This window comes from Bacillus cereus group sp. MYBK139-1, from assembly GCF_051916915.1.
In the GTDB taxonomy this organism is placed as follows: Bacteria; Bacillota; Bacilli; order Bacillales; family Bacillaceae_G; genus Bacillus_A; species Bacillus_A pacificus.
Map to the genome: position 1 here is coordinate 1 of NZ_JBQAHO010000007.1, position 57,671 is coordinate 57,671.

Consider the following 57,671-nt stretch of genomic DNA (forward strand, 5'->3'; position numbering starts at 1 on the left):
AGCTTAACAAAGGGCGCTGTGGAATTAACGAAAGTCGACGATATCGACGGGGCTACTCTTGAAGGCGCAGTATTTAAAATCGTTGATATGAACGGCAATGATGTTCGTTCTGATTTAACTACTAATAAAGATGGAAAAATTTCTGTTTCTGATTTACGTCCGGGTGACTATCAGTTTATTGAAACGAAAGCTCCTACTGGATACGATTTAAACGCTAAGCCAATTCCTTTCACTATTACGAAAGGACAATCTCAAGTTACTTCTGTGACTGCTTTAAATAGTTTAACAACAGGTTCAATAGAATTAACTAAAGTTGATATGGATCACAATGGAACACTTGAGGGTGCCATTTTCAATATTTTAGATCAAGATGGAAAAGTAGTTCGAGAAGGCTTAAAAACAGATGGGCATGGTAAATTAATCGTAAATGATTTGAAACCTGGTAATTATCAATTGGTGGAAACAAAGGCTCCTACAGGCTATCAATTAGATGCATCACCAATAAGCTTTACAATTGAAAAAGCTCAAGCTACACCACTACAAATTACAGTTTCAAATAAAAAAATCGATTCTTCATCAGGTGGAGAGGATAAACCAGTTGCTCCTCCTAATAAAGAAGAGGAAACAGGAAAAGAAACTTCTGAAGAACTAGAAAAAGGAAATCCTGAAACACACGGTAAAGGTACTTCCGAAGAACTAGAAAAAGGAAATCCTGAAACACATGGTAAAGGTACTTCCGAGGAACTAGAAAAAGGAAATCCTGAAACACATAAAAACAAACAGCAAGATGACCGAAATACAGGTAAAGAACTTCCAAATACAGGTCACAAAAAAGATTCTACTCAAACAGTAGGTATCCTACTTCTACTAGCTGGTTTGTTAAGTATTTTAGCTACAAAACGCAAAAAATATTATTAATAGTTTTTCACACCCAATCAAGTGAACATTTGATTGGGTGTTTTTTTATACAAAAAAGGACGATACATAGAGTATCGTCCTTTTAACGGGGTGAGGCTGTCCAAAAGTACGGAAAACCTTTGAACAGCCTCGTATTTTCATATGGATGCCTTACATATATCACTGATGATAATTATGAAATGCGGAAACATATTTATCATCACATGATTCAAACACGAGAAAAGAAACCCTACAGTGGATTCTTTTCTCTACATAATCTAAAGTTTGGGTACACTAGATTCATGCAATGTAGGAGCTTTCCAAGCAGAAAGCAAACCTTCATTTAAAATGATAGCATACATATCTCCGTCAAAAATATGCAAATATGCATATAGTATTTTTTTATTTCTCAATGTCAGAATATTGAAAAACCATAAAGGTAAAGGTAAAATGAAGTCGTTATCCGTCTTCTTTTGTCAGTCAGAGAGAATAGAAGAATAGGAGAGGAAGAAATGAAAAAATCTTTGAAACAAAAAATAGTAAGCTCTTTGCTTGCTGTATCACTCGCTGTTAGCTTAGCCCCGATTGGACAAGCCAAAGCTGATTCCACGCCAGAAATCACACAGACTTCATCTATCACAAAACAAGTTGATGCAAGCCGTGCTATCGAACACATCCGTTTCTTATCCGAAACAATTGGTCCTCGCCCCGGTGGAACAAAATCAGAGGAATGGGCCTCCCGCTACGTTGGTATGAAGCTTAAATCAATGGGCTATGAAGTAGAATATCAACCATTCCAAGTGCCGGATCAATACGTTGGATTTATTGAATCACCATTATCCACAAAGCGTAATTGGCAAGCTGGTGCCGCCCCTAACGCACTAATTTCTACAGAGGCTGTTACAGCCCCTCTTATCTTTGTTCAAGGTGGGACAAAATTAGAGGATATCCCAAATGAAGTAAACGGAAAAATCGTTCTATTCGAAAGAGGAACAACAGTTGCAGACTATAATAAACAAGTTGAAAATGCTGTTAGCAAAGGAGCAAAAGGTGTTCTTTTATACAGCTTAATTGGTGGACGTGGAAACTACGGACAAACTTTCAATCCCCGCCTAACGAAAAAACAGTCTATCCCTGTCTTTGGTCTTGCTTATGCACAAGGAAATGCATTTAAAGAAGAAATCGCTAAAAAAGGGACAACAATCCTTTCCCTAAAAGCAAGACATGAATCTAATTTAACATCATTAAACGTCATTGCTAAAAAGAAACCAAAAAATAGTACAGGTAATGAAAAAGCTGTCGTTGTAAGTTCACACTATGATAGTGTCGTTGGAGCACCTGGAGCAAATGACAATGCTTCTGGTACAGGGTTAGTATTAGAGTTAGCACGCGCTTTTCAAAATGTAGAAACTGATAAAGAAATTCGTTTTATTGCTTTCGGTTCTGAAGAGACTGGCTTACTTGGCTCTGATCATTACGTTAATAGTCTATCCCAAAAAGAACGTGACCGGATTTTAGGTGTCTTTAACGCAGACATGGTTGCAACAAATTACGATAAGGCGAAGAATTTATATGCTATGACGCCCAACGGTTCTCCAAACCTTGTAACAGACGCAGCCTTACAAGCAGGTAAACAATTAAATAATGAACTCGTTCTTCAAGGGAAATTTGGCTCTAGTGATCACGTACCATTTGCTGAAGTTGGTATTCCGGCCGCCCTATTCATCTGGATGGGTGTCGATAGTTGGAATCCATTAATCTATCATATTGAGAAGGTATACCATACACCTCAAGATAACGTATTGGAGAATATTTCACCTGAACGTATGAAAATGGCATTAGAAGTTATCGGAACTGGTGTTTATAACACTCTTCAAAAACCTGTTACTCAAACCGAACAGAAAGCTGCTTAATCATTTAAAAGACCACTGATTTTTATCAGTGGTCTTTATTGAGAAAAAATACATATGCATAAAAGCATATTTTTTCCTACCCATTATCGTATACAATATTAACTGTAACAAAAATGATTACAACTAATAAGGAGGTTTTTCTACTATGAAAAAAATGATTTTAGCCGGTGCGTTAACTTTAGCAGGAATTACTGGTGCTACCGCTTTTATTGCTGAAACGAAGGTTGCTGCCGCGACTCAAGAACAGAGCTTTACGAAATTTTATTCTTTGCAAACTGGAGGTAGTTCTGAGCAAGAACCTATTTTCCTTCAAAAGGGACAAGAGCTAACAATTCAACCTAACAGCAAAACTCCTAGTTACAGTGTTTATGACTCAAATCATAATCTTATTGGACGTTATTCTGATGGATACGGACGAATTTTCACTGCAAAAACAGATGGAAATATGTATGTTCAATTTCATGCACCTTACGTTTACTATAGTCCTGTTAGCTTTTCGGTTACCTATACAATCCGATAAAATAAAGGGCCTTTCTCATGGTCCTTTATTTTGTTTCCCAATTCACTTTTACAAAACCATCTTTTACTTTTAATCCACTTATGTTCAATACATACTTTTCATTTGCTTTCAACGTCAATTTAAAAGTACCTTTTTTCGATTCACAGATCTCTTTTAACTCTCTTATACCTTCTCCTTGCCTTTCATACAAGCTAAAGCACAAATTCCCACGTTTTGCATCCGTCTCATAAAAAAATGTTACTTCTGTATCTTTCGCATACTCAAGTTCAATATCTTTCCCAGCAATATCCCATGATGAAAATTTTGCCTCGTAACTTGTCTCTCCTTGCTTCTCATTTTCTAAATATATATCTCCTGCTCTCCACGCATCATCTAACGTCTGTGCAAAAGTAAAGCCACTAAGTAATACAAACATTGTACTTCCCAATATCGCAACTAATGTTACCTTCTGCTTTTTAACAAAATTCATCCTATATTCTCCTTCAACTTTCTTTTTACTTCTTCTCACCATATATAATAAAAATCCAATAAAGAATGGTAATATAACTGCTAAAACACTCCACCCTTTACTCATTTGATGTGCTTTAGCATCTGTATATACCCATGATGCAACACATATTAAAAGTGCTATAAAAGCTAAAAGCATTATCACTCCAGCTACTTCAAATATTACAAACGGATTATCGAACTCTATCATGTAATTTATACTCCTTCTTTAAAAATGACTGTATGACAACATATATCGGAATGTATACGTGCATCATAATCACAATTGCTATCAACATAGGAATTTTATGATCCAAATGAGTGACAAATTGTTCTATAACAACTGTTAATAAAACAATCCAAATGGCATGAATACCAATCATCCACCTCTTCTCTAATTTTCGAGCATTTCGCACGCTCTGTTTCGTATGATTTATCAGCTCTTCGCTAGGAATCATCTCTCTCGCTAAACTACTTTTTATCTTTTGATTAAACTTATCTTCCTTCATAAACGAACCCCTCCAAATGTTCTCGCATTTGCTTTTTCGCATAATTAAGGCGGTATTTCACTGTACCAATCGGTATATTTAATATTTCACTCATTTCCTTATAAGAATATTGTTCATAATAGTAGAGTACGAGCACAGTTTTATACTTTTCATTCAATAACTGTATAACTTCCCGTATCATTTCCGCTTCCACTTTTTGAATAAATTCTTCTGATATATTCACTTCATCCGAGAAGTCTATTTCTCCACCATCTTCTTTATGAAACAAATCCAATATTCGATCTTTCCACCTTTTTTTCTTACGATAAAAATCATAAAACGTACGAACACAAATTGTAGTAATCCACTTTTTATAATTCTCCACGTAAGAAAGTTGGTGCCGCGATGAAAAAACCTTTATCCACGTCTCTTGAAAAATATCCTCCGCGTCTTCTTTTGTCTTCGCTAACTTATAGCATAAGGAATATATTTGCCGCTTATATATATCAATCAATTCTTCTACCTTTTCTTCCATCATAAACCTGCTACTAAAAATATAGACAAATGTATATTCTTAGAGTATTCCTGCTTCTACGTGTCCTGTCTCGCCAATTACTCGCTACTACAGTTTGCTGTAACACTCCACAGGCATAAATTCCGATGTAGCCCACCGTACATATATACAATCACGTTAGTATTGTATATTTTTTTGCTTGTAAAAGATTGATTGATGCGTTCAAATCTCTATCTATTACATTTCCACAGTCACATTCATATACTCGATCAGATAGTTTTAAATCTACTTTCTTTTGACCACAACATGAGCACAATTTTGACGATGGATAAAACCGGTCTACTTGACGTAATTCAATTCCATATTCCTCACATTTCGTCAAAAGCCACTTTTTAAAAGCATAAAAAGACTGCTTGGCAATTGTTTTAGATAGATGTTTATTCTTCAGCATACCTTTCACATTCAAATCTTCCACTGTAATAAACGTTGGCTTGGTTTTCACCACATTCGTTACAATAGACTTTACATACTCTAGTCGAATATTCGCTAATTGAGCGTGCAGCTTTTGCACTCTAAGCACATTTTTGTCTATATTCGCTCTTTTATTTGTAACAGATTTTCCACCTCTCTTTTTTATATTTTCAAATTTACGCACTAAAGAGCGTTGTTCACGTTTTAACCGTTTTTCTATATTTTTTACTTTTACTGTTTTGTTGATATTTTCGTGAACGATACCATCGCTACGTGTAGCGAAATCCTTCACTCCTAAATCAATCCCTAAACCTGTTGAATTAAGTGTTGGCTTCGTTGCCGTTTCTTCCAATTCGCAAAGTACAGATATAAAATATCTTTCTGCTCTTTGATATACTGTGCCACTTTTTACAGTTACATTTTTAGGGATATACCCATATTCTTTTAACCTTACCCAACCAATTGTAGGGATTTTTATTCTATGCCTTTCTATTGTCCAATCTGTTTTGTTGTTTTTTGGAAAATAGCACTTCACATCTTGCCTCTTCTTTTTTTATATCGTGGAAATTTGGATAACCCCTTAAAAAATCGCTTAAAAGCTTTATCCCCGTTCATAATCGCTTGTTTTACAGCCTTACTGGATACTTCTTTTATCCACTGATCACATTCTTTTGTATAGACATTGTTCAACCATTTAGAAAAGTCATACCCACCTAGAAACTTTCCTTCGGCTTCATACAACTCTTTGTTTTTAGAGATATACAGATTGTAAACATACCTACATACACCAATCGTCTGGTTTATTTGGGTTATTTGTTCTTTTGTCGGATGGATTTCTATTAGATATGCTCTTTTCATAAATCTTTATCCTCCGGTATTTTCTTCTGGAATTTCCATATAGCCTTTATAATGTTTATCTGTATAATACCTTCCTCCTTTAGGGTTTCGATAAGCAGACCACATACCCTCGTTATCCTATCTCTGCAAAGTTCTTACAAGTATAGTACTTATTTCAGCAAATTCTTTTGGCTTATATTGTTTTATAGGTGGATTGTAACAAGTTTGGCTATATTTATCCCCCTATCACTTATATACGACGATGCAAACTCCTCTTTTGTTTGATAAAATTTTATTTTTTTATTATCTCCATACAAAAAGGCAATCACAACATCTTGTGATTGCCTTTTACTGAAAGCGAAAAATTGGCTCCGCTTTTCTCTATTGTCCAGCTTCAGCGGCTAGAATACTCGGTGGCTTCGCGCCTTCCTCCGAGGCAAAGTACGCCTCTCTGTCAGGAGCTCCATCCCCCTCCTATTCTGAACGAGCCGCTTCCGCTTTTCTTCATTACATTTTTTCTGGTGCAGATACTCCTACGATTGCTAATGCGTTTTGAAGTGTAGTGCGTACTGCTTTCATTAACTCGTAGCGAGCTTTACTTAATTCTAAGTTATCTTGGTTTAATACTTTTTCTGCATTGTAGAAGCTGTGTAATGCTGCTGCTAATTCAAATGCATAGTTTGTAATACGGTGTGGTAGACGTTTTTGTGCTGCATCCGCAACTACTGCTGGGAATTCACCAAGTTTTTTCAGTAACTCCACTTCTTTCTCAGAAGTAACAAGTTTGTAGTTCACGTCTCCGCCTGTAGCTAATCCTAATTCTTCACCTTGACGAAGGATACTGCATACGCGAGCATGAGCATATTGTGCGTAGTATACTGGGTTTTCATTAGATTTTGATACAGCTAAGTCCATATCGAAGTCTAAATGAGAATCACCGCTACGCATTGCGAAGAAGTAACGCATTGCGTCCACGCCTACTTCTTCCATAAGCTCACGAAGTGTAACTGCTTTACCTGTACGTTTACTCATTTTCATTTTTTCACCGTTTTGGTATAGTTGTACCATTTGGATGATTTCTACTTCAAGTGTTTCTTTATCGTAACCTAGCGCTTGAATAGCAGCTTTCATACGTGGAATGTAACCGTGGTGGTCAGCACCCCAAATGTTGATTAACTTATCGAAACCACGCTCTAATTTATCACGGTGATACGCGATATCTGGCGTTAAGTACGTGTAAGAACCGTCATTTTTAATTAATACACGGTTTTTATCATCACCGTAAGTCATTGAGCGGAACCAAGTTGCACCATCTTCTTCAAAAATCTCATCGCGCTCTTTTAATACAGCAAGAGCTTGATCGATTTTTCCATTTTTATATAATGATGTTTCTGAGAACCATACATCAAATTTAACACGGAAACTTTCTAAGTCTTTTTGAAGTTTTGCTAACTCATATTTTAAACCGTATTCACGGTAGAATTCATAACTTTCTTTTTCATCAGCTTTCGCATAACGATCGCCAAACTCTTCAGCTAAACGTTTACCGATTGCAATGATGTCCGCACCATGGTATCCGTCTTCTGGCATTTCTTTCTCTAAGCCTAAAGCTTGCATGTAACGAGCTTCAACAGAAAGAGCTAAATTATGGATTTGGTTACCAGCATCATTAATGTAGTACTCACGAGATACATCGTATCCTGCTTTTGCTAATAAGTTACATAACGTGTCACCTACTGCTGCACCACGTGCATGCCCTAAGTGAAGGTCACCTGTTGGATTCGCAGATACGAACTCAACTTGCACTTTTTCACCTTTACCAGTATTCGTTTCACCGTAAGCTTCACCAGCATTAACGATAGTTGGGATTAAGTCTGTTAAGTAGCTATTATCCATGTAGAAGTTAATGAAACCAGGACCTGCGATTTCAATCTTTTCAATAGAAGCTTTTGCTTTATCGAAGTTTGCAACTAATTCTTCTGCGATCATACGAGGTGCTTTCTTTGCAACGCGTGCAAGTTGCATTGCCATATTTGTAGAGAAGTCACCATTTGTCTTATCTTTTGGAGATTCTAATACAACGTTTGGAATCTGTTCTTCTGTCGCTAATTCTGCCTTCAATACAGCAGCTTGAATTTCTTCTTTAATTAATCCTTTTACTTGTTCTAAAGAATTCATTATTTTGCCTCCTTCAAATTAATCGTAATTGTATATCTGCCAGCTTCTTGTTCACTTAGAAGCAATGCGTACGTTAAGAAGAGTTGTCCTTTTTTCTTTTCATCCGACCATTTAAAAAGAACGTTATCAGTCTTTGTTTGCAATGCAAACGTACCAAGTTCACTCGTGTACGTACCAGTTGTCCATTCACCTTTCACATGCGTTTGACGCATTGAAACAGCACCTGAACGCATAATGAGAACTTGTTCATCTTGAATTTTAATAATTGTTTTCACTTCGCCTTGTTCGTTCGGCTCTTGGAATGTTACGTATGTACCTTGACCTTTTACATAGTATTGACCATTTGCTTCAAAAGCAACGGTTTCCTTCCTCGCCCCTTCACGGATTTCTGTTACGAAATGAACGTGTACCGGCAAGCCTGCAAGTTGTTTCTCCACGTCTTGCACACCTTTCAAATGTTATAGATATTAAATACTACTTATAATAAATCACTTTTCCTATCATATCAAAAAAAACCTCTGTCTGTCTGCTGAAAAATCAGGAAAACTCCATTTCAAAAAATAATTCACTTTCACTTTATTTCATATGATAAAATATTTTTTAAATCTAAATATTCTTTCATTTAAAGAGGTGAATGAAGTGCTCCCCACAAAATTAAAAAAAGGTGATGAAATTAGAGTGATTTCACCATCTTGTAGTTTAAGTATTGTCTCAACTGAAAACAGGAAGCTTGCTATAAAAAAATTTAACAATATGGGCTTTCAAGTTACGTTCTCAAAACACGCTGAAGAGCTAGATCGCTTTGCTTCTTCTTCTATTTCTTCACGCGTTCAAGACCTTCACGAAGCATTTAGAGACCCGAATGTAAAAGCCATTTTGACGACACTTGGCGGATACAACTCTAACGGTTTATTGAAACACCTCGATTATAATTTAATTCGAGAAAATCCGAAATTTTTCTGTGGCTATTCAGATATTACTGCTTTAAATAATGCAATTTACACTAAAACAGGACTCGTTACATATTCAGGACCCCATTTCTCTTCATTTGGAATGGAGAAAGGTCTCGAGTATACGAACGATTACTTTTTACAATGCTTAACTTCTACTGAACCTATTGAAGTCCTACCATCTGAAACATGGAGTGATGATTCTTGGTACATTGATCAGGAAAATCGAGAATTTATTAAGAATGAAGGATATGTTTCGATTCACGAGGGCGAAGCAACTGGAGAGATTATTGGTGGTAATATGAGCACCTTAAACTTGCTACAAGGTACACCATATATGCCAAACTTAAAGGATAAAATTTTATTTCTTGAAGAGGATAGTTTAACTGGGAGAGCTACTCTTAAAACTTTTGATCGATATTTACATTCTCTTATGCAGCAGCAAGATTTTGAACATGTAAAAGGCATCGTTATAGGAAAGATGCAAAAAGGTGCAGAATGTACGATAGACGACATGCAAGAAATGATTGCTTCAAAGCCTGAGCTTGCACATATCCCTATCATTGCAAACGCAAGTTTCGGTCATACAACCCCGATTTTCACTTTTCCAATTGGCGGACGTGTAAAAATCATTTCTAACAAAGAAAAAACATCTATTACTATTTTAACGCACTAAAAAAGGAGCGAATGAGTCGCTCCTTTTATCGTTTTTCTATTTTTTCCAACGCTTTTTGCGGAATTGATTCTTTCGGGATTTCAGCCCATCCTTTTCCTTGCATACCTTTTGCATAAATTTTTATAAAAGCACCCGTATGTAATTCACGGTTCATCATTCTTTTAATAACCTGTAACTTTCCGTCTTCTGTATACCCTTTAAAAGTATACAAGTATTCTCCGTCTTTTTTCTCACCTTTATCTACTACCGCATAATAATCTTGTATTTCTTTATTTGAAAAGAAGTTGTCTACAAAAGCATGTACACCTTCTGTTTTTGTGTTCAAATAATACGCTGTTCCACCTAGAATAATGGCGAATACAGCTAAAACTTTAATTACCAATTTCATACATGAACCTCCTGTTTGCACTTCTTTTTCCCTAGTCATATATCTATACTTGTATTATACGAAAAATGGCATACTATACTCTATCTAAAAGTCTTACACTTTCCTTACATTATTGTAAGGGATTTTTTCTTACAGCAAGTTCCCAAGAAAAAATTTTTCCGTTTCATACACTTTTATATTATTATTGAATGATACGAATTTTTATTACAAAAATCAAAGGAGACAGTTTTCAAATGGCTATCTTGCAAGGTTTAGCACTATTACTTGTTGTACTTTGTCTATTTACACTTTTCAGTTACCGTGCTCCTTACGGCATGAAAGCAATGGGTGCTTTAGCTAATGCAGCAATCGCAAGTTTTCTTATTGAAGCATTTCATCGTTATATAGGTGGAGAAATGTTTCATAATGACTTTTTACAATCAGTAGGAGAAGCTTCCGGTAGTATGAGCGGTGTCGCAGCAGCGATTTTAGTCGCATTAGCAATCGGTGTTTCCCCCGTATATGCTGTTTTAATCGGTATCGCTACTAGTGGATTCGGTATTTTACCAGGATTTTTCGCTGGATACGTTTGTGCTTTTGTCGTGAAATTTCTCGAAAAGAAATTACCGGCTGGTGTAGAGTTTTTAGCAATTTTATTTATCGCTGCACCAATCTCACGCGGAATGGCAATGCTTATGGATCCGCTCGTTAACGCAACACTTGGTAAAATCGGTTCTATGATTTCAGTTGCAACTACAGAAAGCCCTATTATCATGGGTATTATGCTTGGTGGATTAATAACAGTTATTTCTACCTCTCCACTGAGTTCTATGGCACTCACTGCAATGCTTGGATTAACAGGTTTACCAATGGCAATTGGTAGTCTTGCCGTAGCAGCCTCAGCCCCAATGAACTTTATTTTCTTTAAACGACTAAAGATTTGTTCAAAGAAAGACACAATTGCTGTAGCAATCGAGCCTTTAACACAAGCCGATGTTGTTTCAGCAAATCCGATTCCAATTTATGCGACAAACTTCGTTGGCGGTGCACTTGCTGGTATTATTACATCTCTGTTCCAGCTCGTTAATAATGCACCAGGAACAGCATCACCAATACCAGGACTTCTTGTTTTATTCGGATTTAATGACGTTGTAAAAGTAACAATTGCTGCTATATTATGTGGAATCGTTACCACGATTGTTGGATACATCGGATCAATAGTGTTCCGTAAATATCCAATTCGCTCTGCTGATGACATTCGCGGCATTACTTCAGAAGAGAAGGTTGCATAAGAAAAAGAGCTATTCCCGTTGTTTGGGAATAGCTCTTTTTAATGTTACGTAATGGTAAATGAAATTATATAGACGATTTTTCAAATATATCGATCATAACTCAAAATATATCAACGATTTTTTCATTATATCGACGATTCGACAAGACATATCGACTTACCGACACATAACGACAAAATAAGAGCCCCTAATCATATAGAGGGCTCTTATTTTATCCAGCTACAGCGGATTCCGCTTTTATTTCACCCAACCGAGCAGCATTTCCCGCACGAATTTGCTTGCTGCGACTGGTGTTTGATCACTATGGTCGTAGACAGGAGCTACTTCTACTAAGTCCGCTCCAACTACATTTATATTTGAATTTGCAATTGCTACGATGGAATCTAATAATTCTTTAGATGTGATACCACCAGCTTCTAACGTTCCTGTTCCTGGAGCGTGAGCTGGGTCTAATACATCAATGTCGATTGTGACATAGACTGGGCGTCCTGCAAGTTTCGGTAATACTTCTTTTAACGGTTCTAATACGTCAAATTTATATAAGTTCATACCTACTTCTTTCGCCCATTCAAATTCTTCCTTCATTCCAGAACGAATTCCGAAAGAATATACGTTTTCCGGACCAATTAAATCACACACTTTACGAATTGGTGTAGAGTGGGATAAAGGCTCCCCTTCATACGATTCACGTAAATCAGTATGAGCATCCATATGGATGATTGCTAAATCCGGATATTTTTTTGCCATTGCCTTAAAAATTGGCCAAGACACTAAGTGCTCACCGCCGAGACCTAGTGGAAACTTATCGGCATCTAAAAGTTTTGATACATATTCTTCAATCATGTCTAAGCTGCGTTGTGCGTTTCCGAATGGTAATGGGATATCACCCGCATCAAAATATTTTACCTCTTCTAGTTCACGATCTAAATACGGACTATATTCTTCAAGACCGATTGATACTTCACGAATACGTGCAGGGCCAAAACGAGATCCTGGACGGTAACTTACTGTCCAATCCATAGGCATCCCATAAATAACTACTTTTGACTCTTCAAAACTTGGATGACTTTTAATAAATACTTTACCTGAATAAGCTTCATCAAAACGCATATTCTTTTCCTCCTTATGTGGAACTTAAGGTATCCCAACCTTTCATTATTTCTCAAATTTGGAGCGAGTTGCTCCTCTTTCTCGATTTACCGGGTCTTCTGTTTCATAAAAAGAAGACAATTTTCTTTACAGAAGTGTAAATAGCTAGCATGTTCAAGTCTTCTGGACAAACACCTTAAATGAGCTACTTACACTTTATTTGTTCCGTACGATTCTCTTACTTAATTAAATCGCCAACAAATTTCGGTAATGCGAATGCTGCATTGTGTAATTCTTTTGTGTAGTACTTCGTTTCGATTTCGTGGAAACGCTCTTCACTTACTTCTAATGGATCATGTTTTTTAGATCCGATTGTGAACGTCCAAAGACCACTTGGGTAAGTTGGAATGTTCGCTGTGTATAAACGAGTAATTGGGAAAATCTCTTTTACGTCTTTAAACACAGTTGTAATTAGTTCTGGTGTGAACCAAGGGTTGTCCGTTTGTGCAACGAAAATACCATCTTCTTTTAACGCTTTTGAAATTCCAGCGTAGAAACCTTTTGTAAATAAGTTTACTGCTGGTCCTACTGGCTCAGTAGAATCTACCATAATTACGTCATATTCATTTTCGCTTTCTGCGATATGTAGGAAACCGTCTCCTACTTTTACTTCTACACGCTCATTATCTAACGCGCCTGCAATTGATGGTAAGTACTGTTTAGAGTACTCAATTACTTTTCCATCGATTTCAACAAGAGTTGCTTTCTTTACGCTTGGGTGTTTTAACACTTCACGAATAACACCGCCATCGCCGCCACCTACAACTAATACGTTTTCAGGGTTTGGATGTGTAAATAAAGGTACGTGCGCTACCATTTCATGATAAACGAACTCATCTTTTTCTGTTGTCATAACCATGCCATCTAAAATAAGCATGTTTCCGAACTCTTCCGTTTCAACCATATCAAGTTTTTGGAATTCTGTTTGCTCCGTATGTAATGTGCGGTTAATACGCGCCGTAATCCCAAAATGTTTTGTTTGTTTTTCAGTGAACCATAGTTCCATCGTACAATCACGCCTTTCAATGCAAATTTATAATAGGGACATCATTAATGTCCCCTAACAAAAATAAAACAAAACATCCAAAAAGTATAGTTAAAAGTACAAAAATACCGAAAATATATTTTAGTCAGAGGGTTCTAACATATGCATATAAAGAAAACCCTTTCTTAAGAAAGGGCTTTTGTCTCTACTTCTACCGGTTTTCGAATCGGAATTAGAATCATTACACAACCAACTAATACAACAATCCCACCTACTAAAAATGGACTTTGCGGTGAAACAGTGTGGCCGATGATTCCTGATAAGATTGGAGCAATTGCGCCACCTAACCAACGAACGAAGTTATAAACACCAGATGTAACAGATCTTTCATAAGGTGAAATATCCATTACATAACTTGTAAATAATGCATTATTTAATCCTGATGCTAATCCTGATAGAACAATTAATACAATTTGTAACCACATAATTTTCACGAAGAATAGTGCAATTAAGAACAGCGCAAATACGAGTAAACTGCCTTTTAACAATGTTTTCGGCTCATATTTCCCTTCTAACTTATGTGCTAAAATTGCAGAACCGTAAGCTAACGCGAGTCCCCACCCACAAAATACAAATCCTAATTGAATAGCAGATAAATGCATAATAAGTGGTGAATATGCTAATACAACGAAAAATCCGTAGTAGTATAACATTCCTGAAATGGCGCCTTGCATAAACGGTTTATACTTCACCAGGTTAAGTAATTCTCCCACGCCTGCCGCTTTACGCTTCACTTTTCGCTCTGGTTCTTTCACAAAAAAGAAAACTAAAATAAATGCTAAGAAAATTAAAATACTCGTCGCAAAAAATGGGTAACGCCAAGAATGTCCACCTAATATCCCGCCTAATAATGGTCCACCTGCCATTCCTAAACCGATAGCTGCTTCATATAACCCTACTGCTTCATGAACTTCTTTGCTTAATGCAATCAATAAAGTCATCGCCGTTGCGAAGAACATCGCATTCCCTAATCCCCATCCAGCGCGGAAAAGAGATAACTGAGCAATCGTTTGCGATATACCGCATATAAACGCAAATACAGTCACGATTGCAAGACCGATTGTCATCATCCGTTTATCACCAAATCTCGATGCAAATATTCCAGCTGGTAACATCATAATTGCCATCGTCAAAATATACGCTGTAAATAACATCTCTACTTGCCAATGCGATGCACCAATCTTTTCAGCAATAATCGGCAAAATTGGGTCGACTACCCCTATACCTGAAAAGGCAAGGAAAGTAGCCAACACTGTAATCAATCTCCCTAGTTTTTGTTTGCTCTCCATTTTGATTACTCTCCTTTTGTATTCTCTAAAAATGTCACTGCACGATGTAAGCTGTCTTCAAGTTCTCCCTTTACACGCTGCATTTGCTCCATTTTCTCGTCTAGCGTTTGCACTTGTTTTTCAAGCATCTCTTTAATTTCTTGAATCACTTCACGATCACGGGGATTCTCACTATTTCTTCTTTGCTCCATTCTTTCTTTTAACGATAAAAAATGTTGCATTTCTTGAAGCGTAATCCCTAACACTTCTTTCGCTTCCACAATTCTTTTAATTCTAGCGATATCTTCGTCTGTATACAGGCGAATGTTCCCCTCACTACGTTCTGGGGGATGAATTAAACCAATTTCCTCATAATAACGAAGTGTACGTTTTGTTAAACCAACTTGCTTTGTGACTTCATCAATCTTATACATGTTTATTCCTCCCTTCACTCGATTATTACATTTTACGTTAACGTTAACTTTTGTGCAACTGTTAGACTTTTGTAAATGTTTGTCATATTAAATTGTATTTTTTCAAAAGCAGTTTCATAATGAAAGAAAAGAAACGATAAGGAGAATTTCACATGAGTAAACCACTTATTTTCGCTCATCGCGGCGTAAAAGGAACACATCCAGAAAATACGATGATTGCCTTCCAAGAAGCTGAACGCATTGGCGCCCACGGAATTGAACTTGATGTCCACCTATCAAAAGATGGTGAACTTGTCGTGATTCACGATGAAACAGTCGATCGTACAACAAATGGCATGGGTCTTGTTTCTGAAAAAACGGTAGAAGAGTTACAAGCTTTAGATGCCGGCAGCCATAAAGATCCTTCTTTCCATGAAGCAAAAATCCCAACGTTACGAGAAGTATTTATTTGGTTATCTACAACAAGCTTACAACTCAATATTGAATTAAAAACAGACGTGATTCACTATCCAAACATTGAAGAAAAAGTTGTTGCTCTCGTTCGAGAATATCATCTTTCTAATCAAATTGTATTCTCTTCATTTAATCACGACTCTGTTTCATTATTAGCAGAAATAGCTCCTGAAATCCCAAGAGCAATTTTATATGACACACCACTTGCTGATCCTATCGCTGAAGCACAAACTAGAGAAGCAACTGGTTTACATCCAAACTTTGAGCTACTAACAAAGGAATTTGTTCAACTCACGCAAAAACAAGGGTATGTTTTCCGTCCTTATACAATTAACGAATACAAAGATTTACAAACTATGATTGATTATGGCGTAGATGTCATTATTACCGATTGGCCAGCACGTGCATTTGAGCTCCTTTCTTAATTGAAGGAGCTCTTTATTTTCGAAATTTCATTGTTTAAAATAATCGAAAACCCTCAATACTAATACAATAATGTTTGTATGAATGAGGGGCTGAAAAAGATGGATCAAACTATGAATCCGAAACTTAAAAAATATAAACGTCTTTTCTTCACCGTAATGTTTTCTTCTGTTCTTTTTTTCGTTTTTTCCTTTTTTGTTATTATTATAGTTGCAAAAATTATGGGACCTCCTCCTGTCGCTGTCCCGCAAACAAGTGTCTTTTATGCTAATGATGACACTGTTATAGGACAAAGTAATGAGATGCAAAAACGATACAATGTATCTCTCAATGAAATTTCTCCTTATGTAAAAGAGGCAACACTTTCTATCGAAGATCAAAGATTCTACAAACATCATGGCTTTGATATGAAGCGTATCGCTGGTGCCATTGTTGCTGATTTAAAAGCGATGGCAAAAGTCCAAGGCGCTAGTACGATTACACAACAGTATGCCCGTAACCTATACTTAGATCATGATAAAACGTGGAAACGTAAACTATTAGAAGCAATGTACACAATCCGTCTTGAAGTGAATTATAATAAAAATCATATTTTAGAAGGATATTTAAATACAATTTATTACGGGCATGGTGCTTATGGAATCGAAGCTGCGTCCCGTCTATATTTTGATAAAACAGCAAAAGAATTAACATTAGCGGAAGCTAGTATGCTTGCAGGTATACCAAAAGGACCTAGTGTCTACTCTCCCTTTTTAAAAGAAGATCGTGCGAAAGAACGACAATCTCTTATATTAGATGAAATGGTAGAACAAGGTTATATTACGAAGAAACAAGCAGCTTCAGCAAAGAAAGAATCACTAACTTTCGCTTCATTAGATACGAAAAAAGTCGCAGAGGTCGCGCCTTATTTCCAAGATGCTGTACAAGCTTCTCTTCTTCGTGATATCGGATTAGATGAGCAAGCCTTACAAAAAGGCGGCTTGCGTATTTATACAACGCTAGACCCGAAATTACAATCGGTTGCAGAGCAAGCTGTAAAAAACCACATACCTGACACGACAAACATACAAACTGCGCTCGTCTCTATGAATCCAAAAACAGGGGAAGTAGCTGCCCTTGTTGGTGGAACTGATTATAATACAAGTCAATTTAACAGGGCTACACAGGCCGCTCGCCAGCCCGGATCTACATTTAAGCCATTTCTATATTATGCGGCATTAGAACGAGGATTCACCCCTGCTACGCGCTTAAAAAGTGAATACACTGTGTTCACTTTAGGTGACGGTGTTTCAAAGTATAAACCGAAAAACTATAAAGACTATTATGCAGACGATTTTGTAACAATGGCGCAAGCTCTTGCGGTCTCTGATAACGTCTATGCCGTGAAAACCAATTTATTTTTAGGCGAAGACATTCTTACAAAAACGGCGAAGCAATTCGGCATTAAGAGTGCATTAAAAGACGTCCCTTCCCTCGCGCTCGGTACATCTCCTGTAAAACCAATTGAAATGGTTAACGCTTATAGCATGTTCGCAAACGGGGGAAAAGAAGTAAAACCTATTTTCATTCGCCGCATTATGGATCATGAAGGAAATATTTTATACGATGCTCATTTGGAGAGTAAACAAGTTCTTGATAAGAGCAAAGCATTTGTGATGGAAGAAATGATGACAGGCATGTTTAATAAAAAACTAAGCAGTTACGCTGCTGTAACTGGTCAATCAATGTTATCTAAACTATCAAGAACATATGCTGGAAAATCTGGCTCTACTGAAACAGATAGTTGGATGATTGGGTTTACCCCGCAACTCGTAACTGGCGTATGGGTTGGATATGATCAACCTAAATCAATTTCAAACGTAGCAGAACAAGGCTATGCAAAAAGAATATGGACCGATACGATGGAGAAAGGCTTAGATGGACAACCTAAAAAAGAGTTTAAACAACCAAGTGACGTCGTTGCAGTCGATATTAACCCTGAAAACGGGAAAATTGCTACAAAAAATTGCCCAATTTCAGTGAAGATGTATTTTGCAAAAGGTACAGAACCAACTGAATATTGTATGGATCACGTTGATGATAAAGAGGAATTTGAAAAGACAACTGAAGAAAAGAAAAAAACAAGTTGGTGGAAAAAATACCTTCCTTGGTAGAATATCCGGCTATTTCACTGAACGTGGAATAGCCTCCTTGTCGAATCGTTGATATATTTTCATACAACAAGCCAAAATAAAAAGGATGTCTCACTAGTCAACAATCGACTAGTGAGACATCCTTTTCTTTTATTCACTTAATAATGCACGGCGCAATTCTTCGCTAGATTCGTTCCAAATCGCTTCATTATGTTCTTTCAAGAATGTACCAAGTACTTTTTTAGATGATTCGTCCATATGGTCAACCATAATGTGACGCTTCAATGATTTATCCATTTTGTTTACGTGCTCTGGAAGTGACTTATATCCGCGGCGAATTTCACGGTCAACTGTCATTTCACAAGCTGTTACACCTGCATAATACGCACCTGTTGCTGTTCTTTCAATCGTTACCCACACAAGCCAGTATGGTTTTCCGTTTGGAACTTCATCTTTATTTGTTAAAAACTTAATACCTTTTTCTACTGTACTACGTGCATGCATCGCACCAATATCAACAAATGCTGTTTTCTCTAGTACATCGACAAATACGGGTGAAATGTTTTCTAGGCTTAATGCCCCAACGCCAAAACCACCATGTCCATCCGTTGAATCATTTTTCACGATATTAAAACCGATTTTTTTCTTTTTCTCTGTCATATGTAAAGTCCTCCTCACTTAATGATTATAAAAGGCCAAAGATAGGCGCAATAATACTGTTTAAAAATGCAAATACATATGGAATAACAACACTAAAAATAGGTTGGATTGTGTAATTGCTAAGCGGTGTAATAACTAGAATTAATAAAGCAATTGCCCCGTATTTTTCATACTGTGTCATTTTCGCACGAATATTTGTTGGTGCTAAATCCTCCACTACGCGATATCCATCAAGTGGCGGGATTGGTAATAAGTTAAAGACAAGTAAAACAATATTCAACATAATAAAAATCTGGAAAAATTGAGCTAGCGTATCTGCTACTGCAAATGGAATTGAGTCTAATACACCAAATGTTAATAAGCTATACCAAATAATTAAACCGATTGCGCTTAAAATTAAGTTACTAATCGGTCCTGCAATTGAAACTAATATCCCTGCAAGACGAGGTCTTTTAAAGTTATATGGGTTAACAGGAACTGGTCTCGCCCAACCGAAACCAAGAATTAATACAGCAATCATCCCGATAGGATCTAAATGTGCCATCGGTGATAAAGTTAAGCGCCCTTGTCTCTTTGCTGTATCGTCTCCAAATTTATATGCTACATATGCATGCGCAAATTCATGCACTGATAACGCAATAATAATGGCCATTGCTACCAAAGGAATTTGGTGCAACGGGTATCTAAATAACTGATCCATGTTTCATCTCCTCTTCCATATGTCAAAAAAAGAAATTATTTGTTTTTTCGATTGTTCTTCCACATAATCCGCTATAATAAGAGTGTAACTTACATAAAAGGAGCGATTATATATGCCATACGTAACAGTGAAAATGTTAGAAGGACGCACAGAGGAACAAAAGAAAGCTCTTGCTGAGAAAGTAACAGCAGCAGTAAGCGAAACAACTGGTGCTCCTGAAGAAAACATCGTTGTTTTCATCGAAGAAATGTCTAAAAACCATTATGCAGTTGGCGGAAAACGCTTAAGCGACAAATAATTTCAAGTTTTTTCATAAGAAGCAGCGCTTAGCTGCTTCTTATTTCTTTCCTTCTAACAACTCAATAATTCTCTCTTTATATTTTCCTTTTCTTCCATCTTCATAGATTAAATCATGCGGGTAGAATAGCTTTTGATCCCTTCTCTTCTTACCAGTAATCGCCTCAACAATATCCGATTCACGTGAGAGCTCTCTAAGCTCTCCATTTGGCATAAGAAGTAAGATTGGCAGACGTTCTTCTTCTTCACCAGCACGATAAAAGTCATACGGTAAGTCTGATGTTGAATCAACTACTAAATAATATTCTGGATCAAGTCCAATCTTTTTGAATAAACTACTTAATTCCATCCAATTATCTAAACCGTGCTTATCTGTAAACTCTACATATTTAAATAGGTTTCGATTCATAAAACGACGGCATAGATCGCTTAAAATTGGATCTTCTTCGTCCTGCCATACTTGGAAGTAATAATACATAACGTTCTCATCTAACTTTAAATAATCCTCTACTGTCACTTCTTCTTCAAATAAAGAATAGAAATGAACAGGGTGATTTTTAAATGTATAATACTTCTCATGCAATGATTTTGCACGGTGTAAAATCTTCGTTAAAATAACTTCAGCACTGCGCGTTACCGGATGGAAATATACTTGCCAATACATTTGATAACGACTCATAATATAATGCTCAACAGCATGCATACCACTATTCTTAATGACTACTTGATTCCCGTACGGACGCATAACACGCAGTATACGTTCCATATCAAAGTTCCCATATTTTACGCCAGTAAAGTACGCATCCCTTAATAAATAGTCCATGCGATCTGCATCAATTTGACTAGAAATCATGCTAATCGCTAATTTATTAGTAGATGTTTTCGCAATTACATCGGCTACCTTTTGTGGGAAATCTTTATCCACACGACTTAATACGCGATTAATTTCCGTATCTCCAACGATAATCTTTTGCGTAAATTTCTCATGGTCTAATGAAAATACTTTTTCAAACGAATGAGAAAATGGACCGTGACCGACATCATGAAGTAATGCCGCACATAAACATAACAATCTATCTTCAGCATTCCAATTCGGTCTGCCATCAAACACATCATCAATCATACGACGAATAATTTCATATACACCTAACGAATGAGTAAAGCGACTATGCTCTGCACCGTGAAATGTAAAAAATGTCGTTCCAAGCTGCTTAATACGGCGTAAGCGTTGAAATTCTTTCGTTCCGATTAAATCCCAAATAACACGATCGCGCACGTGCACATATTTATGTACCGGGTCTTTAAACACTTTTGTTTCGCTGAGTTTGTCGTTTAAATATACCACCTTCCGACATCCCCCTTTCTTTACTGCATTCTTACTATATATTATAAACGAAATAGGAAACAGAAAGAAATGAAAGACTATATTAATTGCCCTTATATAAAGAAAAAACCACTTTTACCGGAGTAAAAGTGATTTTTTTACACATTATTTCCCTAAAACGAACTCAGCAACTTCATCTAAGATCATTTCTTTACCTAGCGGGAAGTAACCTTTGTTTAAGTCTTCGTTTTTAATCGTAAATACGTGGTTATTTTTAACAGCGTTCATATTTTTCCAAATTGATTCTTCTTGGAATTCTTTTAGACGCTGAGAACCGTCACCAGTCGTAAATACGAATAAGTAATCTGGGTTGTAATCAATTAAAGCTTCTTTTTGTACTTGTACTAACGCTTTATCAGTTGGTGTACCTTTAACCGCTGGTAATTTTAAATCTTTAAAGATTACACTACCGTAACCGTAATCACCGTATACACGGAAAGCATTTGGATATGCAGCCATTTTCATGAATTTAGCATCGCCAGTTTTCGCAACGATTTTATCATGTAATTTGCTTGCTTTTTCATCATACTGTTTGAACCATTCTTTTGTTTCTTTTTCTTTACCGAAGATTTGGCCTACTTCTTCGAATTTTGGACGCCATTGGTCTAATGGAGTTTTTAACATAACTGTTGGTGCAATTTTAGATAATTGATCATAAATCTTTTCTTGACGATCGTTTACAAGAATTAAGTCTGGTTTTGCAGCAGCTACTGCTTCGATATTAATTTTATCGCCCCAAGCAGAGCCAACTGGTTTAACGTCTTTTAATTTATTTGCAATATGTGCATCAATTTTTTCTTGAGATGTATTAGCAGTAATAATTGGTTTCATACCAAAAATTAATAATTCTTCTGTTGAACCACTAAGGTCAGCAATTTTCTTTGGATTTGCAGGGATTTTAATTTCCCCTTTTGCATGTTGTACAGTGCGCTCTTCAGTCTTCGCATCTTTCGCATCTGCTTTTTTCTCTTCTTTGTTAGAACAAGCTGCAAATAGTACAGAAGTAACGACTAGTACCATTGCTAATAACGCCATTTTAAAATTCTTCATGTTTCCACTCCTTCTAGCTGTATTTCTCTTATAAGTTACAGTGAACTATAAGAAACAAGGTTAACAATTAATCAATATATATTTATTAATTGTTGTTTATGCCCCGTTCTAACGGGTGTTCAACTTCCTATTTACTAATAAGAAGCTCAACGTCCATTAGAAGCCCCCCTCTTTACGAGGGGGATTCTACTTATGCCTTTTTACGCAATTGATTACTAATCATCGCTAAATCATATGTTAAACAAATTGGTTTACAGTTTACTGGACATGGAACGATTTGAGCTTCAATCTCAAATACACTGCGAAGTGTTTCACTCGTCATTACTTCGTCTGGCGTTCCTTGTTTCATTAACTTACCAGCTTTTAATGCAATCATATGATCTGAGAAACGAGAAGCATGGTTTAAGTCATGGATAACCATAACAATCGTTCTACCTTCTTCTTCGTTTAACTTTTTCAATAAGTTTAATACTTCTAATTGATGAGCCATATCTAAGTACGTTGTCGGTTCATCTAATACAAGTAATTCCGTCCCTTGTGCAAGAGCCATCGCAATCCATACGCGTTGGCGTTGCCCACCTGATAACGCCTCTGCTGGACGATTTGCGAATTCTGTCATTCCCGTCACTTCAAGTGCCCAATGAATGTAGCGATAATCCTCTTCTTTCAACGTTCCAAATCCTTTTTGATGAGGAAAGCGCCCATATGAAACGAGTTCAAATACAGTAAGGCCCGTTGGCACTTCTGCAGTCTGTGGTAAAATTGCCATTTTCTTTGCGATTTCTTTCGTTGGTTGTTTCTCGATTGCTTTTCCGTCAAGATAAACAGTACCTTTTTTCGCCTTCAAAATACGAGAAGCCGTTTTTAATAATGTGGACTTCCCACAACCATTTGGTCCAATAATTGTTGTAATTTTCCCTTCCGGAATTTCAACTGTTAATCCATCAATAATTAACCCTTCATTATAGCCAACAGATACCGCATCAACTGCTAAAGTTGCCATACAAAAAGCCTCCCTTTATTTTGTCCTCATAAGTAGGTATATGAAATACGGTGCACCAATTACAGAAATAACAAGACCGACCGGTATTTCTGAAGTTGTTAACACACTTCTTGAAATTACGTCTGCGAATAAAAGTAAAAACGTCCCTATTAGTGCAGCGGTAGGCAGCATAATTTGATGTTTACCACCAACAAGGCGCCTCGCTAAATGCGGAGCCATTAAACCGATAAAACCAATTCCTCCGGCAACAGCAACAGATGCACCAGCTAAACAAACTGCAATAAATAATAATTTACGTCTTTCTTTTTCTACATTTACACCAAGGCCAACTGCTGTGGAGTCGCCTAGGTTCATTACGTTTAATATGTGAGCCTTACTAATAGCAAGTGGCAAGAAAATAACCATCCATGGAAGTACACTTAGTACAAACTTCCAATCTGTGCCCCATAGACTTCCTGCTAACCAAATCGTAGCAAAACGGAAATCGTTAGATGTCATCTTCATAGAAAAAATTAAACTAGCAGCACCAAACCCAGCTGCAACAGCGATACCGACAAGTATTAATCTCGTTGATGAAACGCCGTCTTTCCATGCTAATAAATAAATAATAACAGCTGCTAATATCGCTCCAACTAGTGCGAAGAACGGAAGAATGAATACAGATAAAAATGTACCAGTTCCTACCTTCCCGAAGAAAAAGTAGACAAAGATAACAACTGTTAATCCCGCTCCAGCGTTAATACCGATAATACCTGGATCAGCAAGTGGATTTCGTGATAACCCTTGCAAAATTGCACCTGACATAGCTAAAGCAGATCCAACTAGTATAGCAATGACCATACGTGGCATACGGAATTCAAATAAAATAACAGACTGATCTTCAGCCCCGAGTCCAACCAATGACTTTAATACGTCCATTGGGGGTATTTTAAATGTCCCTGTATTTAAACTCACTAAAAATACAGTAACGATTAATCCTACTAAAATTGTTAAAACAGAAACGTTCTTTTTTGTTAAGACACTTGTCCTCACATTTTTCCTCTCCCTTCGTTACGTGCTAAGTAGAGGAAGAATGGAACCCCAATTAGCGCTGTAATTGCTCCAATTGGCGTTTCAAACGGCGGATTAATAACGCGAGATAACATATCTGCACATTCAATTAACAGCCCGCCTAAGACCGCAGAACATGGAATAACCCATCTATAGTCTGAGCCTACAAGGAAACGAGTCATATGTGGGATGACAAGACCAACAAATCCAACCGATCCTGCCATAGAAACTGCCGAACCTGTTAACACAAGAACAAGTACTGTCCCGATAAATTTAATTAATGTCGTATTTTGACCAAGTCCAATCGCAATTTCTTCACCGAAGCTTAAAATTGTAATATACCTCGACATCATAATTGCAATGAAGAGACAAACTAGACCAATCGGTACTAACATATTAATACTTTCCCATTTCACGCCAGCAACTCCGCCTGCATTCCACATACTCACCTCTTGGGCAAGATTGAAATATAGCGCAATTCCAGATGAAATGGCCCCTAATAAAGCACTAATTGCTGCACCTGCTAAAGCTAATTTCACAGGTGTTAATCCACCTGGTGAAGAAGATCCAATTCCATATACAATGCTCGCTCCAAACGCAGCACCAATAAAAGATGCGATAACGAACATTAAATAAGGTGAATTAGGGAAGAATGCATACATAATTGCAATTCCAAATACAGCCCCATCTGTAATCCCCATTAACGACGGTGATGCAAGTGGATTTCGCGTCATACCTTGCATAATTGCTCCTGATACCGCTAAAAAGGCACCTGCAACTACGCCCCCTATTGCTCTAGGCATGCGAAGTTCTTGAATTACATTATGATGCGTAATAGAACCGTCAAACTGAAATACAGCTTGCCATACAGTCTTTAAACTAATATCTGCAGCACCAAACGAAATAGACAATGCCATGCTTAAAGCTAACAAAATTGTACCTGCTACTAAAATAATAGAAGCAATGAGCGGCCTGCTCTTAATCTCTTTAACATTCACATCTTGCTGTTCTATACTCCTTGCGCTCGCTTCCATCCCTCAACCATCCTAACCAACAACATATGTTTAATTTAATGAAATGAAATTTATTCTCAAATAGCAATAAAAAAAATTAAATGAATCGGCCTTTTTCTGATAATGATTCTCAGAATCAGACACCTTCTATTCTACCTATCGCTTCAAAAGACTGTCAACCATTATTTTGAAATACAATTTCATATAGGTCGAGACCTTAATAAATAGATAATGCCTATCTGTCATTAATCACCAGTTAAGCTTTCTCAGAATAGATTCTTCCTCTTATGGGCATAAAAAAAGAAGAGTAATCTGTTCACTCTTCTTTTCCTTACTTATTTAACTTTGCCTCAATTTTTACAATTAATTCGTCTTCTGTTGGCGCTGCAACTGGACGATTATTTACAAATGCGAATGATTTTTTACGGCCAGGGCCACAGTAAGACTGACATCCAACTTCAATCGTTGCACATGAATCTACTTTTTTTAGCTTTGGAATCAACGTTTTAACGTTCGTTGCCTGACAATCATCACACACACGAAATTCGTTTCCCATTATATAACACTTCCTCTATTTTAAACTTTTCTCAAGTACATTTAAAAATAAACACTAAATGGTATTTTACCGTTCTTTGAAGCTCGTTGCAAGTTTCCTTTCGACGCTCTTTCCTCATATAATGCTACATACTTATATGTTCTCCTACAGCACCTTCCGTCATTCTTGGCAAAATTTATCCCGCTTTAATGGGCAGTAAGATCCCCACCTCAAAATTCAGCGAAAGCAAAGAAGTTAGGCGGGGGATGAAGAACCTCCCCACTGATTAAAGTTTCACTTTATACCTTTCATCGAAATCTACCATATTTTTAAAAGCTTTGTATAAAAGCTCACTTTTTTGCCCATTATAAAAATAGGAAGTTCATAAAAAGAAAGGGAGTTGAATCTATGAAAGTAAGACAAGATGCTTGGACAGATGAGGATGATTTATTACTTGCTGAAACTGTACTTCGTCACGTTCGAGAAGGAAGTACCCAATTAAATGCATTTGAAGAAGTAGGAGACAGATTAAATCGTACATCGGCTGCCTGTGGTTTCCGTTGGAATGCTGTTGTTCGCTATAGCTATGAACAAGCTCTTCAACTAGCAAAAAAACATCGTAAAGATAAAATGCGTGCTGCAAGTGGTGAACAAGCGAAAAAACGTTTACTTTATACACCACCAGCTTCAGATTCGATAACTAATTATGAAGAGTTCGTACAAGAGGAATCAATTGTACAATATAAAGAAGCTACTCCATATCAAGAAACTACCGTTCCTGCTGCAAAGGGCTCTATGACAATGCAAGATGTTATTTATTTTTTACAAACAGTCGGATCTTCAAATATAAAAGTGACAGCTCTTGAAAACGAGAATACGAGATTGAAACAAGAAATTAAATCACAAATCCTTCGAAATGAAGAACTAGAAAAGAAACTGGAAAAATTAGAAAAACAATCTCATACTGTACAAGAAGATTACGAAACACTTATGAACATTATGAACCGCGCTCGTAAGTTAGCAGTCATGGACGACGAAGAACGTTCTCAAACATCTTTCCGAATGGATCGAAACGGTAATTTAGAAAAAATTGCAGAGTAAAAAGGATGCATGTAATGCATCCTTTTTATTATTTCACCTTTAAACTTTCCCTTTATATGTGAGGAAACTCCATTCTTCATTTTTTGCTATAATAGAGATTGTCATTTTAAAGATAAGGGGTTAGTTATATGAGCAATTCCCGTTCCATTTTATCTCAGCCAGAGTGGCGTATTGTAGATCAGTCTAGTTTGGGACCAACATTCCATGCATTGCAGTCATTCGCAATGGACGACACATTATGCACAAGTATAGGAAATAGCCAATCAGCTGCAACAATGCGCTCTTGGGTTCATCACAATACAATTGTTCTTGGCATTCAAGATTCACGCCTACCACACTTGGAACAAGGTATTACCTTTTTAAAAGAAAACAACTTCAATGTTATCGTTCGTAATTCTGGCGGACTGGCAGTCGTACTTGATGAAGGTGTGTTAAACGTATCACTTTTATTCCAAGAGACCGAAAAAGGTATCGATATTGATCTTGGATACGATACAATGTGGCATTTAATTCAGGAAATGTTAAAAGATTACGATGTTACAATTGAGGCAAAAGAAATCGTTGGTTCTTACTGCCCTGGTAGCTACGATTTAAGTATTCGCGATCAAAAATTTGCTGGTATTTCACAGCGCCGTATTCGCGGTGGTGTCGCTGTCCAAATTTATCTCTGTGCTACAGGAAGTGGCTCTGAACGTGCCGCACTCGTTCGTGATTTCTACAACCTAGCCATTCAAGGAGAAGAAACACGCTTTACGTACCCTGAAATTGTACCGAACACGATGGCTTCACTTTCAGAATTACTTGGCGAAACCATTACAGTGCAAGATTTAATGATGCGCCTTTTAAAAACACTGCAACAATTCGCTCCAAAGTTAACACCATCTCAATTAACAATAGATGAAATACCTTTATATGAGACGAATTTACAACGTATTATTGATCGTAACAATAAAGCACTTGGCTTAGAAAAATAAAGACCGTCGCTATTTTAGCGACGGTCTTTATTTCAATTCGTTATAGAATTAAAGTGCTTGAGCTGCTGTAATTAAAGCTAACTTGTACACTTCTTCTTCGTTACATCCACGAGATAGGTCGTTTACAGGCATGTTTAAACCTTGTAAGATTGGTCCTACTGCTTCGAAGTTACCTAAACGTTGAGCGATTTTGTAGCCAATATTACCAGCTTCTAAGCTTGGGAATACGAATACGTTAGCATCACCTTTAATTGTAGAACCTGGAGCTTTTTTCTCAGCTACAGATGGTACGAATGCAGCATCGAATTGGAATTCTCCATCTAAAGTTAATTCTGGAGCCATTTCTTTTGCAATGCGAGTTGCTTCTACAACTTTTTCTGTTTCTGGAGATTTCGCAGAACCTTTTGTAGAGAAGCTTAACATAGCAACGCGTGGATCAATGCCGAATAGTTCAGCAGTTTTCGCACTTTCGATACCAATTTCAGCTAAATCTTGGCTATTTGGTGCAATGTTAATTGCGCAATCAGCGAATACATATTTCTCTTCTTCACGTACCATGATGAATACGCCAGAAGTTTTTGTAACGCCTGGTTTTGTTTTAATGATTTGAAGTGCTGGACGAACTGTATCAGCTGTAGAATGAGCCGCACCACTTACTAAACCGTGTGCTTTGCCCATGTATACAAGCATTGTACCGAAGTAGTTTTCGTCTTTAAGGATTTTGCGAGCGTCTTCTTCAGTTGCTTTACCTTTACGGCGTTCAACGAAAGATGCTACCATTGCATCCATTTCTTCGTATGTAGCTGGGTCGTAAATATCAACGCCTGCTAATGTTAAATTCATGCTAGCAGCTTTTGCGCTAATTTCTTCTTTATTACCAACTAAGATTGGTTTTACTAACTCTTCTTTTGCTAAACGCTCTGCAGCGCCTAAAATTCTTTCATCAGTTCCTTCAGGAAGTACGATAGAAATGCCTTTTCCTTGAACTTTTTCTTTTACTGTTGTAAATAAGTTGCTCACGAATAAACCCTCCTACATATGTTAAAAAACTCTATCTTTAAGAATACTTCTTTTCCTCTATATTTTAAACTTATAGCTCCCAAAAAATAGATAAAATAAAAATGATTATATTTTCATAAAATTCAGCCGTTAGATTTACCTCGCTTAAACACTTAAATGTGACAATTTTATGCGCCAAGGTTTTATATAGATGATTTTAAAACTATATATGCTATAGTTAACGTGTAAAACTATCATTAACTGAGGTGAATAGAATGAGTGAAGCAACAACAACGTTAGATGGCTGGTATTGTTTACATGATTTACGTTCTATTGATTGGGCTGCATGGAAAACATTATCTAGCGACGAACGCGGACAAGCTGTGTCTGAATTTTTAAATGTCGTTGAAAAATGGAACGACGTAGCTACTGCAAAAAAGGGCAGTCACGCAATGTATACAGTTGTTGGCCAAAAAGCTGATATTATGCTTATGATTTTACGTCCAACAATGGAAGAGTTAAATGAAATTGAGACAGAATTGAATAAAACAACTTTAGCTGAATATATGGTTCCTGCATACTCTTACGTATCTGTTGTTGAACTAAGCAACTACCTTCCAGCTGATGAAGATCCATACCAAAATCCACAAATCTTAGCTCGCTTATATCCTGAGTTACCGAAAGCAAATCACATTTGCTTCTATCCAATGGACAAGCGTCGCCAAGGTGATGACAACTGGTACATGCTTCCGATGGAGGAACGTAAGAAAATGATGTACAGTCATAGTAAAATTGGTCGCCAGTACGCAGGTAAAGTACGCCAAGTTATTTCAGGATCTGTTGGATTCGACGATTTTGAGTGGGGCGTAACATTATTCGCTGACGATGTTCTTCAATTTAAAAAGCTTATATATGAAATGCGCTTCGATGAAGTAAGTGCTCGTTATGGTGAATTCGGAACATTTTTCGTCGGAAACATTTTACCAGACGAAAAGGTAGAGAAATTTTTACACATATAAATCGTGAAAAAGGAACGAAATTCGTTCCTTTTTTTATTCCCCTCTATATTTCTCCTCAAAAAAGTTCTTTTTTCCGTAAATTTGAACAAAAATCGACAAATTCCTTTTAAATACCTTACAAAATTGTAACCTTTCTATATCCAAATTTATGCTAAAATGGTACGAGCTATATGCTAATAACGATGCGAAGGTGATAATGTATATGAAGAAAATCTTGTCTATTTTACTAGTGTTTCTATTGTCAATTTCTTCCTTAGGAGTAACAACATCCCATGCGGAAGAAAAAATACACATTGAGGCAGCTGCTGCACTTCTATTTGATGCAGATACAGGAAAAATACTGCATGAACAAAATCCAGATGAATTACTAGCTATCGCTAGTATGTCAAAATTAATTGTTGTTTATGCCGTGTTAGAAGCAATTAAAGAAGGAAAAATCACTTGGGATACAAAGGTAAACATTTCCGATTACGCTTATGAAGTTTCACGTAATAATGAATTCTCTAACGTGCCGTTTGAAAAAGGACGTCAATATACTGTAAGAGAACTATATCATTCTATCGTTATCTTCTCTGCAAACGGATCTAGTATTGCCTTAGCAGAACTTCTTGCAGGAAGTGAGAAAAACTTCTTAAATCTTGCAAATGAACATGCAAAAAAACTAGGGTTAAAGAAATATAAATTTGTAAACGCTACTGGTTTAAATAACGCTGACTTAAAAGGAAAACATCCTGAGGGTACTGATCCAAATGCAGAAAACTCTATGTCAGCTCGCGATATGGGTATACTTTCAAAAGCAATGATTACAAAGTATCCAGAAATGCTAGAGGATACAAAACAAAGATTTAGAAACTTCCCAGATAATCATCCGAAACCAATTCGTATGGAAAACTGGAACTGGATGTTACCAGGAGCTGCTTTCGCTTATGAAGGTACTGATGGTTTAAAAACCGGAAGTTCTGATACGGCTGGATACGGATTTACTATTACTGCTAAACGTGGTGATGTACGTCTTATTTCGGTTATTATTAAAACAAAATCAATGGACGAGCGCTTCACAGAATCTCGTGAGTTAATCGAATACGGGTTTAATAACTTCGAAAAACAAAAACTAAAGATCGATAAAAACAATACACTCTCTGTAGTACAAGGGAAAGAAAATCAAGTAACTGTTGCACCGGAAAAAGAAATAACCGTAATTGCAAAAAAAGGTAGCAAAGACCCTTATAAAGTTGGAACTGAAGCAGATAAATCACTTGCTGAAGATGGTCATTTAGTTGCTCCTATTAAGAAAGGGGCCAAAGTAGGTTCGATTACTTTAGAATCAACTGATAAATATGGTTTCTTAGACGGTAGTAAAAGTATGAAAGTTACTGCAAAAACGACAGAAGAAGTTGAAAAAGCAAATTGGTTTGTGTTAACAATGCGCTCTATCGGTGATTTCTTCTCAAACTTATGGTCTAAAGTTTTTTAATAAAAAAGCTGGCTCACGCTAGCTTTTTTTTATTTTCCACTCCCAATGTAAAACTTCGTTTGGTTGTCATATCTGACCCTTTTTCCTCATACGTATGAACTAGTAATTGTTACACACTTCATCTAGAGATAAACCTCTTTCAAAAAGGTATTCCAAAAAGAGAGGTGACACATAATGGGCGTTATCGCGCATAACGAAGAAGATGTTAAGTTATTAGCTAGATTGATGCGTGCTGAAGCTGAAGGAGAAGGACAACAGGGGATGTTAATGGTAGGAAACGTTGGAGTAAATCGTGTCCGCGGGAATTGTTTAGACTTTAAAAATATTCGTAATTTACGTCAAATGGTGTATCAAAATCCTGGTGGTTTTGAGGCAACCCAAAAAGGTTATTTTTATCAACGTGCAAGGGAACAAGATATCGCATTAGCAAGGCGAACGATTCAAGGACAACGTTTTTGGCCTGCAAATTTTGCCTTATGGTTTTTTAGGCCTGAAGGTGCATGTCCACCAACTTGGTATAACCAGCAAAACTCTGGTCGCTTCAAAAAGCACTGCTTCTTCCAGCCAAATGCTGGGGATTGCCCTAGCATATATTAAGGAATGAAAACAAGGAGGGATTTTTGAATGGCACAGCAACAAAATCCGTATTACGGAACAGGTTTCTATCAACCATCTGGAACTTACGTACAACCGCAACAAATGACCCCACAGCAACAGCAACAACAGCAAGCAATGCAACAACAAGCTGCGCAAGCTCAATATGCTGTTTCTCAAGGTATGTTACCTCTAGAACAGTCATATATTGAAAATATTCTTCGCTTGAACAAGGGCAAGCAAGCCACAGTTGTAATGACTTATGAGCGTGGTAGTTCACTCGGTACACAATCCTATACAGGTATTATCGAAGCAGCTGGTCGTGATCATATTGTAATTAGTGAGCCAGAGTCAGGGAAACGTTATTTACTACTAATGATTTACTTAGATTATGTAGAATTCCCAGAAAGAATTACGTATTTGCCTGGTCAACAAGCAACTTATGCTCCAAGACCATAAAAAAGCTGGCATATGCCAGCTTTTGTTTTTTATAATCCCTTTACAACTGCAGTTCCGACTAAGATCCATGCCACAATAAACGCCACACCACCAAGAGGTGTAATTGGGCCAAAGAACTTAATACCTGTCGTACTTAATGCATACAAACTACCTGAAAACATAATAATTCCGGCTACCATAAGCCAGCCAGCAGTAGTTAAAAGTGATGATTGAATTTTATCCATCAATAAAGCAACTACAAATAGTCCGCCTGCATGAAACATTTGATATGTAACACCTGTTTTCCAGACTTCTAACATTTTTGCAGAAACTTTATTTTCTAAACCGTGTGCTCCGAAAGCCCCTAACGCAACAGATAGCCCCGCTGCAATACAACCTAGTAAAAAGAAAATTTTCATCTTAATTCCCCTTTTTTACTTTTATCATAAGCAATTTTTTCATATAAGCCAAACGATTTATCCTCTAAAAATCAAATAAAGAATTACCGTTTGCATCACTTTCTTTTATATATACTGGCTCATCAGAAACCGGTGCAATTGGTTGCATCGTGATTGGTTGTGATCCAATTATTTGTGATTGAATTTGTGGCTCTCTATACGTAGAAGATTCAACTGGCTCATCTAATAATAAATCACATAAAGCACGCACAACTAATACATGTTCTTTTGATTTTTGTCCTTCACTACTTTTTGCCTTTGCAATTTCATTCGCCATTTTATTTAAAATTTTATCACTCGATATTTGCATTCCTCGTCACCTCTTACTTTGTATTTCTTTCTCAAATTGTCCCAGCTTCTCTACTGAACCAAATACTATTATCATATCATGTTCTTGCAGTTTTTCCTGCCCCGTTGGATTATGTATAACATTCCCATTTCTCAAAATCGCTAAAATTGTTACATCAAATTGATTTCTTACATCACTCTCTAGTAACGATTTACTAGCTAAAATAGAGCCTTCGCCGACTGCAATTTCTTCAATTACAAATGACTGCTCCACGCCATACAGTACTGTATCAATATAATGAACTGTTAACGGATTCGCAATACCTTTTGCAATATGAATCCCTGCCATACTAGATGGATTAATAACCTTATTTGCACCAGCCCTCTTTAATTTGTCTTCAGTTTCTGGTTTTTCTGCTCTTGCCACAATTTTAATTGCATCGTTTAATCCTCTTGCCGTTAACGTAATAAATACATTTTCAGCGTCATTTGCTACGATAGCAACTAAACCAGCTGCCTTTGAAATCCCAGCATGATGTAACACTTGGTCTTCTGTTGCATCTCCATGTACATATAAAAGTTTTTCCTTCTCTAATACGCTTTCATCCTTATCCACGACGACAAATGGAATTTTCTTTTCTTGCAATTCATGTACAACTTGAAGCCCTACTCTACCGCAACCACATACGATAATATGATTTTGTAACTGTGCTATTTGTTTATCCATCTTCTTCCTCCGTACTGCATGAAATAGGTTCCCTTCAATAATCATAGCTGCCACTACACCAATTGCATACGTAACAATACCGACTCCAACAGGAATAATAAGAAGTGCAAATACTTTCCCTGCCTGCGTTATAGGTACCGCATCTCCGTATCCAACCGTCAATACAGTAATCATCGTCATCCAAAATGCTTGAAACAAACTAATCTCTTCAATTGTCATAAATCCTAATGTTCCTAGCATTACGACAAAAGTCATACATATAACTGCTATCCATAATTGCTTACGTGCATTCATATCGTGTTTCAACTCTTTTCTCTATCTACATCTTTGCCAGTGGAAATGAAATACATATATACTAGATACGGAATCTATGAAAGAGGTTGATATAATGAAAACATTTCTTTCCGCCTTACAATGGGCACTATTTATTTTAGCTGGGAGTCTTATTGTACCAATTAGCGTCGCAACTAGTTATGGCCTTGATGGCGCTGAAGCTATTGCATTCGTACAAAGAACATTATTTGTTCTTGGCTTTGCCGGTCTACTGCAAGCTATATTTGGGCATAAACTTCCTATTCAAGAAGGTCCTGCTGGCCTTTGGTGGGGAATTTTCTCCCTTTACGCAAGTTTAGGTGTCGTATTATTTGGATCAAACAATGAGACACTTAAAGTTCTTCAATATGCTTTCTTATTAAGCGGTATCATTTGTATTATTCTTAGCGTTTTTGGACTTATTGATAAACTCGTTCGCTATTTTACACCAACAGTCATTGGAACGTACTTATTTCTTCTTGTTGCACAACTTAGTGGTTCCTTCTTAAAAGGAATGTTCGGTCTTGATGGAAAACATACAGAAGTACAACCTAACGTATTTATTCTTTCACTCATTGTTATTTTACTATCCTTTTTCATCATGAAGCTACCTATTATCGGACAATATTCTGTTCTTTTCAGTATCGTTTGCGGCTGGATATTATTCGCATGCTTTGGATTATCTAATCCAATAACACCAGTGACAGACATAATCCGTTTTCCATCCTTATTTGTTTTCGGAATGCCTCGTGTTGAATGGAACATGGTAATTACGGTCATTTTCGTTACACTCTTACTCCTAACAAATATGTTAGCAAGTATTCGCGTTGTACAAAAGGTTGTCTCTAAATACGAAGAAAATGCTGCATCAGATCGTTTTAAACAGGCCGGTATTATAACAGGAATCAATCAATTACTAGGCGGCCTGTTTTCGGCTATCGGACCTGTCGCTATTTCTGGATCAGCAGGTTTTATTGCAACGACTAATATTTATAAACGCCTCCCATTTATATTAGGGTCAAGCTTTATTATTGTCGTTAGTATATTCCCAAAGGTCACTTCATTCTTTGCGGCAATCCCAGTTGCAGTTGGTTATGCTGCCATTTATCCTGTATTTGCAAGCATGATCGGTCTTGCCTTTCGGGAATACGAAACGGTACAGGATAAAGAACGATTATTTAAAGTAGCGGGTCTTTCAATCTTCACAGGAATTGGGGTTATGTTCGTTCCAGCAGGAGCATATTCCACGCTTCCACCATTTCTAGCTTCGTTCCTAAGTAATGGTCTCGTTCTTGGAGCTGTAATGGCAATCTTGCTAGAAATACTCTTTTCTCGTTCTACAGCAAAACAAGTATCGTAAATTGGAAAACTTCCATTATTGCACTCTACCTTTAGAGTTGTTACGATAAAGTGAAACTTTAATCAGTGGGGTTTTCTTCATCCCCCACTGATTATTAATTAATATGATGAGAAAAACACTCATAAAAATGAATCTACTTCTTTTCAAAGAGGTTCGATGTCTTACTATTATTCCTTGCATCTCCATGAACATATATTTGATTTAAATAAAGAAGGGACTTTTCAATATGACTTATAAAATGATTGTTTTAGATTTAGATGATACTTTATTACGTGACGACCATACTATTTCACCTCGCACGAAAGAAGCTCTAATGACTGCACAAGAACAAGGTGTAAAAGTTGTACTTGCTTCCGGACGTCCAACATTTGGTATGCGCAATGTAGCGAAAGAACTTCGTTTAGAAGAATACGGCAGTTTCATTCTATCTTTTAATGGCGCAAAAATTATTAACTGTAAAACAAACGAAGAAATCTTTAGTAGTACGCTATCTCCTGAAATCGTTCACAACCTATTTGAAATTAGTAAAACTGAAGATGTATGGATTCATACTTATATTGGCGATGATATCGTAACAGAAGAAAATAATCCTTATACTGAAATTGAGGGCGATATTACTGGTATGCCAATTGTTGTTGTAGATGACTTTAAGGCTGCTGTTAAAGAGCCAGTAGTAAAAGTATTAATGAATAAAGAGGCTGAACGCCTTGTTGAAGTAGAATCAAAACTACAAAAACAACTAGAAGGACAATTAAGCGTTATGCGTTCTAAACCATTCTTCTTAGAATTTACTGAAGCTGGTGTTACAAAAGGAACGAGCTTAAACCAACTGATTCAAAAACTTGGCATTAAGCGCGAAGAAGTTATCGCAATGGGCGATAGCTATAATGACCAAGCAATGATCGAATTCGCTGGTCTTGGTGTTGCAATGGGCAATGCACCTGATGATATTAAAAAAATTGCAAACTATGTAACAGATACAAATATGAACGATGGTGTAGCAAAGGTTGTAGAGAAGTTCGTACTAAAAAAAGAAGCACTTGTTTAATATTTCCACTCATAAAACCTATTTGAAGTCAAACACTTCAAATAGGTTTTTATTTAAATTACCATGCTTTTGTGACTATATTTTGAACTTTGCACTATTCTCGTAGTGTAAACTTTCTTTTTGTATATAATGAAACAAAATAGACTATTTTATTTTGAAAAAGAATACAAATTTACTATAAACAAGCATATGTTAAGGGAGGCCATTTTACATGTTATCTACACCAATCGGACGATTAAGAGCAATTGGACTTATTGAGGGGATTTCTTTCCTACTACTATTATTTGTAGCAATGCCATTAAAATATTTCGCAGGATTTGCAACAGCTGTTAAAATTACAGGCATGGCTCACGGTGTTTTATTTATTTTATTTATCTTCGCAGTAATTCAAGTAACAATCGTACACCGTAAATCAATTTTATGGGCACTTGGGGCATTCGTTTCATCGGTTATCCCATTTGGTACATTTGTACTAGATGCAAAATTAAAAAACGAGCAACAATAATGAAAAGGTAGTTAACGACTGTTAACTACCTTTTTTATTTACAAATTTGGAATTTCCCAATCAATTACTCTTTCGCCCATCTTAGCTAAAATCGTATTTACTTTAGAATATGGCTTACTACCAAAGAAACCACGTCTTGCCGATAATGGGCTTGGATGTACAGATTCGATAATATGATGATTCGGATTCGTAATTAACTTCTTCTTTGCCTGCGCATGGCGCCCCCACAATATGAAAATAACTGGCTTTTCACGTTCGTTCAACAGTTCAATCACACGATCTGTGAAATGCTCCCATCCTTTTCCCTTATGAGAATTTGCTTCGCCTTGACGAACTGTTAATACGGTATTTAGTAGTAATACTCCTTGTTCCGCCCATTTTACTAAATAACCGTTATTCGGGATTTCATAACCATATTCATCTCGAAGTTCTTTATACATATTTAACAATGATGGTGGTGTTTTAACACCAGGTTGTACAGAAAAGCTTAAACCATGCGCTTGATTCGGTCCATGATATGGATCTTGTCCTAAAATAACGACCTTTGTATTTTCATAACTTGTATACTCTAGAGCGTTAAAAATATCTTCTATCTTTGGGTAAACAACATGTGTACTGTACTCTTCTTTCAAAAAATCAGCTAGCTTACGATAATATTCTTTCTCAAATTCTGGTGCCAATAATGGCCCCCAATCATTTTTTAAAACATTTTCCATGCTTTCACTTCCCGTCTAATTAATTCACCATATCCTGTTTTGTAAATACTACAAACGAAATAATAAGGGAAACAACTGCCCAAACCGTTAAATTCATTAAAGAAAACTCCATCGATAAACCTTGTAATGCAGGTAGTTTTCCTGATAAATAATCCGTTAATGATAAATTCACACTAAAAATATATTTCGCGCCTTCCCAAGATGTTGCGAACGAGCTTAAAATACCGCCTGCAATTAATGCAGCTAGCATAACGCCCATACCAGCTGGTGTATTACGAATTAAAACAGAGACCATAAATGATATAGTTCCGACAACGATAGCAACAAACCAGGCTAGTCCATACGCCATTAGGATGTATTGCCACTGCGGAATAAGATGTACAAAATTCGTATTTAACGTTTCCTTATCAATAACGAATCCTGTTAAAACAGGTAAATTCCATCCCGAGTACCCAAATATAAGCCCTGATAGTATGTAAGCAAACAAACCTACAAGAAACAGTATGAGCGAAATGAAAAATAACATCGTTACGTATTTACTAAGGAGTATTTTCCAGCGCCGAATCGGCCGCGTAAGTAACATCTTCATCGTCCCATCACTTCGTTCTCCTGAAACGATATCAATGGCGACAATCATTACGAGAAGCGGAATAAATAACGTAATCCCTTGTTCAATAAATGCTCTGACAAAAGTCGGTGCACCCGGTGCCATCGGATTAATATCATGATCTAAATAATATTGTTGCTGCTCAACTCTTACCTTTAACCAATCACGCCATTCTTCTGGCAACCTAGAATTGTTCAACCGGTTCTGAGAATCAACAATTTGCTGTTGTAATGAAACCTTCCAATCAGTTGTACCGAGCCTTTTCTGTGTCGTCTCTATTTCACGATACTGCGCGTACACAAAAAGTGGGATCAAGATTGCTAAAATAAGCATGACAACAAAAATACGTTTCTTGCGGTAAATTTTTTCTGATTCATTTAAAACTAGATTCGCAAATTCACGCATGCTGCTCACCCCTTGTGAGTTCAATAAATAAATCTTCTAGCGTAAATACAAGTTCTTTAACGCTATGTACATCTATCCCGTTTTCTACAAAATGTTTATTCCAATTACTTATAGATGCGATATTCATACGGCATAGTAATCGATCACCTTCTATACTCACTTCTCTTACTTCCTCAGCATCTTCTAGCATATCTTTTGCTTTCCCAATCGGCGTAACAATCCATTCTACGCGGTCACTTGCTGTTTTAATTAACTCTTCAACCTTGGCAACTGTTATCATCTTTCCTTTATGAATAATAGCAACGCGATCACATATCATTTGCACTTCACTTAGCAAATGACTGGAAATAAATACGCTCATATTTTCTTCTTTCACAAGCTTATGTATAAATTCTCTAAGCTCTCTAATTCCAGCTGGATCTAAACCGTTTGTCGGCTCATCTAATATGAGCAATTTAGGATTTCCAAGAAGCGCTTGCGCAATACCAAGACGCTGTTTCATACCGAGTGAGTATGTTTTTACCTTATCGTGAATTCTTTCATCCAAATGAACCATTTGAGCAATTTCCATAATACGTTCATCTGATATACCACCTAACATACGGGCAAATTGCTTTAAATTTTCCCATCCAGTTAAATATGTATACAACTCTGGGTTTTCAACGATACTCCCAATTTGACGCATCGCTTCTCTGAAATTTTCCTTAATCGAATAACCACCTATAGAAATTGTACCTTCTGTCGCCTTAATTAATCCGACTAACATTCGAATGGTAGTCGTCTTTCCAGCACCATTTGGTCCTAGGAAGCCGAACACTTCTCCTTGCGTTACATCAAAGGAAATATTCTCTACAAGAGTCTTCTTTCCAATTACCTTCTTCACGTCTCGTACGGAAAGTATCGTCGTCATTTTACCCCTCCTTGTTCTAGTTTTAATCTACTTACAACATTTTGAACTAATCGGTCCGCCATATATGTATACCCTATTTCATTCGGATGGAAATGATCGGAGTATAATAAATCTTTCCCACGGTTTTGGAATAAATCAAATGTCGGTGTAATATACACATTTTTATTATTTACCGCCAATTTTTCTAAAGATGCATTCCAGTCTACAACAATGTTTGAAGACCCCTTTAAATCTTCTACATCTTCAAAAGGATTATATAAACCTAGCCAAAAAATTGGGCTATCTGTATTTAACTTACGAATTTCTTCTATAATTTTCTTCGCTTCATTTTGGAATGTTTCCGTATCAGGACGATACGTTTCTAAATCTATCTTTCCAAGCGATTCCCAGCCTGGAAATAAATCATTTCCTCCAATCGTTAAAACGATTACATCTGCTTGTTTAATTGAATATTGAGCGCCACTACTCTCAATTTGTTTTAATAAGTCAGGCATTTTCGCACCACTAACAGCTAAGTTCGTTAAGGCGACCTTTTGCTTATAATCTTTTTGTAAATCTTCTTTCATCCGTCCAATATAGCCAATTCCTTCTTTATCACCAACACCACGTGTTAATGAATCACCTAAACTAACGATTTGTAACGTTCCCGTTTTCTTTTTCTCCTTTGTCACTACATCGGTCTTTTTAATTAAATTTGAAGCTTTCGGATTTAATACATCATTTACACCTGAAACAAAGCCATATGCAAATAAACAGAAAGATGCAATTGTAATGAGTAGAATTACTTTAACTACTTTTGATCTCATATCAAAACCCCTTTTAGCCCTCATAGATTGTCCATAATTATACCAAACGCAATTTTGAAAAGCGATTTTCAAACCTTATCTATTATGTTGTTTCCCTATGTACTAATTGTGGCAATAACTCTACGTGCTTTATATCGATTTGCTTATCATTAATCTTTTCATATAATAATTTAAATGCCGTTGCGCCAACATTTTTACTACAATACGAAATCGTTGTAATGCCTAAAATATGTGCCACATCTTGATCATCACAACCGATAATCGTAATATCTTCTGGAATACGAATTCCTTGTTTTTTCGCTTCTGTTACCATTCCCGCTGCAATATGGTTGCAAGATACAAGAAACGCAGTTGGTTTTACTGACATAGAGGCCCATTCCCTAATTACATTACGCCCATCTTCCACCGTAAAACAGCCTTTAAACTTCCAGGCCTCTATTGGTGTTACAGCAATCTGTTGAAGCGAATCTTCATATGCTTGTTTTCTCCTTTGGCTATTAATACTGTTACTTCTTCCAATGCAATACCCAATACTTGTATGCCCCGCATCTATTAAGCTCTTCATCCCGCGCGAAAACACTTTATAATAATCAATATGCACACTCGAAATGTAGTTCGAGTCTATTTCTTCACACATAACAATAGGACCAAATTTCGTATATTCTTCGAGCTTTTCCTTACTATTTGCCCGCGAACATATAATAACCCCATCAAGCTTTTTCATTTTTAACATATTCAAAATTTCTAATTCTCTTTCCTCACTATAATTCGTCTGACAAAGCATCATATTATAATTATTCTTTGCTGTTTCCTTTGATATTCCCTCAATAATAGCACTATAATATTGGTCATTTACATGCGGTAATAAAACGCCAATGACATTCGTTTTCCCTTTCACTAAATGAATTGCATTCACATTTTGCGTATAGTTTAATTCTTCTATAATTGCTAAAATTTCTTTTCGCTTCTGTTCATTCACATATGGATGATTATTTAGTACACGTGAAACAGTTGAAACAGATACCCCAGCAAGTTCAGCAATCTTTCTTATATTCGTCATCTCATTTTCCCCTTCTCACAAAAATTCTCCCTTGACCTGGTAAGCTTTCCACAATATATCCTTTCCTAGCAAATACTTTTTGAAAGGATATACAACTATGTTTCGACTCAAATTAGAACATATATTTTTCATTAGCGGTCTACTTATTCTCGCCATCGGCATTAATATGATGACGACAATTACTTCCTTTGGACTTAGCCCTTATGATTCCTTCTTTATTGCACTATATCAAAATTTCGGGATAAGTATCGGTTTTTGGATTTTCATGATTAACTTTGCTTTTACCCTTATCGTACTCTTTTGGAATAAAAAACAAATTACGATCGGTACAATTGTAACAATGGTTCTTATTTCTCTTTTTGTTGATTGGATTGGTTCCATTACAACTATTATGGACGCTATCCGTTCTCTTCCAAAATATATAACACTTATTTGCGGAAATCTATTCGTTGGAGCTGGAATTGGCCTTTACGTCTCTACAAATCTTTGTGCAGCACCTCAAGAAGCTTTCGTTTTAACAGTTGCTGAGAAAAAGAAATGGACATTTAGAAGAACGGAAATTTCGTTAGCATTCTTATTTTTAACATTAAGCTTCTTATTAGATGGACCTATCTATTTTGGAACAATCATTTTATCCTTTACAACAGGCTGGATTATACAAGCATTTATTCAAGTTGGTACGAAGATTTTAAATAGAAAAGAGCCTATTAAGCAAGCTGCTTAATAGGCTCTTTCTGTTTTATGATACGAGATGCTACTTCGCATCCCCTTCAATTCGATAGTTTGCTTTCAAACAATCTATTTCTTCATACCCTTGCAACGTATGTAGAATATAATCATAATCAGCAAGAGAAGCTCGATGCGTTACAATTACAATTTCAGCTTTTCCTTTCTCTTCAAGTGGCATTTGAATAATTTTTTCAAAGCTAACGCCACGCTCAGAGAATAACGAAGTAATTTTTGCAAATACACCAATTTCATCTTTCACATGAAGTCTTAAAAATTTCTTCACAACAATTTCGTCTGGCTCTTTTAATACTTTTTGATATTGCGGGACTACAGCACTATTTCCTGTTACCCCTAATCTAATATTTTGCATTACAGCTACTAAATCGGAAACAACAGCTGTTGCTGTCGGTAAACTTCCTGCACCTGGTCCATAAAACATCGTTTCTCCAACTGCTTCACCATACACATATACAGCGTTATATTCGTTTTGCACGGCCGCAAGAGGATGTGTATTTGGGAGTAATGTCGGTTCAACTGTAACCTCTAATTTCTCACCATCTCGCTTCGCAAGACCGATTAATTTAATCGTGTATCCTAAACTCTTACTGTATTCAATATCTTCTTCTGTAATAGAAGTAATGCCTTTTACCTTCACATCTCCAAGCTCTACATTTGTAGAGAAACCAAGGGTAGCCAAAATCGTCATTTTTCTTGCTGCATCTAAACCTTCTACATCTGATGTTGGATCTGCTTCTGCAAATCCAAGTTGCTGAGCCTCTTTTAACACGTCGTTATATGCTCTCCCTTCATCTGACATTTTCGTCAAAATAAAATTTGTCGTTCCATTTACAATTCCCATTACTTTCGTAATAAGATCTGAAGAAAGTCCCTCTACGATACTTCGTAAAATCGGAATCCCTCCGGCTACACTTGCTTCATAAAACAAATCTGCTTTATTATCTTTTGCTACCGCTAACAGTTCCGCTCCATGTAACGCCATTAAATCTTTATTGGCAGTCACAACATGCTTCCCGCTTTGTAAAGCTTGTAAAATATATGATTTTGCGTCATCAATGCCACCCATCACTTCGATGACAACATCAATATTTGGATTATCTAAAATTTCATTTGCATTTTGCGTTAATAGAGTAGAAGGTACCTCTACTTCTCTCTCTTTTTCAATATTTTGTACTAGCACTTTCGTTACTTTTACAGGACAACCTACTTGGTGTATAAGTCGCTCTTGGTGATCTGTAATGATACGAACTACACCGCTACCAACTGTCCCAAGACCTAATAAGCCAACTTGAATTTCTTTCATAATACTGTCCACCCCTCAAAAATTGTGTTTAGATGAAATTATATGAGTAAAAAATCTGAAAAACAATATTTTTAGAACATTCGGAAAAATATAAGTTAAACATTACAAAGAAAACGTTGCCACGTGTTACACAATCTTTTTTTATAATACATAAGGGGTTTCTTGATACACGTAATAATTTAGCCAATTAGAGAATAATAGATTTCCATGGCTTCTCCACCTTACAAGCGGCTTCTCATTTGGATTATCATGCTTAAAATAGTTTTTTGGCACATCAATATTTAACCCTTTGTCACGATCTCGTTCGTATTCTTGCTTTAACGTATCACAACTATATTCACTATGACCGAGCGCAAACACTTGTCTTCCTTCTTGCCCAATAACAAGATGGACGCCCGCTTCCTCAGAGTTGGCTAATAACGTTAACTCCTTCACTTCTCTAATGTCACTCTCTCGTACTTCCGTATGACGAGAATGCGGGGCAAAAAATAACTCATCAAACCCTTGTAACAATTTCACATGTTGCTCACGAACTTCATGTTCAAATACACCAAACATTTTTTCCTTAAGAGGATACTTTTGAACACCATAATGATGATACAAACCAGCCTGTGCCCCCCAGCAAATATGAAGCGTAGATGTTACATTCGTTTTTGAATACTCCATAATACGTTTAAGCTCTTCCCAATAATCTACCTCTTCAAAAGAAAGGGTTTCAACTGGTGCTCCTGTAATAATGAGTCCATCAAATTTCTCATTCTCAATATCACGGAATGTTTTATAGAAACTCGTTAAATGTTCCTGTGCGACATTACGGGACAGGTGTGATTCCATATGAAGTAAATGTACATCTAATTGCAACGGTGTATTGCCAATTAAACGAAGTAATTGCGCTTCTGTTTCTTGCTTTGTAGGCATTAAGTTTAATATAGCAATTTTCAATGCACGGATATCTTGTGCTTCTGCTCGCTCTTTTGTCATTACAAAAATATTTTCCTCCTGCAACACTTTGCGAGCTGGCAAATCTTTATCAATTATGATCGGCATGTTGTTTGCCTCCGACTAGCGCTGCTTCTAAATCTGCAATAATATCCGAAACATCTTCTATACCAACTGATAAACGAATTAAATCTGATGTGACGCCAGCTAAGCGCTGATCTTCAACACTTAATTGTCTATGTGTTGTACTTGCGGGATGTATAACGCAAGTTCGCGCATCAGCCACGTGCGTTACGAGAGTTGCTAGTTTTACATTTGCGATAAATTCTTTTGCTGCTTCTAATCCTCCCTTAATGCCGAATGTTAAAACACCACTAGCACCTTTTTTCAAATACTTTTGTGCTAACGAGTAATTTTCATTACTATTTAATCCCGGATAATTCACCCATTCAATACGTTCATGATCAGCAAGCCACTTAGCAACTGCAAGAGCATTTTCACTATGACGCTCCATTCGTAAATGCAATGTTTCTAAGCCGATATTGCTAATATACGCATTAAATGGGCTCATACAGTTTCCGTAGTCTCTTAATAATTGAACACGTGCCTTCACAATATAAGCTGCTGCACCAAAATTTTGAACGTAACTTACGCCGTGATAACTCGGATCCGGTTCAACTAGTTCAGGATATTTCCCGTTTGTCCAATCGAAGTTCCCTCCGTCAATAACAATGCCACCTAACGAACTTGCATGACCATCAATATATTTCGTCGTAGAATGAACGATAATATTTGCTCCATGTTCAAATGCTTGGCATAAATAAGGAGTTGCTAATGTATTATCCACGATAAAAGGTACTTCCAATTCTTTCGCTGCATCTGAAAATTCTTTGAAATTTAAAACATTCATCGCCGGATTTCCTAGCGATTCTGCATAAACGAGTTTCGTCTTATCATTAGCAAGGGCCACAATTTCATCAGCAGTTAAATTCGGATTAAAGAATGTAACATCAATACCAAGCTTACGCAAACTCACTCCAAATAAATTAAATGTTCCGCCATACACTGTGGAAGAACAAAGCAAGTGGTCTCCGCTACTACAAATATTTAAAACAGCAAGCATAATAGCAGCCTGCCCAGAAGCCGTTGCAACAGCTCCTACGCCACCCTCTAAATCTGCTAGCTTTTGCTCAAATGCAGCTAAAGTAGGATTTCCAATACGCGTATATATATATCCTTCTGCCTCTAAATTAAATAAGGCTGCTAAATCATCCGAAGTATCGTATTTATACGTTGTACTTTGATAAAGCGGTAAAACACGCGGTTCACCATTCTTTGGCGTATAGCCACCTTGCACACAAATTGTTCCTTTCCCCCATGATTCTCCCATCTCTTATTCTCCTTTCTTTTATACAAAATAAAAAACTGCTCCTTTCCTGAAAACAAGAAAGGAGCAGTTTGAAAACACGCTCTAAAGGCTCTTTCTTATCTCTCAGGGTTATTACCTGCAGGATTTGGCACAATTCCGTTATACGGCTGTTGCCAAGGTTTCATCGGGCCTGTCCCTCCACCTTTTCTTGATAAGACTATGCAATTACCGTTGATTTTATAGCAATAATTTCCTAATGTCAATCAGTTTTTCTGAATGTTCTAAATTAACTACGAAGAATTTAATGTACATAACAAAAGAAATATATTCCATATTCATTTGAAAAAGACCTTTTAAAACCCTCAATTAATATATAGAATTAAATAAGTAGTTTAACTGTATACATTTCAGATTCTCACGAGACCTCAATATATTGAATAAGCCACCCTCTCAAAAAGATACTATACATATTCATTTCATTTCATTTCATTTCACAGTAGCATATTTAATCCTTTTGACATTAAAACTTATATAACGGAGGTATAACATGACAAACCAGAAAGACATGCACTATATACTCGCCCTATACGGCATTCTATTAGGCTCTATAGTCGGCGCAACAGTCTGGTTATTTTTAGTTACAATAAATATCGGCATTCACTTTATTTGGGGATACTTACCTACTATCTTCTCTTCTCCCCCGTATTACACCATTTGTGTAACAACTATCGGTGGTATTCTTGTTGGTTTAACTCAAAAATACTTCGGTACATATCCACGCCTTATGCCGGAAGTAATGAGTGAATATAAAAAAACAGGTAGAATTGAATACCGTTTCGTACATAAATCCACTTTAACTGCGATTATCGTTTTAATATTTGGAGCTAGCTTAGGTCCTGAAGCAGCACTTGTTGGCATTATCGGTGGGCTTTGTACATGGGTCGGGGATCGCTTTACATTCGCCTTAAAGGGAATGAATGAACTAACAGAAGTTGGGATTGGTGCTACTTTAAGTGTAATTTTTAACGCGCCATTATTCGGTTATTTAGCTCCAAGTGAAAATGAGGGAGAGCAAATTAACGAATTCTCTAAAGGAAAAAAAGCAATTGTATATTTGGCTACCACTTTCGCTGGTTTTTCCGTTTATTTATTACTTAGTAAATTTGATAATCGTGGATCCTTTATCGTTAATTTCGGAGAAGGTTCTCTTTCTCTTAATGAATGGATTGCATTTCTTCCACTTGCTAGTATTGGTGCTATAGTTGGATTCTTTTATTTCAAATTAGAGTTCACATTAGAGAAATTAATCCATCCCTTAAAAGAATACAAACTATCGCTTGGAATTATCGGTGGCATTTTATTAGGGATTGCAGGAACTTTTCTCCCATACACATTATTCTCCGGAGAACATCAATTAAAAGATTTAGTCGTTGAATGGAGCCATTTATCCTTCTGGGTACTACTTCTTTCAGGGGTTTTAAAATTATGTATTACTGCTGTTTGTTTAAATACAGGCTGGCGCGGTGGACATATTTTCCCAATTATATTTTCTGGGTCAAGTATCGGATATGCTATAGCGTCCATTGCCCCAATAGACCCAATCACTTCGGTCGCCATCGTCACGACAGCAATTTCAAGCTATGCACTAAGAAAACCAATTGCTATAACATTACTATTACTCATGTTTTTCCCGCTCAATTTACTATTACCGATGCTTGGGGCAGCAGCAATTGGTAATGCATTTCCACTTCCTAAAAATAACGAAACTATAAACGAATAAAAATAGGCAGTAGGGACAAAAGTTCCACTGCCTATTCTCATTACACATGTTGCTTCAATAACGCGTATAACTCTTCAAAATTTTGCACTTCATATGTTGGCACAATCCCGCTATTATTAAATTTCTTTTCTGGATTAAACCAACAAGTATCAATTCCCGCTACATATCCACCTTTCATATCAGCGCTTAACGAATCCCCAATAATGAGCCCTTCTTCAGGAGCAAAGTTAGGAATCCTTTCAAAAACATAATCAAAATACTCCTTCATCGGCTTTTGATAACCTGTATCTTCAGAAACGAAAATATCTTGAAACAAGGCATGTAATCCTGCATTACGTAATCGTTTATCTTGCGTCTTAGAAATACCGTTTGTCACTATATATAAATCGTACTCACTTTGAATTTGATTTATAAATTGTAACGCACCTTCCATGAGCTGATTTCCTTCTTCTAAGTAACTGCGATAATTATTTTCGAATAATATCCCATCTACTTCTTCCCCGTATTCTTTAAACAAAATTGAAAATCGTGTATTTACAACTTCATCACGATTTATTTCACCTTCTTCAAAAGCAGTCCAAAGACTTTTATTAATTTTTTTATATTGCGCTTCAATCTCGCTAGTTAGAGACATCCCTTTCTCTTCAAAAAGCATACGTAATGCCGCTTTTTCCGCCTTTTGAAAATCTAACAATGTATCATCTACATCGAATAATAATGTTTTATATTTTTTCATAAGCCCTTCACACTCTCTTTTCTACAAAAACAAATTTACATAAATCGTATCATTCTTTCTTGAAAAAATAATAGGAGATATCTCATACTAAACATGAGGTGAAAACATGAAAGTCAGCAAAAATAGCGAAGAAATCTCTCATTACATACAAACTTACAATTTCCATACTCTTTTTTCTTTTGATATCTTACCGTATGCTGAACTACATTCCTTTCAGAAAAGAGAAAAGATATGTAATGAAGGGGTCGATGTTCCTTATCTTTATTACTTAATTTCTGGGAAAGCAAAAATATATATGAGTCACAAAAACGGAAAAGTCTCCTTAATTAACTTTATTCAAGCACCTTCATTCATTGGGGAATTAGGATTAATTGGCGTAGAATCTGTTACGAAAACGGTGGAAGTAATTGAAAATTGTATATGCTTAGCGCTTCCTCTTAAAGATTGTCAGCATCTTTTGTTACAAGATGCTACCTTTCTACAGAAACTATGCAAATTTATCGGTGAGAAAACAATTACCCGAACAGAAAGTTATGCTAAAAATAATAGTTATCCGTTCGAAAATCGATTAGCGGCGTTTATTCTATTAACAGAACAAAATAACAGTTATACAGAAAAACATACCGAGGTTTCGGAATACTTAAATGTTAGCTACCGTCATCTTTTATATGTATTGAACCAGTTTTGCCAACAAAATTACTTAAGGAAAGATGGAAGAACCTATTACATACAAGATCGAATTCAGTTAGAAAAACTAGCTAACGAAATTCAAATATAAAAAAGTAGCATTAACTTTTATCTGTTAATGCTACTTTTTTTGAGTGACGATTCTATTTTCAATTAAAATTTACTTGCTACTTTAGCTGCTTCTTCAAGACCGGCTGCAATGATTTCTTCTGCTTTATCTGGGAATTGATTATGTCCTTCAATAACTACTGTTTCCATGTTTGTTGCACCGAAGAAGCCCATCATGCTTGCTACATATTTAACAGCCATTTCTACTTCAGCTGCTGGACCTTCAGAATATACGCCGCCACGCGCATTTAATAATGCAATCTTCTTATCCCCAATTAAACCAACTGGGCCTTCTGGCGTATATTTAAATGTTTTACCAGCTCGGTTTAAATAGTCAATATATGTGTGTAATACTGCTGGAATCGTTAAGTTCCATAATGGGAAACCGAAAACGACTTTATCAGCTTCTAGGAATTGATTTAAATACTTATCAGCAACTGCTACTGCTTTTGCTTCCTCTTCAGTTAAATCAAATCCTTTACCTGCTTTGAATGTACCATTAATCATATCTACGCCTACATATGGTAATTCTTCTTTATATAAATCAAGTTCTACTACTGTATCATTTGGATGTGCTTCTTTATAGTTCGCTAAAAATGCCTCGTATAATTTTACACTAACTGCTTGTTCCGCTGGGCGGTTGTTTGCCTTTACAAATAAAACTGTTGCCATTGTTTTTCCTCCTACTACTCACTCTTATGTTGTTATATGCTTTTAAAAAGGTATCCCTTGTAATTGTTGTTTTGTTGCTTACAAACATATTTTATCTTTATATCAAGACAATTTCGTCCTCACATAGACGTATTTTTCCATAAAAAAAGTCCACCTTCTAAAGGCGAACTAGGTCTTACGACTTTCGTCTTATACAATTCCATTTTTCACTGCATATAATGCCGCTTGCGTACGATCAGATAAATTCAACTTACTCAAAATACTACTTACATGAGCTTTTACCGTTTTTTCTGTAATAACTAAAACAGAAGCGATTTCTTTATTACTCATCCCTTTCGCTAATAGCTGCAATACTTCATTTTCTCTCGCTGTTAGCACATCCACTTGAATAGAAGGCTCTTCTTCCTTTTCCTCTACAGGTAATGTTTGAGAGAGAAGAGCATTTGCTATATCAGGATGTAATTGAATATTACCTTTATATGCACTTCGAATAGCCTCAACAAGCTGATCCGGTTCTACATCTTTTAAAATATACCCGCTTGCTCCAGCCCTTAACGCTGGTAACACATGCGCCTGATCAGAAAAGCTAGTTAATACAATTACTTTCACATCAGGATATTCTTTTTTAATACATGCTGTCGCCTCAACACCATCCATTTCAGGCATATATAAATCCATTAGTACAACATCAGGATTCGTCTCCCTTACTTTTATTAGTGCCTCTTTCCCATTACTTGCTTCTCCAACTAACTCTATATCTTCCTGTGTACTTAAGAAAAATGCTAATCCTTTTAAAACGACTGTATGATCATCCACTAACAATACTTTTATTTTCACAAACTTCCCTCATTTTCACATCATAATGGTACGTTTACTTTTACACTTGTTCTTTTTTTATCACTTACAACTTTAATTGTTCCACCGATTAATTCTACTCTTTCGCGCATCGTAGTCATGCCAAGTGATTTCTTCTCTTTTATATCCTTTTCTACAAAGCCGTTTCCTTGATCTACTATTTCTAATGATACATTCTTCTCCGTCACTTTGAAATAAATCGTCGCTTCTCTAACATTCGCATGCTTACTTACATTATTTAAAGCTTCTTGTCCAATTCTCCATAGCGCTTCCTCTACTACACGTGGTAAATCACGGACACCTGTAACTTGTTCCCGAATTTTCAATCCCAAACTTTCACCATATTGCTTTAAAGCTGGTAATAATCCTTTCTCTAAACCCGCTGGACGTAGTTGCCAAATTAACGTCCTCATTTCTTTTAAAGCTCCTTGCGCTAGTTCACGCATATCATGCAAAGATCGATCCACTTTTTCATTTTGACCTTTTAAAACTGCCTCAGCGCCTTTTGTCATAAAGGTTAACGAAAATAGCTTTTGTGAGACGGAATCATGTAAGTCCCTTGCTAACCGATTTCTTTCTTCCATTCGTACAAGTTCACGCCGTTGCTCATTTAATCTTAAATTTTCTATCACGAAGGAAATATGATTTGTAATTGCTTGAAGTACATCTATCGTATTCACATCAAATTCACCATTATTTGAACTAACACATAAAACACCAAATATGTGAGTTTGAATCTGTATTGGTGTAGCAATAACCGTCCTATTAGAGGCTACCTTATGACTGATTTGATGATTTAATAAAATAGGTTCACCTTTTTCTAATGCTTCTTTCGCTGCTTTTTTTATATCCTCTTGCAATTCTTCCTGGCAATAAGATGCCCGCAAGGATAATTCTTTCTCTTCCCTAATAAAGAATGCGACTTGATTCCACTGAAACACTTCACCTAATTGATCTACAACTTTTTCAGGCAATATATTAAATTGATGAATCGTTCTTAAAACTTGAATGAACCGTTCTAATTTCACATAATAATGTGCTCTTCGCTTTTCATTTTCATATAACTTTGCTCGTTTTAAAGCCGTTCCAATTTGGAAGGCAACTGATTGAAGCAATACTAATTCTTCTTCTGAAAAATGTGTTTTACCTGGGCTTGCCACATTTAACAAACCAAATTTTTCTCCTCCAGCCTTTAAAGGAACCGTAGCATGATGAAGAATTCCTTCTGTATCTCCCCAATTATATTCAATTGCATTATTAATTCTTTTACATTCAATAATATTAACAGCTCGTTCTAATTTTCCATCCACAAAGCCACGTAAACACCAACATTCCCCTTCACACATCGGACGTTTGTTTTCATATGTAAGTGCCTCCGGTAATTGATAATCAATTAATTTTGTATACCTACCATTTTCATCCGCAAGAAATATCCATCCTGTCGTTAAACCTGTTACACTCAGCAATTTTTCTAGTACTGCTTGCAATACATGATATGTATCATTTGATGTATTTAGTGTTTCTGCAATCTCTTTTAATATAACTAATTCATTTGTACGATTCTCTTGAAACATAATTCGTCTCCTACATACAAGATTTTACATAGTTCCTAACATAAATCATCTACTTTTCACTTTGTACTTATTCGTAACATTGATATAATGGTGAAAACATAGTTTTCATTATATCACCTGAGGGGGCTTTTCATAATGACATTAAATAAAGCACTTACTATCGCTGGTTCTGACACAAGTGGCGGTGCTGGTATACAAGCAGATTTAAAAACATTCCAAGAACTTGGTGTGTACGGAATGACATCTCTTACGACAATCGTAACGATGGATCCACATAACGGTTGGGCACATAACGTATTCCCAATCCCAGCTTCTACATTAAAACCACAATTAGAAACGACAATTGAGGGCGTTGGCGTAGATGCTTTAAAAACAGGTATGCTTGGATCAGTAGAAATTATCGAAATGGTTGCAGAAACAATCGAAAAACATAATTTCAAAAATGTAGTAGTTGACCCTGTTATGGTATGTAAAGGTGCTGATGAAGCATTACATCCTGAAACGAATGATTGCTTACGTGACGTTCTTGTTCCAAAGGCATTAGTTGTCACACCAAACTTATTTGAAGCTTACCAATTAAGTGGCGTAAAGATTAATTCTCTTGAAGACATGAAAGAAGCAGCGAAAAAAATCCATGCTTTAGGTGCGAAATATGTCCTAATTAAAGGCGGTAGCAAGCTTGGTACCGAAACTGCAATCGACGTCCTATATGATGGAGAGACATTCGACATTCTAGAATCAGAAAAAATTGATACGACAAATACACACGGCGCAGGTTGCACATATTCTGCGGCAATTACAGCAGAACTTGCAAAAGGAAAACCTGTGAAAGAAGCAGTAAAAACTGCTAAAGAATTTATCACAGCTGCTATCCGTTATTCATTCAAGATCAACGAATACGTAGGCCCAACACATCACGGTGCATATCGTAAATTCGTTGTATCAAAAGAGCTTGTCTAACCTATAAATAAAAACACCCACAGAGTGTGTATTTTCCCTCTCTGTGGGTGTTTTTATTTATAAGCTCTTCTGGTCATCTTATCTTTAAGATGCAGAACTAACCTGATTTCTACCATTTCTTTTGGAGTAATATAATGCATCATCAGCAGCTTGAATAAATTGCTCTGGTGATTCTTCATATACTGAAACGCCTACTGAAACTGTAATTTTTATTTTTGCTCCATTTAACAATTGGAATGAATGGTTTTCAACAGCTGTGCGAACCTTTTCCCCCGTATGCATTCCGTAAGCTAATCCCTTCTTTGGTATCAAAAGCGCGAACTCTTCTCCACCTTTTCGAAAGGACAAATTTGGGAACGGTGAAACTTCCCTTAAAATACAACCTATTTGTTTTAACACTTCATCTCCTGCAGGATGCCCATACGTATCATTTACACACTTAAAGTGATCAATATCTATAAGTAGTAAACAAAGTGAATCATTTTTCATACGCTTATTACCAATATGATGATTCATTTCTAAATCAAACTGCCTTACATTTCCTAAACCTGTCAATGCATCTATCGTTGCATATTGCTTCATCTTTTGAAATAACTCATTGGATTGTAATACATAATTTGTGCTTATGAATGTTATGTAGCCTGTAATAACACTAGAAACCAAATATAATCCCACTATGTAAATATCTTTAATTAGCCATATATATAGTGAGGGAATTAGAATAGATAAAATATATGTATGTAGCCATACCCATTTTTCTCCTAGAGAAAGGTTTAGACGCGAAATAAAGATACTACCTATCCCTATCGCAATAATTGTATAAAAAGCTACTTGAGAAGCTAATGAATAATCCATAAATACTAACCTAGTTACTAAAATCATACTAACAGCTATAGTACTCGCTATTGGGCCACCAATTATAACGGCTAGAATAACAGCTAAGTAGCGTAAATCCAATAGGATGGTACCAACATGAACACCGAAATACATTAGTAATATACCTAATATTCCAGTAAGAATACCTACTACACATTTCTGCCAAAAAGAGAACCCTTCTTCTAACGGTTTATCTCTTAAAAGCTGACCTCCAATAAAAATAAAGGAAAGAATAATGGTTGTGTTTACAAATAAGTCCCTTAACATAAAATAATCTCCCTACTTTTCTATCTATCCCTTTCCTTATTTTATTGTATACGAAATACCTATAATTCCCAAAGCTTTTTATTTATTTTTTGCTGTTCCACGTGAAACAGCAAAAAATAAAAAGGACGAAAATTCGTCCTTTTCACTAACAACAGCGCGAGATTTTTCCGCCCTTTGCATTAAATCTTGCTTCTTGCGCTTCTGCAAAAAATTGTTTTTGACATACAACTTCTTCTTCTGGATGATGCTTTTTCATATGCTCTACATATGTTTCATAGCTTGGTACCCCAACAAGTAAGCTAATAAAGTGTTTCCTTTGTCCCCATACTTGCCGTAGTCTTTTAAGCATAGTTCCTCGACTCACTTTCATCTCTAGGGATATATGGTGCCTCTTTTAGTGGCATCGGCTTATTTCTTAATACTTGAATCCAAATTCGAATTGCAGAAATTAATACAGCGATTACAACAATCATAAAAATCCCACAAAGTGCCGCATCAATATAATCATTGAAAATAATTTGCTTCATTTGGGCCACATTTTTAGCTGGCGCTAACACTTTCCCTTCATCTAATGCTCCTTGAAACACCTTTGCATGGGATAGAAATCCTATTTTAGGGTTTTCATGAAATAGCTTTTGATAACCCGCTGTCATCGTTACAATAAGCAATCCGACAGTTGGAATAAGCGTCACCCAAACATATGCCTTTTTTCCCATTTTGAATAAAATTGTCGTTCCAAGTAATAATGCAATACCTGCTAACATTTGATTTGCAATACCGAAAAGTGGCCATAATGTATTAATTCCACCAAGCGGATCAACTACCCCTTGATATAAGAAATAACCCCATCCTAATACACATAACGTTGTAGCTATTACATTCGCTAATGTAGAATCCGTTTTCCCAAATGGCTTATATACATGCCCTAAAATATCTTGAATCATAAATCGGCCGACACGCGTTCCAGCATCAATTGTTGTTAAAATGAATAGCGCTTCAAAGAGAATCGCAAAATGATACCAAAATGCCATCATGGCCGTTCCACCTATTACTTGTGAGAAAATATATGCCATACCTATCGCTAACGTTGGCGCACCACCTGTACGTGATAAAATCGTTTGCTCTCCAACGTTTACAGCGAGATCTTTTAGTTCGTTTGGTGTAATAGCAAATCCCCATGAGGAAATAACTTGAGCTGCCTGCGAGACATCTGTACCGATAAGTGCTGCAGGACTATTAATTGCAAAATACGTTCCCGGTGTTAATACACAAGCTGCAATCATCGCCATGGCCGCTACAAACGACTCCATTAACATTGCTCCATAACCGATTGGCTGTGCGTGTCCCTCTTGCTCAATCATCTTCGGCGTCGTACCTGATGAAACAAGAGCATGGAATCCAGACACTGCACCACAAGCAATAGTAATAAATAAGAACGGGAATAAGTTTCCAGAGAACACAGGACCAGTTCCATCAATAAATTTCGAAACTGCTGGCATTTGTAAATCTGGTGCTACAATTAAAATACCAATTGCTAATCCTACAATTGTTCCGACTTTTAAAAATGTACTTAAATAATCACGTGGTGCTAAAAGCATCCAAACTGGTAATGCCGATGCGATAAATCCATAAACAATAAGCATAATAGCAATTGTTTCTCCGCTAAACGTGAACATACTTGCAAGCGCTGGATTTTCCGCTACATACTGCCCTCCAATAAGAGACAGTATAAGTAGGATAATTCCGATTACTGAACCTTCACCAACTCGTCCGGGCCTAATGTAGCGCATATATACTCCCATTAAAATAGCAATAGGAATCGTTGCTGCTATCGTAAACATTCCCCAAGGGCTTCCGACAAGCGCCTTTACTACTACTAATGCTAATACTGCTAATAAAATAATCATAATGCCTAAAATACCAATCATTGCAATAAGTCCTGTAACAGGACCAATCTCATCTTTAATCATTTCACCTAGAGATTTACCATTACGTCTCATCGAAGCAAATAAAATGACAAAATCTTGCACAGCTCCAGCGACAACTACCCCTACAATAATCCATATTGTCCCTGGCAAATATCCCATTTGTGCCGCCAAAATCGGTCCTACTAAAGGCCCAGCCCCAGCGATTGCTGCAAAATGATGCCCAAATAATACCCATTTATTTGTCGGAACATAATCTTTTCCATCATTTAATGTATGAGCTGGCGTTTGCCGATTATTATCTAAACCGAATACCTTTCTCGCTATAAATCTACTATAAAAGCGATAAGCAACTGCATACACACATACCGCTGCTACTAAGAGCCATACAGCATTAATAGTTTCACCTTGTGATAAAGCTATTACACCAAAAGCACCGGCTCCTACTGCTGCAATAACTCCCCAAAGTAAAATTGACTTCAATGTTCTCACATACAATCCCCCCAATACTATTTCTTAGTGGGATTGTACTAAATTTTCTGAATATTTAATTTGAATCCTCCCTATCATGAAGGATTTTTAGTTTATCATGTTAAAAAATTCGCATTATCTGCTATAATTCAATTTTATTTCGAAGTCGTTTCACATAATTACGACTTACTGGAATCGGTTGCTCATCATATTTATCTAAATACAGATTATATGTTCCATTATAGTAAGGCTTTAACTCTTGTACATATGACATATTAATTAAATAACTTTTATGCACACGTAAAAAATCATATGCATTTAGCTTATTTTCTAGCTCCTGGAGTGTATATGTTGAAATATACTGATTATTTGTTGTATAAATTGAAACTGTTTTGTTTTCCTTATTTTTGCTTACA

General features: G+C 36.4%; 59 protein-coding genes, 1 pseudogene and 1 riboswitch (1 of these 61 running past the window's edge). Of the genes and pseudogenes, 21 read left to right on the plus strand and 39 right to left on the minus strand.

All coding sequences use genetic code 11. From position 1 onward, the window contains the following. From ACTFRS_RS24735 to ACTFRS_RS24745, 3 genes are all read left to right on the plus strand, one after another. A partial coding sequence (locus tag ACTFRS_RS24735; protein WP_440025334.1) for a SpaA isopeptide-forming pilin-related protein occupies positions 1–918 on the plus strand: 918 nt, incomplete at its 5' end. A gap of 491 nt (positions 919–1,409) precedes the next feature. Next, entirely contained in the window at positions 1,410–2,810 is a 1,401-nt protein-coding gene (locus ACTFRS_RS24740) for a M28 family metallopeptidase (protein WP_139868521.1), read from the plus strand. Positions 2,811–2,955: 145 nt separating this feature from the next. Next, positions 2,956–3,330, plus strand: coding sequence for a hypothetical protein (locus tag ACTFRS_RS24745; RefSeq protein WP_044791908.1), 375 nt, complete (start codon positions 2,956–2,958; stop codon positions 3,328–3,330). 25 nt (positions 3,331–3,355) lie between these two features. Here the strand turns inward: ACTFRS_RS24745 and ACTFRS_RS24750 are convergent, their stop codons facing one another. From ACTFRS_RS24750 to ACTFRS_RS24775, 6 genes and pseudogenes are all read right to left on the minus strand, one after another. Continuing rightward, positions 3,356–4,027, minus strand: coding sequence for an anti-sigma factor (locus tag ACTFRS_RS24750; protein WP_431085185.1), 672 nt, complete (start codon positions 4,025–4,027; stop codon positions 3,356–3,358). Further along, on the minus strand, positions 4,011–4,325 hold the full coding sequence (locus tag ACTFRS_RS24755) for an anti-sigma factor (protein ID WP_431085184.1): 315 nt from the start codon (positions 4,323–4,325) through the stop codon (positions 4,011–4,013). The genes ACTFRS_RS24750 and ACTFRS_RS24755 overlap by 17 nt, the downstream gene beginning before the upstream one ends. Continuing rightward, positions 4,312–4,839, minus strand: coding sequence for an RNA polymerase sigma factor (locus ACTFRS_RS24760; RefSeq protein ID WP_139868527.1), 528 nt, complete (start codon positions 4,837–4,839; stop codon positions 4,312–4,314). The genes ACTFRS_RS24755 and ACTFRS_RS24760 overlap by 14 nt, the downstream gene beginning before the upstream one ends. Before the next feature lie 151 nt (positions 4,840–4,990). Then, positions 4,991–6,147 (minus strand): annotated as a pseudogene (locus ACTFRS_RS24765) (RNA-guided endonuclease InsQ/TnpB family protein). Positions 6,148–6,633: 486 nt separating this feature from the next. Beyond that, positions 6,634–8,304: an arginine--tRNA ligase gene (gene argS, locus ACTFRS_RS24770; RefSeq protein ID WP_016719022.1), complete on the minus strand. Its 1,671-nt coding sequence runs from the start codon at positions 8,302–8,304 to the stop codon at positions 6,634–6,636. Then, entirely contained in the window at positions 8,304–8,741 is a 438-nt protein-coding gene (locus tag ACTFRS_RS24775) for a DUF1934 domain-containing protein (protein WP_000414867.1), read from the minus strand. The genes argS and ACTFRS_RS24775 overlap by 1 nt, the downstream gene beginning before the upstream one ends. A 202-nt stretch (positions 8,742–8,943) precedes the next feature. Here ACTFRS_RS24775 and ACTFRS_RS24780 point away from each other — a divergent pair, with 202 nt between their 5' ends. Next, positions 8,944–9,930 (plus strand): S66 family peptidase, encoded by a 987-nt coding sequence (locus ACTFRS_RS24780; protein WP_139868529.1) that lies wholly within the window; start codon positions 8,944–8,946, stop codon positions 9,928–9,930. A gap of 25 nt (positions 9,931–9,955) precedes the next feature. Here the strand turns inward: ACTFRS_RS24780 and ACTFRS_RS24785 are convergent, their stop codons facing one another. Next, positions 9,956–10,318: a YxeA family protein gene (locus tag ACTFRS_RS24785; RefSeq protein ID WP_000779929.1), complete on the minus strand. Its 363-nt coding sequence runs from the start codon at positions 10,316–10,318 to the stop codon at positions 9,956–9,958. Between the two features lie 233 nt (positions 10,319–10,551). Here ACTFRS_RS24785 and ACTFRS_RS24790 point away from each other — a divergent pair, with 233 nt between their 5' ends. Next, on the plus strand, positions 10,552–11,589 hold the full coding sequence (locus ACTFRS_RS24790; RefSeq protein ID WP_000996317.1) for a PTS sugar transporter subunit IIC: 1,038 nt from the start codon (positions 10,552–10,554) through the stop codon (positions 11,587–11,589). 237 nt (positions 11,590–11,826) lie between these two features. Here ACTFRS_RS24790 and speB read toward each other — a convergent pair whose 3' ends face one another. From speB to ACTFRS_RS24810, 4 genes are all read right to left on the minus strand, one after another. Continuing rightward, positions 11,827–12,699, minus strand: a complete 873-nt coding sequence (gene speB, locus ACTFRS_RS24795; RefSeq protein ID WP_001209831.1) for an agmatinase — start codon at positions 12,697–12,699, stop codon at positions 11,827–11,829. 217 nt (positions 12,700–12,916) lie between these two features. Continuing rightward, positions 12,917–13,744: a polyamine aminopropyltransferase gene (gene speE / locus ACTFRS_RS24800; RefSeq protein WP_000424696.1), complete on the minus strand. Its 828-nt coding sequence runs from the start codon at positions 13,742–13,744 to the stop codon at positions 12,917–12,919. 164 nt (positions 13,745–13,908) lie between these two features. Next, complete coding sequence (locus ACTFRS_RS24805) at positions 13,909–15,072, minus strand: MFS transporter (RefSeq protein ID WP_242294386.1); 1,164 nt, start codon at positions 15,070–15,072, stop codon at positions 13,909–13,911. Between the two features lie 5 nt (positions 15,073–15,077). After that, the gene (locus ACTFRS_RS24810) at positions 15,078–15,485 is read right to left on the minus strand and encodes a MerR family transcriptional regulator (RefSeq protein ID WP_000276568.1); all 408 of its coding nucleotides are present in this window, start codon (positions 15,483–15,485) and stop codon (positions 15,078–15,080) included. Between the two features lie 152 nt (positions 15,486–15,637). Between ACTFRS_RS24810 and ACTFRS_RS24815 the strand changes: the two genes are divergently transcribed. Continuing rightward, positions 15,638–16,363 carry a glycerophosphodiester phosphodiesterase gene (locus ACTFRS_RS24815; RefSeq protein WP_139868535.1) on the plus strand — a complete coding sequence of 242 codons (726 nt, stop codon included), beginning with the start codon at positions 15,638–15,640 and terminating at the stop codon, positions 16,361–16,363. 99 nt (positions 16,364–16,462) lie between these two features. Next, complete coding sequence (locus ACTFRS_RS24820; RefSeq protein WP_139868537.1) at positions 16,463–18,514, plus strand: transglycosylase domain-containing protein; 2,052 nt, start codon at positions 16,463–16,465, stop codon at positions 18,512–18,514. A gap of 129 nt (positions 18,515–18,643) precedes the next feature. On the opposite strand, the gene ACTFRS_RS24825 is transcribed toward ACTFRS_RS24820, so the two are convergent. Together ACTFRS_RS24825 and ACTFRS_RS24830 are read right to left on the minus strand one after the other, a co-directional pair. Then, complete coding sequence (locus tag ACTFRS_RS24825; protein WP_000136687.1) at positions 18,644–19,153, minus strand: YwhD family protein; 510 nt, start codon at positions 19,151–19,153, stop codon at positions 18,644–18,646. A gap of 25 nt (positions 19,154–19,178) precedes the next feature. Next, on the minus strand, positions 19,179–19,853 hold the full coding sequence (locus ACTFRS_RS24830; protein ID WP_061184162.1) for a site-2 protease family protein: 675 nt from the start codon (positions 19,851–19,853) through the stop codon (positions 19,179–19,181). A 112-nt stretch (positions 19,854–19,965) separates the two neighbouring features. Here ACTFRS_RS24830 and ACTFRS_RS24835 point away from each other — a divergent pair, with 112 nt between their 5' ends. Then, positions 19,966–20,151 (plus strand): 2-hydroxymuconate tautomerase, encoded by a 186-nt coding sequence (locus ACTFRS_RS24835; protein ID WP_001147171.1) that lies wholly within the window; start codon positions 19,966–19,968, stop codon positions 20,149–20,151. A 39-nt stretch (positions 20,152–20,190) separates the two neighbouring features. Here ACTFRS_RS24835 and ACTFRS_RS24840 read toward each other — a convergent pair whose 3' ends face one another. The 6 genes from ACTFRS_RS24840 to ACTFRS_RS24865 form a co-directional block, all read right to left on the minus strand. Next, on the minus strand, positions 20,191–21,495 hold the full coding sequence (locus ACTFRS_RS24840) for an HD domain-containing protein (protein WP_000262739.1): 1,305 nt from the start codon (positions 21,493–21,495) through the stop codon (positions 20,191–20,193). A 144-nt stretch (positions 21,496–21,639) separates the two neighbouring features. After that, the gene (locus ACTFRS_RS24845) at positions 21,640–22,584 is read right to left on the minus strand and encodes an ABC transporter substrate-binding protein (RefSeq protein WP_000787735.1); all 945 of its coding nucleotides are present in this window, start codon (positions 22,582–22,584) and stop codon (positions 21,640–21,642) included. A gap of 190 nt (positions 22,585–22,774) precedes the next feature. Then, complete coding sequence (locus ACTFRS_RS24850; RefSeq protein ID WP_000212064.1) at positions 22,775–23,587, minus strand: ABC transporter ATP-binding protein; 813 nt, start codon at positions 23,585–23,587, stop codon at positions 22,775–22,777. 15 nt (positions 23,588–23,602) lie between these two features. Continuing rightward, a complete protein-coding gene (locus tag ACTFRS_RS24855; protein ID WP_440025327.1) occupies positions 23,603–24,619 on the minus strand; it encodes a FecCD family ABC transporter permease in 1,017 nt (338 codons plus the stop codon). Next, entirely contained in the window at positions 24,616–25,671 is a 1,056-nt protein-coding gene (locus ACTFRS_RS24860) for a FecCD family ABC transporter permease (RefSeq protein ID WP_000388276.1), read from the minus strand. The genes ACTFRS_RS24855 and ACTFRS_RS24860 overlap by 4 nt, the downstream gene beginning before the upstream one ends. 310 nt (positions 25,672–25,981) lie before the next feature. Beyond that, positions 25,982–26,206 carry a DUF1450 domain-containing protein gene (locus ACTFRS_RS24865; RefSeq protein ID WP_000526077.1) on the minus strand — a complete coding sequence of 75 codons (225 nt, stop codon included), beginning with the start codon at positions 26,204–26,206 and terminating at the stop codon, positions 25,982–25,984. Positions 26,207–26,593: 387 nt separating this feature from the next. Here ACTFRS_RS24865 and ACTFRS_RS24870 point away from each other — a divergent pair, with 387 nt between their 5' ends. Beyond that, positions 26,594–27,286, plus strand: a complete 693-nt coding sequence (locus tag ACTFRS_RS24870; RefSeq protein ID WP_000868372.1) for an RsfA family transcriptional regulator — start codon at positions 26,594–26,596, stop codon at positions 27,284–27,286. Between the two features lie 128 nt (positions 27,287–27,414). Continuing rightward, complete coding sequence (locus ACTFRS_RS24875) at positions 27,415–28,260, plus strand: lipoate--protein ligase family protein (protein WP_139868539.1); 846 nt, start codon at positions 27,415–27,417, stop codon at positions 28,258–28,260. 48 nt (positions 28,261–28,308) lie between these two features. Here the strand turns inward: ACTFRS_RS24875 and pta are convergent, their stop codons facing one another. After that, entirely contained in the window at positions 28,309–29,280 is a 972-nt protein-coding gene (pta, locus tag ACTFRS_RS24880; RefSeq protein ID WP_000067215.1) for a phosphate acetyltransferase, read from the minus strand. 254 nt (positions 29,281–29,534) lie between these two features. Here pta and hemQ point away from each other — a divergent pair, with 254 nt between their 5' ends. The 4 genes from hemQ to gerQ all read left to right on the plus strand — a co-directional run bounded on the left by hemQ (position 29,535) and on the right by gerQ (position 32,805). Beyond that, a complete protein-coding gene (hemQ, locus tag ACTFRS_RS24885) occupies positions 29,535–30,278 on the plus strand; it encodes a hydrogen peroxide-dependent heme synthase (RefSeq protein ID WP_139868541.1) in 744 nt (247 codons plus the stop codon). A gap of 196 nt (positions 30,279–30,474) precedes the next feature. After that, the gene (locus tag ACTFRS_RS24890; protein ID WP_440025324.1) at positions 30,475–31,752 is read left to right on the plus strand and encodes a serine hydrolase; all 1,278 of its coding nucleotides are present in this window, start codon (positions 30,475–30,477) and stop codon (positions 31,750–31,752) included. A gap of 174 nt (positions 31,753–31,926) precedes the next feature. Beyond that, positions 31,927–32,349 (plus strand): cell wall hydrolase CwlJ, encoded by a 423-nt coding sequence (cwlJ, locus tag ACTFRS_RS24895; RefSeq protein WP_000538151.1) that lies wholly within the window; start codon positions 31,927–31,929, stop codon positions 32,347–32,349. 27 nt (positions 32,350–32,376) lie between these two features. After that, a complete protein-coding gene (gene gerQ / locus ACTFRS_RS24900; RefSeq protein ID WP_000068646.1) occupies positions 32,377–32,805 on the plus strand; it encodes a spore coat protein GerQ in 429 nt (142 codons plus the stop codon). Between the two features lie 29 nt (positions 32,806–32,834). Here gerQ and ACTFRS_RS24905 read toward each other — a convergent pair whose 3' ends face one another. From ACTFRS_RS24905 to ACTFRS_RS24915, 3 genes are all read right to left on the minus strand, one after another. Then, positions 32,835–33,203 carry a DUF423 domain-containing protein gene (locus ACTFRS_RS24905; protein WP_000688322.1) on the minus strand — a complete coding sequence of 123 codons (369 nt, stop codon included), beginning with the start codon at positions 33,201–33,203 and terminating at the stop codon, positions 32,835–32,837. Between the two features lie 64 nt (positions 33,204–33,267). Then, positions 33,268–33,552, minus strand: a complete 285-nt coding sequence (locus ACTFRS_RS24910; protein ID WP_016719032.1) for a YwdI family protein — start codon at positions 33,550–33,552, stop codon at positions 33,268–33,270. 6 nt (positions 33,553–33,558) lie between these two features. Then, positions 33,559–34,551 (minus strand): potassium channel family protein, encoded by a 993-nt coding sequence (locus ACTFRS_RS24915; RefSeq protein WP_440025336.1) that lies wholly within the window; start codon positions 34,549–34,551, stop codon positions 33,559–33,561. Positions 34,552–34,645: 94 nt separating this feature from the next. Between ACTFRS_RS24915 and ACTFRS_RS24920 the strand changes: the two genes are divergently transcribed. From ACTFRS_RS24920 to ACTFRS_RS24930, 3 genes are all read left to right on the plus strand, one after another. Beyond that, the gene (locus tag ACTFRS_RS24920) at positions 34,646–35,929 is read left to right on the plus strand and encodes a purine/pyrimidine permease (protein ID WP_139868545.1); all 1,284 of its coding nucleotides are present in this window, start codon (positions 34,646–34,648) and stop codon (positions 35,927–35,929) included. Positions 35,930–36,155: 226 nt separating this feature from the next. Further along, positions 36,156–36,977 carry a Cof-type HAD-IIB family hydrolase gene (locus ACTFRS_RS24925; RefSeq protein ID WP_139868547.1) on the plus strand — a complete coding sequence of 274 codons (822 nt, stop codon included), beginning with the start codon at positions 36,156–36,158 and terminating at the stop codon, positions 36,975–36,977. A 211-nt stretch (positions 36,978–37,188) separates the two neighbouring features. After that, the gene (locus ACTFRS_RS24930; protein WP_000953390.1) at positions 37,189–37,482 is read left to right on the plus strand and encodes a DUF3817 domain-containing protein; all 294 of its coding nucleotides are present in this window, start codon (positions 37,189–37,191) and stop codon (positions 37,480–37,482) included. A gap of 38 nt (positions 37,483–37,520) precedes the next feature. Here ACTFRS_RS24930 and ACTFRS_RS24935 read toward each other — a convergent pair whose 3' ends face one another. Genes ACTFRS_RS24935 through ACTFRS_RS24955 form a run of 5 tightly spaced genes read right to left on the minus strand, consistent with a single transcriptional unit; the run spans position 37,521 to position 41,986 of the window. After that, entirely contained in the window at positions 37,521–38,198 is a 678-nt protein-coding gene (locus ACTFRS_RS24935) for a uracil-DNA glycosylase (protein ID WP_139868549.1), read from the minus strand. Between the two features lie 19 nt (positions 38,199–38,217). Then, entirely contained in the window at positions 38,218–39,210 is a 993-nt protein-coding gene (locus tag ACTFRS_RS24940; protein WP_139868551.1) for an ABC transporter permease subunit, read from the minus strand. Next, a complete protein-coding gene (locus ACTFRS_RS24945) occupies positions 39,203–40,120 on the minus strand; it encodes an ABC transporter ATP-binding protein (protein WP_139868553.1) in 918 nt (305 codons plus the stop codon). The genes ACTFRS_RS24940 and ACTFRS_RS24945 overlap by 8 nt, the downstream gene beginning before the upstream one ends. Next, complete coding sequence (locus ACTFRS_RS24950) at positions 40,117–40,998, minus strand: SGNH/GDSL hydrolase family protein (protein WP_205689062.1); 882 nt, start codon at positions 40,996–40,998, stop codon at positions 40,117–40,119. The genes ACTFRS_RS24945 and ACTFRS_RS24950 overlap by 4 nt, the downstream gene beginning before the upstream one ends. A gap of 10 nt (positions 40,999–41,008) precedes the next feature. Next, positions 41,009–41,986 (minus strand): LacI family DNA-binding transcriptional regulator, encoded by a 978-nt coding sequence (locus tag ACTFRS_RS24955; protein ID WP_139868557.1) that lies wholly within the window; start codon positions 41,984–41,986, stop codon positions 41,009–41,011. Between the two features lie 97 nt (positions 41,987–42,083). Here ACTFRS_RS24955 and ACTFRS_RS24960 point away from each other — a divergent pair, with 97 nt between their 5' ends. Then, the gene (locus ACTFRS_RS24960; protein WP_074608035.1) at positions 42,084–42,710 is read left to right on the plus strand and encodes a YczE/YyaS/YitT family protein; all 627 of its coding nucleotides are present in this window, start codon (positions 42,084–42,086) and stop codon (positions 42,708–42,710) included. 30 nt (positions 42,711–42,740) lie between these two features. Here ACTFRS_RS24960 and ACTFRS_RS24965 read toward each other — a convergent pair whose 3' ends face one another. The 3 genes from ACTFRS_RS24965 to ACTFRS_RS24975 all read right to left on the minus strand — a co-directional run bounded on the left by ACTFRS_RS24965 (position 42,741) and on the right by ACTFRS_RS24975 (position 46,365). Next, the gene (locus ACTFRS_RS24965) at positions 42,741–44,036 is read right to left on the minus strand and encodes a homoserine dehydrogenase (protein ID WP_016719037.1); all 1,296 of its coding nucleotides are present in this window, start codon (positions 44,034–44,036) and stop codon (positions 42,741–42,743) included. A 141-nt stretch (positions 44,037–44,177) separates the two neighbouring features. Further along, positions 44,178–45,083, minus strand: coding sequence for a homoserine O-acetyltransferase MetA (gene metA, locus ACTFRS_RS24970; RefSeq protein WP_139868559.1), 906 nt, complete (start codon positions 45,081–45,083; stop codon positions 44,178–44,180). Next, entirely contained in the window at positions 45,067–46,365 is a 1,299-nt protein-coding gene (locus ACTFRS_RS24975; protein WP_139868561.1) for a bifunctional O-acetylhomoserine aminocarboxypropyltransferase/cysteine synthase, read from the minus strand. Before ACTFRS_RS24975 ends, metA begins: the two co-directional genes overlap by 17 nt. Before the next feature lie 92 nt (positions 46,366–46,457). Next, positions 46,458–46,562: riboswitch (SAM riboswitch) on the minus strand. A gap of 329 nt (positions 46,563–46,891) precedes the next feature. On the opposite strand from ACTFRS_RS24975, the gene ACTFRS_RS24980 reads away from it, so the two are divergent. Continuing rightward, the gene (locus tag ACTFRS_RS24980) at positions 46,892–48,124 is read left to right on the plus strand and encodes a chloride channel protein (RefSeq protein ID WP_440025319.1); all 1,233 of its coding nucleotides are present in this window, start codon (positions 46,892–46,894) and stop codon (positions 48,122–48,124) included. A 40-nt stretch (positions 48,125–48,164) separates the two neighbouring features. Here ACTFRS_RS24980 and ACTFRS_RS24985 read toward each other — a convergent pair whose 3' ends face one another. After that, positions 48,165–48,860, minus strand: a complete 696-nt coding sequence (locus ACTFRS_RS24985; RefSeq protein WP_242293755.1) for a YjjG family noncanonical pyrimidine nucleotidase — start codon at positions 48,858–48,860, stop codon at positions 48,165–48,167. A gap of 106 nt (positions 48,861–48,966) precedes the next feature. Between ACTFRS_RS24985 and ACTFRS_RS24990 the strand changes: the two genes are divergently transcribed. Then, a complete protein-coding gene (locus tag ACTFRS_RS24990; RefSeq protein WP_139868567.1) occupies positions 48,967–49,638 on the plus strand; it encodes a transcriptional regulator YeiL in 672 nt (223 codons plus the stop codon). A gap of 62 nt (positions 49,639–49,700) precedes the next feature. On the opposite strand, the gene ACTFRS_RS24995 is transcribed toward ACTFRS_RS24990, so the two are convergent. The 3 genes from ACTFRS_RS24995 to ACTFRS_RS25005 form a co-directional block, all read right to left on the minus strand. Continuing rightward, on the minus strand, positions 49,701–50,327 hold the full coding sequence (locus ACTFRS_RS24995) for an FMN-dependent NADH-azoreductase (protein ID WP_000246724.1): 627 nt from the start codon (positions 50,325–50,327) through the stop codon (positions 49,701–49,703). A 189-nt stretch (positions 50,328–50,516) separates the two neighbouring features. Beyond that, positions 50,517–51,164: a response regulator gene (locus ACTFRS_RS25000; RefSeq protein ID WP_139868569.1), complete on the minus strand. Its 648-nt coding sequence runs from the start codon at positions 51,162–51,164 to the stop codon at positions 50,517–50,519. Between the two features lie 20 nt (positions 51,165–51,184). Next, positions 51,185–52,756 carry a GAF domain-containing sensor histidine kinase gene (locus ACTFRS_RS25005; RefSeq protein ID WP_139868571.1) on the minus strand — a complete coding sequence of 524 codons (1,572 nt, stop codon included), beginning with the start codon at positions 52,754–52,756 and terminating at the stop codon, positions 51,185–51,187. Positions 52,757–52,891: 135 nt separating this feature from the next. On the opposite strand from ACTFRS_RS25005, the gene pdxK reads away from it, so the two are divergent. Continuing rightward, a complete protein-coding gene (gene pdxK, locus ACTFRS_RS25010; protein WP_000174249.1) occupies positions 52,892–53,716 on the plus strand; it encodes a pyridoxine/pyridoxal/pyridoxamine kinase in 825 nt (274 codons plus the stop codon). Positions 53,717–53,800: 84 nt separating this feature from the next. Here pdxK and ACTFRS_RS25015 read toward each other — a convergent pair whose 3' ends face one another. The 4 genes from ACTFRS_RS25015 to ACTFRS_RS25030 all read right to left on the minus strand — a co-directional run. Then, on the minus strand, positions 53,801–54,859 hold the full coding sequence (locus ACTFRS_RS25015) for a GGDEF domain-containing protein (protein WP_139868575.1): 1,059 nt from the start codon (positions 54,857–54,859) through the stop codon (positions 53,801–53,803). Positions 54,860–55,004: 145 nt separating this feature from the next. Next, entirely contained in the window at positions 55,005–55,208 is a 204-nt protein-coding gene (locus ACTFRS_RS25020) for a YbdD/YjiX family protein (RefSeq protein WP_000919824.1), read from the minus strand. Continuing rightward, on the minus strand, positions 55,201–57,276 hold the full coding sequence (gene cstA / locus ACTFRS_RS25025) for a carbon starvation protein CstA (RefSeq protein ID WP_001259569.1): 2,076 nt from the start codon (positions 57,274–57,276) through the stop codon (positions 55,201–55,203). The genes ACTFRS_RS25020 and cstA overlap by 8 nt, the downstream gene beginning before the upstream one ends. 121 nt (positions 57,277–57,397) lie before the next feature. Next, positions 57,398–57,671, minus strand: partial view of a LytR/AlgR family response regulator transcription factor gene (locus ACTFRS_RS25030; RefSeq protein WP_000698249.1) — the 3' portion only. The gene runs 443 nt beyond the window's last position; only the last 274 of its 717 coding nucleotides appear in the window; its start codon lies beyond the right edge, outside the window; its stop codon occupies positions 57,398–57,400.

What these genes read in the sequence shown, in the direction of transcription:
- ACTFRS_RS24740 (WP_139868521.1), top strand. Translation starts at nt 1,410, where the DNA reads ATGAAAAAATCTTTGAAACAAAAAATAGTAAGCTCTTTGCTTGCTGTA.
- ACTFRS_RS24745 (WP_044791908.1), top strand. Translation starts at nt 2,956, where the DNA reads ATGAAAAAAATGATTTTAGCCGGTGCGTTAACTTTAGCAGGAATTACT.
- ACTFRS_RS24750 (WP_431085185.1), bottom strand. Translation starts at nt 4,027, where the DNA reads ATGATAGAGTTCGATAATCCGTTTGTAATATTTGAAGTAGCTGGAGTG.
- ACTFRS_RS24755 (WP_431085184.1), bottom strand. Translation starts at nt 4,325, where the DNA reads ATGAAGGAAGATAAGTTTAATCAAAAGATAAAAAGTAGTTTAGCGAGA.
- ACTFRS_RS24760 (WP_139868527.1), bottom strand. Translation starts at nt 4,839, where the DNA reads ATGGAAGAAAAGGTAGAAGAATTGATTGATATATATAAGCGGCAAATA.
- argS (WP_016719022.1), bottom strand. Translation starts at nt 8,304, where the DNA reads ATGAATTCTTTAGAACAAGTAAAAGGATTAATTAAAGAAGAAATTCAA.
- ACTFRS_RS24785 (WP_000779929.1), bottom strand. Translation starts at nt 10,318, where the DNA reads ATGAAATTGGTAATTAAAGTTTTAGCTGTATTCGCCATTATTCTAGGT.
- ACTFRS_RS24790 (WP_000996317.1), top strand. Translation starts at nt 10,552, where the DNA reads ATGGCTATCTTGCAAGGTTTAGCACTATTACTTGTTGTACTTTGTCTA.
- speB (WP_001209831.1), bottom strand. Translation starts at nt 12,699, where the DNA reads ATGCGTTTTGATGAAGCTTATTCAGGTAAAGTATTTATTAAAAGTCAT.
- speE (WP_000424696.1), bottom strand. Translation starts at nt 13,744, where the DNA reads ATGGAACTATGGTTCACTGAAAAACAAACAAAACATTTTGGGATTACG.
- ACTFRS_RS24805 (WP_242294386.1), bottom strand. Translation starts at nt 15,072, where the DNA reads ATGGAGAGCAAACAAAAACTAGGGAGATTGATTACAGTGTTGGCTACT.
- ACTFRS_RS24810 (WP_000276568.1), bottom strand. Translation starts at nt 15,485, where the DNA reads ATGTATAAGATTGATGAAGTCACAAAGCAAGTTGGTTTAACAAAACGT.
- ACTFRS_RS24815 (WP_139868535.1), top strand. Translation starts at nt 15,638, where the DNA reads ATGAGTAAACCACTTATTTTCGCTCATCGCGGCGTAAAAGGAACACAT.
- ACTFRS_RS24820 (WP_139868537.1), top strand. Translation starts at nt 16,463, where the DNA reads ATGGATCAAACTATGAATCCGAAACTTAAAAAATATAAACGTCTTTTC.
- ACTFRS_RS24825 (WP_000136687.1), bottom strand. Translation starts at nt 19,153, where the DNA reads ATGACAGAGAAAAAGAAAAAAATCGGTTTTAATATCGTGAAAAATGAT.
- ACTFRS_RS24830 (WP_061184162.1), bottom strand. Translation starts at nt 19,853, where the DNA reads ATGGATCAGTTATTTAGATACCCGTTGCACCAAATTCCTTTGGTAGCA.
- ACTFRS_RS24835 (WP_001147171.1), top strand. Translation starts at nt 19,966, where the DNA reads ATGCCATACGTAACAGTGAAAATGTTAGAAGGACGCACAGAGGAACAA.
- ACTFRS_RS24845 (WP_000787735.1), bottom strand. Translation starts at nt 22,584, where the DNA reads ATGAAGAATTTTAAAATGGCGTTATTAGCAATGGTACTAGTCGTTACT.
- ACTFRS_RS24850 (WP_000212064.1), bottom strand. Translation starts at nt 23,587, where the DNA reads ATGGCAACTTTAGCAGTTGATGCGGTATCTGTTGGCTATAATGAAGGG.
- ACTFRS_RS24860 (WP_000388276.1), bottom strand. Translation starts at nt 25,671, where the DNA reads ATGGAAGCGAGCGCAAGGAGTATAGAACAGCAAGATGTGAATGTTAAA.
- ACTFRS_RS24865 (WP_000526077.1), bottom strand. Translation starts at nt 26,206, where the DNA reads ATGGGAAACGAATTTCGTGTGTGTGATGATTGTCAGGCAACGAACGTT.
- ACTFRS_RS24870 (WP_000868372.1), top strand. Translation starts at nt 26,594, where the DNA reads ATGAAAGTAAGACAAGATGCTTGGACAGATGAGGATGATTTATTACTT.
- ACTFRS_RS24875 (WP_139868539.1), top strand. Translation starts at nt 27,415, where the DNA reads ATGAGCAATTCCCGTTCCATTTTATCTCAGCCAGAGTGGCGTATTGTA.
- hemQ (WP_139868541.1), top strand. Translation starts at nt 29,535, where the DNA reads ATGAGTGAAGCAACAACAACGTTAGATGGCTGGTATTGTTTACATGAT.
- ACTFRS_RS24890 (WP_440025324.1), top strand. Translation starts at nt 30,475, where the DNA reads ATGTATATGAAGAAAATCTTGTCTATTTTACTAGTGTTTCTATTGTCA.
- cwlJ (WP_000538151.1), top strand. Translation starts at nt 31,927, where the DNA reads ATGGGCGTTATCGCGCATAACGAAGAAGATGTTAAGTTATTAGCTAGA.
- gerQ (WP_000068646.1), top strand. Translation starts at nt 32,377, where the DNA reads ATGGCACAGCAACAAAATCCGTATTACGGAACAGGTTTCTATCAACCA.
- ACTFRS_RS24905 (WP_000688322.1), bottom strand. Translation starts at nt 33,203, where the DNA reads ATGAAAATTTTCTTTTTACTAGGTTGTATTGCAGCGGGGCTATCTGTT.
- ACTFRS_RS24910 (WP_016719032.1), bottom strand. Translation starts at nt 33,552, where the DNA reads ATGCAAATATCGAGTGATAAAATTTTAAATAAAATGGCGAATGAAATT.
- ACTFRS_RS24915 (WP_440025336.1), bottom strand. Translation starts at nt 34,551, where the DNA reads ATGAATGCACGTAAGCAATTATGGATAGCAGTTATATGTATGACTTTT.
- ACTFRS_RS24920 (WP_139868545.1), top strand. Translation starts at nt 34,646, where the DNA reads ATGAAAACATTTCTTTCCGCCTTACAATGGGCACTATTTATTTTAGCT.
- ACTFRS_RS24925 (WP_139868547.1), top strand. Translation starts at nt 36,156, where the DNA reads ATGACTTATAAAATGATTGTTTTAGATTTAGATGATACTTTATTACGT.
- ACTFRS_RS24930 (WP_000953390.1), top strand. Translation starts at nt 37,189, where the DNA reads ATGTTATCTACACCAATCGGACGATTAAGAGCAATTGGACTTATTGAG.
- ACTFRS_RS24935 (WP_139868549.1), bottom strand. Translation starts at nt 38,198, where the DNA reads ATGGAAAATGTTTTAAAAAATGATTGGGGGCCATTATTGGCACCAGAA.
- ACTFRS_RS24940 (WP_139868551.1), bottom strand. Translation starts at nt 39,210, where the DNA reads ATGCGTGAATTTGCGAATCTAGTTTTAAATGAATCAGAAAAAATTTAC.
- ACTFRS_RS24945 (WP_139868553.1), bottom strand. Translation starts at nt 40,120, where the DNA reads ATGACGACGATACTTTCCGTACGAGACGTGAAGAAGGTAATTGGAAAG.
- ACTFRS_RS24955 (WP_139868557.1), bottom strand. Translation starts at nt 41,986, where the DNA reads ATGACGAATATAAGAAAGATTGCTGAACTTGCTGGGGTATCTGTTTCA.
- ACTFRS_RS24960 (WP_074608035.1), top strand. Translation starts at nt 42,084, where the DNA reads ATGTTTCGACTCAAATTAGAACATATATTTTTCATTAGCGGTCTACTT.
- ACTFRS_RS24965 (WP_016719037.1), bottom strand. Translation starts at nt 44,036, where the DNA reads ATGAAAGAAATTCAAGTTGGCTTATTAGGTCTTGGGACAGTTGGTAGC.
- metA (WP_139868559.1), bottom strand. Translation starts at nt 45,083, where the DNA reads ATGCCGATCATAATTGATAAAGATTTGCCAGCTCGCAAAGTGTTGCAG.
- ACTFRS_RS24975 (WP_139868561.1), bottom strand. Translation starts at nt 46,365, where the DNA reads ATGGGAGAATCATGGGGGAAAGGAACAATTTGTGTGCAAGGTGGCTAT.
- ACTFRS_RS24980 (WP_440025319.1), top strand. Translation starts at nt 46,892, where the DNA reads ATGACAAACCAGAAAGACATGCACTATATACTCGCCCTATACGGCATT.
- ACTFRS_RS24985 (WP_242293755.1), bottom strand. Translation starts at nt 48,860, where the DNA reads ATGAAAAAATATAAAACATTATTATTCGATGTAGATGATACATTGTTA.
- ACTFRS_RS24990 (WP_139868567.1), top strand. Translation starts at nt 48,967, where the DNA reads ATGAAAGTCAGCAAAAATAGCGAAGAAATCTCTCATTACATACAAACT.
- ACTFRS_RS24995 (WP_000246724.1), bottom strand. Translation starts at nt 50,327, where the DNA reads ATGGCAACAGTTTTATTTGTAAAGGCAAACAACCGCCCAGCGGAACAA.
- ACTFRS_RS25005 (WP_139868571.1), bottom strand. Translation starts at nt 52,756, where the DNA reads ATGTTTCAAGAGAATCGTACAAATGAATTAGTTATATTAAAAGAGATT.
- pdxK (WP_000174249.1), top strand. Translation starts at nt 52,892, where the DNA reads ATGACATTAAATAAAGCACTTACTATCGCTGGTTCTGACACAAGTGGC.
- ACTFRS_RS25015 (WP_139868575.1), bottom strand. Translation starts at nt 54,859, where the DNA reads ATGTTAAGGGACTTATTTGTAAACACAACCATTATTCTTTCCTTTATT.
- ACTFRS_RS25020 (WP_000919824.1), bottom strand. Translation starts at nt 55,208, where the DNA reads ATGCTTAAAAGACTACGGCAAGTATGGGGACAAAGGAAACACTTTATT.